General features: G+C 71.1%; 50 protein-coding genes and 1 riboswitch (2 of these 51 only partly in view). Of the genes, 34 read left to right on the plus strand and 16 right to left on the minus strand.

Annotation, left to right across the window (positions count from 1 at the left end; all coding sequences use genetic code 11):
* A protein-coding gene (gene thiO, locus ACK8N7_RS27920; protein ID WP_403208866.1) for a glycine oxidase ThiO crosses the window boundary here: on the minus strand, window positions 1-711 show its 5' portion. The gene continues 498 nt to the left of window position 1, outside the view; the window shows 711 of its 1209 coding nt (coding positions 1-711); it begins with the start codon at window positions 709-711; its stop codon lies beyond the left edge, outside the window.
* Window positions 709-821, minus strand: a riboswitch (TPP riboswitch). Its footprint overlaps the gene before it by 3 nt.
* 52 nt (window positions 822-873) lie before the next feature.
* Here thiO and ACK8N7_RS27925 point away from each other — a divergent pair.
* The 6 genes from ACK8N7_RS27925 to ACK8N7_RS27950 all read left to right on the plus strand — a co-directional run bounded on the left by ACK8N7_RS27925 (window position 874) and on the right by ACK8N7_RS27950 (window position 5689).
* On the plus strand, window positions 874-1215 hold the full coding sequence (locus tag ACK8N7_RS27925) for an avidin-fold protein (protein WP_403208868.1): 342 nt from the start codon (window positions 874-876) through the stop codon (window positions 1213-1215).
* Window positions 1216-1244: 29 nt separating this feature from the next.
* Complete coding sequence (locus tag ACK8N7_RS27930) at window positions 1245-2489, plus strand: NAD(P)/FAD-dependent oxidoreductase (protein ID WP_403208870.1); 1245 nt, start codon at window positions 1245-1247, stop codon at window positions 2487-2489.
* 79 nt (window positions 2490-2568) lie between these two features.
* Entirely contained in the window at window positions 2569-2934 is a 366-nt protein-coding gene (locus tag ACK8N7_RS27935) for an Rv2175c family DNA-binding protein (protein ID WP_403208872.1), read from the plus strand.
* 79 nt (window positions 2935-3013) lie between these two features.
* The gene (gene thiE / locus ACK8N7_RS27940) at window positions 3014-3664 is read left to right on the plus strand and encodes a thiamine phosphate synthase (protein ID WP_403208874.1); all 651 of its coding nucleotides are present in this window, start codon (window positions 3014-3016) and stop codon (window positions 3662-3664) included.
* 123 nt (window positions 3665-3787) lie between these two features.
* The gene (gene metF, locus ACK8N7_RS27945) at window positions 3788-4705 is read left to right on the plus strand and encodes a methylenetetrahydrofolate reductase [NAD(P)H] (RefSeq protein ID WP_015608017.1); all 918 of its coding nucleotides are present in this window, start codon (window positions 3788-3790) and stop codon (window positions 4703-4705) included.
* A gap of 48 nt (window positions 4706-4753) precedes the next feature.
* Window positions 4754-5689 carry an SCO2102 family sporulation regulator gene (locus ACK8N7_RS27950; RefSeq protein ID WP_500444445.1) on the plus strand — a complete coding sequence of 312 codons (936 nt, stop codon included), beginning with the start codon at window positions 4754-4756 and terminating at the stop codon, window positions 5687-5689.
* Between the two features lie 27 nt (window positions 5690-5716).
* Here ACK8N7_RS27950 and ACK8N7_RS27955 read toward each other — a convergent pair whose 3' ends face one another.
* The 5 genes from ACK8N7_RS27955 to ACK8N7_RS27975 all read right to left on the minus strand — a co-directional run bounded on the left by ACK8N7_RS27955 (window position 5717) and on the right by ACK8N7_RS27975 (window position 11727).
* A complete protein-coding gene (locus ACK8N7_RS27955) occupies window positions 5717-7219 on the minus strand; it encodes a phytoene desaturase family protein (protein WP_500444446.1) in 1503 nt (500 codons plus the stop codon).
* Between the two features lie 31 nt (window positions 7220-7250).
* Complete coding sequence (locus tag ACK8N7_RS27960) at window positions 7251-7868, minus strand: DUF4126 domain-containing protein (protein WP_500444447.1); 618 nt, start codon at window positions 7866-7868, stop codon at window positions 7251-7253.
* 367 nt (window positions 7869-8235) lie between these two features.
* Complete coding sequence (locus tag ACK8N7_RS27965; RefSeq protein WP_403208882.1) at window positions 8236-8847, minus strand: TetR/AcrR family transcriptional regulator; 612 nt, start codon at window positions 8845-8847, stop codon at window positions 8236-8238.
* A 29-nt stretch (window positions 8848-8876) separates the two neighbouring features.
* Window positions 8877-10964 carry a YhgE/Pip family protein gene (locus ACK8N7_RS27970; RefSeq protein ID WP_500444448.1) on the minus strand — a complete coding sequence of 696 codons (2088 nt, stop codon included), beginning with the start codon at window positions 10962-10964 and terminating at the stop codon, window positions 8877-8879.
* Entirely contained in the window at window positions 10936-11727 is a 792-nt protein-coding gene (locus tag ACK8N7_RS27975) for an ATP-binding cassette domain-containing protein (RefSeq protein ID WP_403208886.1), read from the minus strand. The genes ACK8N7_RS27970 and ACK8N7_RS27975 overlap by 29 nt, the downstream gene beginning before the upstream one ends.
* Window positions 11728-11923: 196 nt before the next feature.
* Here ACK8N7_RS27975 and ACK8N7_RS27980 point away from each other — a divergent pair, with 196 nt between their 5' ends.
* From ACK8N7_RS27980 to ACK8N7_RS27990, 3 genes are all read left to right on the plus strand, one after another.
* Window positions 11924-12451, plus strand: coding sequence for an SAV_6107 family HEPN domain-containing protein (locus tag ACK8N7_RS27980; RefSeq protein WP_500444449.1), 528 nt, complete (start codon window positions 11924-11926; stop codon window positions 12449-12451).
* A 124-nt stretch (window positions 12452-12575) separates the two neighbouring features.
* Window positions 12576-13334, plus strand: coding sequence for a class I SAM-dependent methyltransferase (locus ACK8N7_RS27985; protein WP_403208888.1), 759 nt, complete (start codon window positions 12576-12578; stop codon window positions 13332-13334).
* A gap of 302 nt (window positions 13335-13636) precedes the next feature.
* The gene (locus tag ACK8N7_RS27990) at window positions 13637-14041 is read left to right on the plus strand and encodes an SCO2097 family morphological protein (protein ID WP_403208890.1); all 405 of its coding nucleotides are present in this window, start codon (window positions 13637-13639) and stop codon (window positions 14039-14041) included.
* A 197-nt stretch (window positions 14042-14238) separates the two neighbouring features.
* On the opposite strand, the gene ACK8N7_RS27995 is transcribed toward ACK8N7_RS27990, so the two are convergent.
* The 4 genes from ACK8N7_RS27995 to ACK8N7_RS28010 form a co-directional block, all read right to left on the minus strand.
* A complete protein-coding gene (locus tag ACK8N7_RS27995; protein WP_500444450.1) occupies window positions 14239-16659 on the minus strand; it encodes a transglutaminase TgpA family protein in 2421 nt (806 codons plus the stop codon).
* Window positions 16656-18035, minus strand: a complete 1380-nt coding sequence (locus ACK8N7_RS28000; RefSeq protein ID WP_403208894.1) for a DUF58 domain-containing protein — start codon at window positions 18033-18035, stop codon at window positions 16656-16658. The genes ACK8N7_RS27995 and ACK8N7_RS28000 overlap by 4 nt, the downstream gene beginning before the upstream one ends.
* Window positions 18035-19099 (minus strand): AAA family ATPase, encoded by a 1065-nt coding sequence (locus ACK8N7_RS28005; protein WP_403208896.1) that lies wholly within the window; start codon window positions 19097-19099, stop codon window positions 18035-18037. Before ACK8N7_RS28005 ends, ACK8N7_RS28000 begins: the two co-directional genes overlap by 1 nt.
* A 226-nt stretch (window positions 19100-19325) precedes the next feature.
* Complete coding sequence (locus ACK8N7_RS28010) at window positions 19326-19889, minus strand: beta-class carbonic anhydrase (RefSeq protein ID WP_500444451.1); 564 nt, start codon at window positions 19887-19889, stop codon at window positions 19326-19328.
* Between the two features lie 417 nt (window positions 19890-20306).
* Here ACK8N7_RS28010 and rsmH point away from each other — a divergent pair, with 417 nt between their 5' ends.
* The 16 genes from rsmH (at window position 20307) to ACK8N7_RS28090 (ending at window position 38165) form a co-directional block, all read left to right on the plus strand.
* Window positions 20307-21272, plus strand: a complete 966-nt coding sequence (gene rsmH, locus ACK8N7_RS28015) for a 16S rRNA (cytosine(1402)-N(4))-methyltransferase RsmH (protein WP_500444452.1) — start codon at window positions 20307-20309, stop codon at window positions 21270-21272.
* A gap of 19 nt (window positions 21273-21291) precedes the next feature.
* Window positions 21292-21873 (plus strand): cell division protein FtsL, encoded by a 582-nt coding sequence (gene ftsL, locus ACK8N7_RS28020; RefSeq protein WP_403208901.1) that lies wholly within the window; start codon window positions 21292-21294, stop codon window positions 21871-21873.
* 4 nt (window positions 21874-21877) lie between these two features.
* Entirely contained in the window at window positions 21878-23860 is a 1983-nt protein-coding gene (locus tag ACK8N7_RS28025) for a peptidoglycan D,D-transpeptidase FtsI family protein (RefSeq protein WP_403208903.1), read from the plus strand.
* Window positions 23861-23899: 39 nt separating this feature from the next.
* Complete coding sequence (locus tag ACK8N7_RS28030; protein ID WP_500444453.1) at window positions 23900-25618, plus strand: UDP-N-acetylmuramoyl-L-alanyl-D-glutamate--2,6-diaminopimelate ligase; 1719 nt, start codon at window positions 23900-23902, stop codon at window positions 25616-25618.
* Window positions 25619-25622: 4 nt separating this feature from the next.
* Window positions 25623-27044, plus strand: a complete 1422-nt coding sequence (locus tag ACK8N7_RS28035; RefSeq protein WP_403208907.1) for a UDP-N-acetylmuramoyl-tripeptide--D-alanyl-D-alanine ligase — start codon at window positions 25623-25625, stop codon at window positions 27042-27044.
* Window positions 27041-28111, plus strand: coding sequence for a phospho-N-acetylmuramoyl-pentapeptide-transferase (gene mraY, locus ACK8N7_RS28040; protein WP_015607998.1), 1071 nt, complete (start codon window positions 27041-27043; stop codon window positions 28109-28111). Before ACK8N7_RS28035 ends, mraY begins: the two co-directional genes overlap by 4 nt.
* Window positions 28093-29535, plus strand: coding sequence for a UDP-N-acetylmuramoyl-L-alanine--D-glutamate ligase (gene murD, locus ACK8N7_RS28045; RefSeq protein ID WP_500444454.1), 1443 nt, complete (start codon window positions 28093-28095; stop codon window positions 29533-29535). The genes mraY and murD overlap by 19 nt, the downstream gene beginning before the upstream one ends.
* A gap of 62 nt (window positions 29536-29597) precedes the next feature.
* On the plus strand, window positions 29598-30929 hold the full coding sequence (gene ftsW, locus ACK8N7_RS28050; RefSeq protein ID WP_403208911.1) for a putative lipid II flippase FtsW: 1332 nt from the start codon (window positions 29598-29600) through the stop codon (window positions 30927-30929).
* A 6-nt stretch (window positions 30930-30935) separates the two neighbouring features.
* The gene (murG, locus tag ACK8N7_RS28055) at window positions 30936-32030 is read left to right on the plus strand and encodes an undecaprenyldiphospho-muramoylpentapeptide beta-N-acetylglucosaminyltransferase (protein WP_015607995.1); all 1095 of its coding nucleotides are present in this window, start codon (window positions 30936-30938) and stop codon (window positions 32028-32030) included.
* Window positions 32031-32079: 49 nt separating this feature from the next.
* On the plus strand, window positions 32080-32874 hold the full coding sequence (locus tag ACK8N7_RS28060; protein WP_403208913.1) for a cell division protein FtsQ/DivIB: 795 nt from the start codon (window positions 32080-32082) through the stop codon (window positions 32872-32874).
* A gap of 276 nt (window positions 32875-33150) precedes the next feature.
* The gene (gene ftsZ / locus ACK8N7_RS28065) at window positions 33151-34371 is read left to right on the plus strand and encodes a cell division protein FtsZ (protein WP_015607993.1); all 1221 of its coding nucleotides are present in this window, start codon (window positions 33151-33153) and stop codon (window positions 34369-34371) included.
* A complete protein-coding gene (gene pgeF / locus ACK8N7_RS28070) occupies window positions 34368-35108 on the plus strand; it encodes a peptidoglycan editing factor PgeF (RefSeq protein WP_403208915.1) in 741 nt (246 codons plus the stop codon). The genes ftsZ and pgeF overlap by 4 nt, the downstream gene beginning before the upstream one ends.
* 6 nt (window positions 35109-35114) lie before the next feature.
* A complete protein-coding gene (locus ACK8N7_RS28075) occupies window positions 35115-35834 on the plus strand; it encodes a YggS family pyridoxal phosphate-dependent enzyme (RefSeq protein WP_500444455.1) in 720 nt (239 codons plus the stop codon).
* A gap of 125 nt (window positions 35835-35959) precedes the next feature.
* Window positions 35960-36589, plus strand: a complete 630-nt coding sequence (locus tag ACK8N7_RS28080; protein WP_381985907.1) for a cell division protein SepF — start codon at window positions 35960-35962, stop codon at window positions 36587-36589.
* Between the two features lie 90 nt (window positions 36590-36679).
* Window positions 36680-36964, plus strand: coding sequence for a YggT family protein (locus ACK8N7_RS28085; RefSeq protein ID WP_006123846.1), 285 nt, complete (start codon window positions 36680-36682; stop codon window positions 36962-36964).
* Window positions 36965-37013: 49 nt separating this feature from the next.
* Complete coding sequence (locus ACK8N7_RS28090) at window positions 37014-38165, plus strand: DivIVA domain-containing protein (protein WP_403208919.1); 1152 nt, start codon at window positions 37014-37016, stop codon at window positions 38163-38165.
* A gap of 314 nt (window positions 38166-38479) precedes the next feature.
* Here the strand turns inward: ACK8N7_RS28090 and ileS are convergent, their stop codons facing one another.
* Window positions 38480-41623 (minus strand): isoleucine--tRNA ligase, encoded by a 3144-nt coding sequence (gene ileS, locus ACK8N7_RS28095; protein WP_403208921.1) that lies wholly within the window; start codon window positions 41621-41623, stop codon window positions 38480-38482.
* 577 nt (window positions 41624-42200) lie between these two features.
* Between ileS and ACK8N7_RS28100 the strand changes: the two genes are divergently transcribed.
* From ACK8N7_RS28100 to ACK8N7_RS28120, 5 genes are all read left to right on the plus strand, one after another.
* Complete coding sequence (locus tag ACK8N7_RS28100; RefSeq protein ID WP_500444456.1) at window positions 42201-42983, plus strand: TraR/DksA family transcriptional regulator; 783 nt, start codon at window positions 42201-42203, stop codon at window positions 42981-42983.
* A gap of 58 nt (window positions 42984-43041) precedes the next feature.
* Window positions 43042-43632: a signal peptidase II gene (lspA, locus tag ACK8N7_RS28105; RefSeq protein ID WP_403208925.1), complete on the plus strand. Its 591-nt coding sequence runs from the start codon at window positions 43042-43044 to the stop codon at window positions 43630-43632.
* 52 nt (window positions 43633-43684) lie between these two features.
* Window positions 43685-44626 carry an RluA family pseudouridine synthase gene (locus ACK8N7_RS28110; RefSeq protein ID WP_403208927.1) on the plus strand — a complete coding sequence of 314 codons (942 nt, stop codon included), beginning with the start codon at window positions 43685-43687 and terminating at the stop codon, window positions 44624-44626.
* Window positions 44623-45108, plus strand: a complete 486-nt coding sequence (locus tag ACK8N7_RS28115) for a GNAT family N-acetyltransferase (RefSeq protein WP_403208929.1) — start codon at window positions 44623-44625, stop codon at window positions 45106-45108. Before ACK8N7_RS28110 ends, ACK8N7_RS28115 begins: the two co-directional genes overlap by 4 nt.
* A gap of 204 nt (window positions 45109-45312) precedes the next feature.
* The gene (locus ACK8N7_RS28120) at window positions 45313-46899 is read left to right on the plus strand and encodes a Na+/H+ antiporter (protein WP_403208931.1); all 1587 of its coding nucleotides are present in this window, start codon (window positions 45313-45315) and stop codon (window positions 46897-46899) included.
* A gap of 48 nt (window positions 46900-46947) precedes the next feature.
* Here the strand turns inward: ACK8N7_RS28120 and ACK8N7_RS28125 are convergent, their stop codons facing one another.
* Window positions 46948-48099: a mechanosensitive ion channel family protein gene (locus ACK8N7_RS28125; protein ID WP_403209093.1), complete on the minus strand. Its 1152-nt coding sequence runs from the start codon at window positions 48097-48099 to the stop codon at window positions 46948-46950.
* 37 nt (window positions 48100-48136) lie between these two features.
* Here ACK8N7_RS28125 and ACK8N7_RS28130 point away from each other — a divergent pair, with 37 nt between their 5' ends.
* Window positions 48137-48715, plus strand: coding sequence for a dienelactone hydrolase family protein (locus ACK8N7_RS28130; protein ID WP_015607981.1), 579 nt, complete (start codon window positions 48137-48139; stop codon window positions 48713-48715).
* A gap of 69 nt (window positions 48716-48784) precedes the next feature.
* Here ACK8N7_RS28130 and ACK8N7_RS28135 read toward each other — a convergent pair whose 3' ends face one another.
* The 3 genes from ACK8N7_RS28135 to ACK8N7_RS28145 all read right to left on the minus strand — a co-directional run bounded on the left by ACK8N7_RS28135 (window position 48785) and on the right by ACK8N7_RS28145 (window position 51798).
* The gene (locus ACK8N7_RS28135; protein WP_403208933.1) at window positions 48785-49600 is read right to left on the minus strand and encodes a DsbA family protein; all 816 of its coding nucleotides are present in this window, start codon (window positions 49598-49600) and stop codon (window positions 48785-48787) included.
* Between the two features lie 63 nt (window positions 49601-49663).
* The gene (locus tag ACK8N7_RS28140; protein WP_500444457.1) at window positions 49664-50392 is read right to left on the minus strand and encodes a hypothetical protein; all 729 of its coding nucleotides are present in this window, start codon (window positions 50390-50392) and stop codon (window positions 49664-49666) included.
* Between the two features lie 80 nt (window positions 50393-50472).
* Entirely contained in the window at window positions 50473-51798 is a 1326-nt protein-coding gene (locus ACK8N7_RS28145) for a DUF2252 domain-containing protein (RefSeq protein WP_403208937.1), read from the minus strand.
* Window positions 51799-52012: 214 nt separating this feature from the next.
* Here ACK8N7_RS28145 and dnaE point away from each other — a divergent pair, with 214 nt between their 5' ends.
* Window positions 52013-55549 carry a DNA polymerase III subunit alpha gene (dnaE, locus tag ACK8N7_RS28150; RefSeq protein ID WP_403208939.1) on the plus strand — a complete coding sequence of 1179 codons (3537 nt, stop codon included), beginning with the start codon at window positions 52013-52015 and terminating at the stop codon, window positions 55547-55549.
* A 109-nt stretch (window positions 55550-55658) separates the two neighbouring features.
* On the opposite strand, the gene ACK8N7_RS28155 is transcribed toward dnaE, so the two are convergent.
* Complete coding sequence (locus ACK8N7_RS28155) at window positions 55659-55844, minus strand: hypothetical protein (RefSeq protein WP_403208941.1); 186 nt, start codon at window positions 55842-55844, stop codon at window positions 55659-55661.
* A 290-nt stretch (window positions 55845-56134) separates the two neighbouring features.
* On the opposite strand from ACK8N7_RS28155, the gene ACK8N7_RS28160 reads away from it, so the two are divergent.
* Both ACK8N7_RS28160 and ACK8N7_RS28165 read left to right on the plus strand, forming a co-directional pair.
* Window positions 56135-57400, plus strand: a complete 1266-nt coding sequence (locus tag ACK8N7_RS28160; protein WP_403208943.1) for an NYN domain-containing protein — start codon at window positions 56135-56137, stop codon at window positions 57398-57400.
* 141 nt (window positions 57401-57541) lie between these two features.
* Window positions 57542-57671, plus strand: the start of a protein-coding gene (locus ACK8N7_RS28165) for an ABC transporter ATP-binding protein (protein ID WP_403209095.1). 854 nt of this gene lie beyond the right edge of the window; the window shows 130 of its 984 coding nt (coding positions 1-130); it begins with the start codon at window positions 57542-57544; its stop codon lies off the right edge, out of view.

The raw sequence follows: 57671 nt of genomic DNA on the forward strand, positions 1-57671 counted from the left end.
CGGCGGTACGACCTCCTCCGGCACCCCCGCGAGCCGCCCGCTGAGGCTGCCCGCCGCCAGCACGACCTGGTCGGCCCCGGCCTCCGTACCGTCGCCGAGCACCGCCCCGGCCGCCCGGCCCCCGCTGACGGTGAGCCGCTCGGCGGCCGCCCTGCGGAACACCACCCCCGCCCGCTCGCAGGCGGCCAGCAGCGCTGCGGCGAGCCGGCGCGGATCCACCTGGTGATCGCCGTCGACCCGCAGCCCGCCCCGCACACCCGGCGCCAGCATCGGCTCCAGACGGCGGCACTCACGGCCGCTCAGCCAGACCGACTCCAGGCCCGATCGCTCCTGGAGGGCGTGCAGCTCCCGCAGATGGGCCCGGTCGTCGGAGTCCATGGCGACGGCCAGCGTGCCGCAGGTACGGAAGCCGGTCTCCCGGCCGCTCGCCTCCTCCAGCTCCGCGACGAACTCCGGATAGCGGGCAGCGGAGGCGAGGTTGAGGCCGAGCAGCATCTCCTCGCCGTAGTGCAGTTCGGTGACGGCGGCCAGCATGCCCGCCGCTACCTGGGCGGCGCCGCCGCCCGGATCGGGATCGGCCACGGTGACGGTCAGCCCGCGCTGGGCCGCCCGCCAGGCGGTGACCAGCCCGATGATGCCGCCCCCGATGACAAGGACATCGGATCCTGAGTCTCCCCCCGGGATTCCGGAGGTGTTCCCCGAGACGCGCATGGGTGTCCAGCCCCTCCCTTCGCCGGCATGACCCGGATCAGGTTCGTACGGTCGGAGGCGCTCCAGCCTCCCTCTCAGCCCGGTGCGTCCGGGCTCCCGCGAGTGTTCTACCTTGGCCACCCTAAACCCACCCGCCTTTCGCCCAGCAAGGAAGCAGCCACCGTGGCCCGTTCGCTCGACGGACTCGTCCTCTCGCCCGTCGCCGACCAGGCCCCGGGCCAGGTCGGCACCCGTACCCGCTTCACTTACCACGAGCAGGACGGCACGATCTGGGCCGAGTACGCGGGCGGTGACGTGGTCCGCGGCCATCTCGTCGGCACCCGCGAGGGGGACGTGCTCGACTTCCGCTATGTCCAGCTCAAACAGGACGGAACGACCTCTTCCGGCCACTGCCGCTCCACCGTCACCGACCTCGCGGACGGCCGGGTGCGGCTGGAGGAGCGCTGGGAGTGGGAGTCCCAGGAGGGCAGCGGGACGAGCGTGGTGGAGGAAGTTGCCGCCTGATGTGCAGTCAGATCAATAGACTGGTACACGTGAGCGAGCAGACGGAACACCACGCGGCGCGGCAGCGCACACGGAACGTCGTGATCGTCGGAGCGGGCATGGCGGGCGTACAGACCGCCGTCGCCCTGCGGGAAGCCGGCTTCACCGGCCCCGTCACGCTGATCGGCGCCGAACCCCACCAGCCCTACGACCGGCCGCCGCTGTCCAAGGCGGTGCTGCTCGGCAAGGCCGAGGACTCCGCCTTCGACGTCGACTTCGAGGCGCTGGACATCACGCTCCGCCTCGGGCTGGACGTCACCGCCCTGCGCGCCGCCGACCACGTCCTCGACACGGTGGACGGACCCGTCCCCTACGACGTCCTGGTCCTCGCGACCGGCGCGGAGCCCATCGCCCTGCCCGGCACCGAAGGCGTCCCCGGAGTCCACCTGCTGCGCACCCTGGACGACGCCGCCCGGCTGCGGCCCGTCCTGGAGCAGCAGCACGACGTGGTCGTCGTCGGGGCGGGGTGGATCGGCGCCGAGTTCGCCACCGCCGCCCGCGCCGCCGGCTGCGCGGTCACCGTCGTCGAGGCCGCCGCCCGCCCGCTGGCCGGCACCCTGCCCGCCGAGGTCGCCGCCCCGATGGCCGACTGGTACGCGGAGAGCGGCGCCGAACTCCTCACCGACGCCCGGGTCGAGCGCGTCGAGGAGTCCGCGGTGATCCTCGCGGACGGCCGCGCGCTGCCCGCCGGAGCCGTGGTCGTCGGCATCGGCGCCCGCCCCGCCACCGGCTGGCTCGCCGGCTCCGGGATCGGACGCGGCCCGGACGGCTCGGTCACCGCCGACAGCGCCCTGCGCACCTCCCTGCCCGATGTGTACGCGGTCGGGGACTGCGCCTCCTTCCCCTCCGCCCGCTACGGCGAGCGCCTGCTGATCCACCACTGGGACAACGCGCTCCAGGGCCCGCGCACCGCGGCCGCCGCGATCCTCGCCGACGACAGCGGTGAGCCGCTCCCGGTCCACGACCCCGTCCCGTACTTCTGGTCCGAGCAGTTCGGCCGCTTCGTGCAGTACGCCGGCCACCACGCCCACGCCGACACCCTGCTGTGGCGCGGCGACGGCGCCGAGGCCACCTGGTCGGTGTGCTGGCTGAAGGCCGGGGCACTGGTCGCCGTCCTCGCGGTGGGCCGCCCGCGCGACCTCGCCCAGGGCCGCAAACTCATCGAATCCGGGGCCGTCCTCGACCCCGACCGGGTCGCCGACCCCGCCGTACCTCTGAAGTCCACGGCCCTGTGACGGCCGTGACACCCCGGGACGACCCCCGTACGGTCGGCCCGGGTACCGACTGCCGGTCCGGGATGGCACGCTTGTCCTCGTGACCGAGATTGACGCAAAGACCGATGCTCTCGTACCTGCCTGGCTCCACCTCCCCGACATCGCGGAGAAGCTCGATATCGAGGTGACGCGTGTACGGCAGCTGGTCAGGGATGGCCAGCTCATCGCCGTACGCCGGGGTGAGAAGCGGACGCTTCAGGTGCCTGCCGCCTTCATCGACGGCGACAAGGTGGTCAAGGGCCTCTCCGGGACCCTGAGCCTCCTGAGGGACGACGGCTATTCCGACGAAGAGATGCTGGAGTGGCTCTTCACTCCCGACCCGACCCTGCCCGGCACCCCCGCGCAGGCGCTGAGCGAGAATCGCGGTACGGAGGTGAAGCGCCGGGCCCAGGCGCTCGCCGTCTGACCGATACGACAGGAAGCGGCGTACGGGCCCCGCGCGCAGCGCGGCCCGTGCCCCGCCACGACCACGGGGGAGCTCCACCATGCCCACGCCTCGCGAGCAGCTGTCCGACGCCCGGCTCTACCTGTGCACGGACGCCCGTAAGAGGCAGGGGGACCTCCCCGCCTTCCTGGACGCGGTGCTGGCCGCCGGGGTCGACATCGTCCAGCTCCGGGACAAGGGCATGGAGGCCGCCGAGGAGCTGGACCACCTCGCGGTCCTCGCCGACGCCTGCCGGCGCCACGGCAAGCTCCTCGCGGTCAACGACCGGGCCGACGTCGCCCACGCCATCGGCGCCGACGTCCTGCACCTGGGCCAGGGCGACCTGCCCGTCCCCGCCGCCCGCGCGGTCATCGGAACCGACCGGCTGATCGGCCGCTCCACGCACGCCGAGTCCGAGGTCGACGACGCCGTCGCCCAGGAGGGCGTGGACTACTTCTGCACCGGCCCCTGCTGGCCCACCCCCACCAAGCCCGGCCGCCACGCCCCCGGCCTCGGCCTCGTGCGGTACGCGGCCTCCCTGGCACAGCCCCGCCCCTGGTTCGCGATCGGCGGCATCGACGCGGGGAACCTGGACGAGGTGCTGGAGGCCGGCGCCCGCCGGATCGTCGTCGTCCGGGCGATCACCGCGGCGGACGACCCGGCGGCCGCCACCGCCGAGCTGGCGAAGCGGGTCCGCGCGCACGCGCTCTGAGCAGCGCTTTCGCGGCTGGCTTCGGGCCCCGCCGTCCCAAGGGGTGGACGGTAAACCGGCAAAACGAGACAATATCGGCCGCTCTGGTTGGGGGAGTGTCCACGCCCTGGTTAACCTCCCCATATGGCCCTAGGGACACCTTCCACCAGGACGGACCACGCACGCACCGTGCGTGACCTGCTCGCGACCGGAAAGACCTCGTACTCCTTCGAGTTCTGGGCGCCCAAGACCGAGAAGGGCGAGCGCAATCTCTGGAACGCGCTGCGCCGGATCGAGGCGGTGCGCCCGAGCTTCGTCTCGGTGACGTACGGGGCCGGTGGCTCCACCCGGGCCGGGACGGTGCGGGCGACCCAGCAGATCGCCGCCGACTCCACGCTCACCCCGGTCGCCCACCTCACCGCGGTCAGCCACTCGGTCGCCGAGCTGCGCAACATGATCGGCCAGTACGCCGACGCCGGGATCAGGAACATCCTCGCGGTCCGCGGCGACCCGCCCGGCGACCCGCTGGCGGAGTGGGTCGAGCACCCGCAGGGCGTGAAGTACGCGGCCGACCTCGTCCGCCTCATCAAGGAGTCCGGCGACTTCTGCGTCGGCGTCGCCGCGTTCCCCGAGATGCACCCGCGCTCCTCCGACTGGGAGACGGACATCGGCCACTTCGTGGACAAGTGCCGGGCCGGGGCGGACTACGCGATCACCCAGATGTTCTTCCGCCCGGAGGACTACCTCCGGATGCGTGACCGGGTCGTCGCCGCCGGTTGCGAAACGCCGGTGATTCCCGAGGTCATGCCGCTCACGAGTGTGAAACAACTGGAAAGATTTTCCCAGCTCAGCAACGCGACCGTGCCTGAGCCGCTGAAAGAGCGGATCCTCGCGGTCAAGGACGATCCGGCCGCTGTACGCTCCATCGGTATCGAGTTCGCAACGGAGTTCTGCGCGAAACTGCTGTCCGAGGGTGTGCCCGGGCTGCACTTCATCACGCTCAACAACTCGACGGCAACGCTCGAAATCTACGAGAATCTCGGACTGCACAAGCAGTCGTGACCGGCCGTACCCGCCCCCGAGCGGCTGCGGCCGCAGGAGGGGGCGGGCGTGGGCTGGACGGTCCTCTACATCGCATTCGGCTTGGTGGCACTGTGGCTGCTGGGTGAGGTACTGCTGCAGTACAAGGCGCGACTGCGCTGGCGGCTCCTCGCCTTCGGCGGCTTCCTCGGCGTGGTCATGGGGGTCCTGCTCGCCTCCGTCCCGGTCATCGTCGTCGGAACCCTCGCCTTCGCCACCGGCCAGACCTATGTGACGCTCTCCTTCCGGCGCGGCTTCTCCACCGGCTGGGCCATAGGCGGCAGCCCGGGCGAGAGCCGCCGCCGTCGTGGCGGCGGTGAGCGTGCGGCCGCCAAGGAGCCCACGCTGGAGGTCTCCGGCCTGGAGGTCTCGGACCCCGCCGCCGATGACGGTTTCGACTCCTTCGGCCACAACGCGGCTCCGGCCACCGCCTCCGACGCCCCCGCCTCCGTGTACGAGCCGCAGCCGCTGCCCGACGACACCGGCCAGTACGGCGTGTACAGCGACTCCGGTTACGCGGCGAACGGCCCCGGCCAGGACCAGCAGCAGTACGGGGCGGACCCCGCGGCCCAGCCGCAGTTCGCCGCGTACGACCCGTACTCCGGCTACGACCAGCAGCAGGGCCAGGACAGCTACACGGGGCCGTACGACTACGGGACCGGCCAGCAGAGCTACGCCGCCTACTCCGACCCGTACATCGGCACCACCAACGGGACGCCCCCCTACGCCGGTTACGACGCCTACGGCAACGCCAACGGCTACGACAGCCAGGGCGGCCAGCAGAGTTACGCCGACCCCTACGCGCAGAGCTACGGCACGGACGCGTACACCACGGACACCCCGCCCGGGGGCGTCTGGGTCCCGCAGCAGCGCGACGCCGAGCAGTACCCCCCGATGCCGCCCGAGCAGCCCGCTCCGTACGGCAACGGCTACGACACCGGGCAGAACGAGCAGTACCGCTACTGACGGCCGGTACCGCTACCGACGACGGGCCTACCGCGAGCCGCGGAAGCCGTCGCCCTCCACCACGAGCCCGGCCACCAGCGTCCCCGACATCCCGGCGTGCGCGAGCCCGCCGCCCGGGTGCGACCAGCCGCCCGCCAGATAGAGCCCCGGCAGCCGCGTGAGGTTGCCGGGGTGCAGATACGCGCCCTGCGCACCGGCCAGCGCGGGCGGCGGCACCGCACCACCCTCGGCCCCCGTCTCCGCCTCGGTCTCCGCGGGCGTGCGGACCTCCGTGTGCAGGATCCGCTCCCGCAGTCCGGGAGCGGCCGCACCAGCCCGCTCGACCAGGGCGTCGGCGAACCGCTGCCGCACCGCCGGGTCCGTCCACTCCACCGGGCCCTGCGGCGCCACCGTCGCCGTCAGCGTCACCGCCTCGTGCGCCTCGTCCGGGCGGGTCGCGGGGTCGTCGGGGCGCAGCACCGTCACCGTGGGGTGCGCGGCGACCCGGCCCCCGAACACCGCCTCCTGCTCCGCCGCCCCGTCGGCGCTGTGCACCACGGTCCGGTGCACAGCGTCCGCCTCCCGGGCCCCGCGCAGCGACAGCAGCACCACGAACCGTCCCGGCACCGAGCCCGCCCGGACCGTCACATCGTCCGCGCCCCACACCTGCCGGCCCGGCACCAGACCGGCGTGCGGCCGCACCCCCAGCACCACCCGGTCGGCCTCGGCCACCTCACCGCCGGTCAGCTCCACCCCCGCCGCCCGGCCGTCCTTCTCCACGACCCGGACCACCTCGGCCCCGAAGACGAACTCCACCCTCCGGGCCACGCACCGCTCGTACACCGCCCGGGCCAGCTCCCGCATCCCGCCCAGCACGTACCAGCTGCCGAAGGTCTGCTCCATGTACGGCAGCAGCGCGGCGCTCGCGGGGGCGGTGCGCGGATCGAGGCCGTACGACAGCGCGTACCCGTCGAGCAGGGCGGCGAGCCGGGCGTCCGCCAGCTCCCGGGCGCCGATCTCCGCCACGGTGGCCGCCTGCCGGGTGCGCAGCAACCGGCGCTGCTTCAGGGCGGGATAGGGGTCGCGGCCCAGCACCTGGTGGTCCGCCCGCAGCGGCTCCTCCAGCAGCGGCCGCCGCGACCGGTCCCAGGCGTCCCGGGCCCGCTCCAGGAACCCGGTCCAGCGCTCCCCGGCGCCGGCCCCGAGTGCCGTGTCCAGGGCGGAAGCCACCCCGGCCCGGGAGGCGTTGGGCAGGGACACCGCCGTGCCGTCCGCGAAGAGGTGGCGGCCGGCCGGGTCGACCTGGGTCAGCGTGACGCACTGCTCCAGGGACTCCTTGCCGGTCTTGACGAAGAGGTCCCGCTGGACGGCGGGCAGATGCAGCAGCCCGGGCCCGGTGTCGAAGACGAAGCCCTCGCGCTCATGGCGGCCGACCGAGCCGCCGTAGCTCGCGGACCGCTCGTACACCGTCACCTTGTTGCCCGCGACGGCGAGCCGGGCGGCCGCCGCCATGGCGCCCGTCCCGGCGCCGATCACCGCAATTCGTGCCATGCCGGTGACTTTATCGACCCCCACCGACAGCTCAGCCGGGAGGCCAGGGCCCAGCCGATTCCGCCAGGTGTCTCTCCTCGCGGCGCTGGGCCCGGCGGCGCAGGAAGCGGCGGATCCGCGAGGCCAGGAAGACCACGAGGACGATCCCGAGGACCAGCAGCACGGCGGCGATGACGGCGGCCGCCACCGGATTGAATATGGCGAACGTGACGACTCCGGCGACCCCGAGGTCCTCGGCGATGCTCATCCCGATGTTGCTGAACGGCTCCGGGGACGTGTTGACCGCCATCCTCGTGCCGGCCTTCACCAGATGGCTCATCAGCGCTGTCGACCCGCCGATCGCACCGGCCGCCAGCTCCGGCAGCGAACCGCTCTCCCCGGCGAGCAGCGCGGCGATCACCGCCCCGGCCACCGGCCGGATCACGGTGTGCACGGTGTCCCAGACGGAGTCCACGTACGGGATCTTGTCGGCCACCACCTCGCAGAGGAAGAGCACACCGGCCACGATCAGGACGTCGGTGCGCTGCAGCGTGGCGGGCACCTCGTCGGAGACGCCGGTCGCGCCGAAGACGCCGAGCAACAGGACCACCGCATAGGCGTTGATCCCGCTCGCCCAGCCACTTGTGAACACCAGAGGGATTACGGACACGCAGGAGATCGTAACGACCCGCCCCACGGCCCGTGTGGGCCCGGGCACGCAGCCCTGAGTACCCGTACCTAGGAGACGAGATGAGTAGCTGCGCGGATAGGCCTGGACCTGCGGGGACGGAAGAGTGGTGACCACGGAAGGGGCGCGGCGCCCGGACCGCCGACACGGGGCGGCGGAACGGCGCGGCCCCTGACGGAACGGGGGTGCACGACGTCAGGACCCGGGGGCCACGGGGGATATACGGGGTCACGGGGAACGGGGCCGACGGATGCACGGAAGACGCCGGTCCGGTGAAGTTCGCGGGGGGATGCGAACTCCAGCGGCCGGCGTCTTCGTGTTTTTCCGGTCTCCCGGGGCACCACGGCTCTCAGCGCCCGCTGACCCTCCCGTGCAGCAGCAGGGACAGCGCCGAGTGGACCTCGTCGATCGACCGCTCCGGCTGGAACGCCTGCCAGTCCAGCGCCGCCACCAGCACCATCCCGACCAGGGCGGCCGCCGTCAGCGGGATGTCGATCTCCTCGCTCAGCTCACCGCTGCGCACCGCCTCCCGCAGCACGTCCTCCACCACCGCGACGGCCTCCTGCCGCACCACCAGCAGCGTGGACTGCCACGCGCGGTTGGTGCGCCACAGCTCGGCCACGTACAGCTGGGTGAAGGCCGGGTAGCGGTCGATGAAGGCGAGGCCGGCCCGGATCATCGCGTCCAGCGCCTCGACCCGGGTGCCGCCACGCTCCTCGGACTCCTCGGCAGCGGCCCGCAGCGATGCGGTCAGGAGCCCGACGCCGTGCCGGAGCAGCTCCTCGAACAGCTCGGTCTTGCTCTTGAAGTTGTAATAGACCGTGCCCTTGGCGACCCCGGCCCGCTCGGCGATCTCGTCGACGGTGGTCGCCGAGAAGCCCTTCTCGGCGATGAGAGTCACCGCCGCCTCGTAGAGCCTCTGCCGGGTGGCCTGGCGGCGCGTGGTGCCACTGCTTTCCATGAGGCCGATTCTCCCAGCTTCCGGCGCGCTCACAGGCTCAGCTCCGGGTGCAGCCGGCTCAGGCTCCACACCTGCTTGCGGCGGGCGGTGAACGCGGTCAGGGCGAGGGCGCCGACGGTGAAGGCGCCCAGCACCGCGCAGCCCAGCCAGACCGGCCCCAGGGGGCCGCCGGTGATGAGCCTGCGCAGCCCCTCGACGACGTACGTCATGGGCAGGTACGGGTGGATCGCGCCGAAGAAGCCGGGGCTGGTCTGGACGGGGTACGTGCCCCCGGCCGAGGTCAGCTGGAGCATCAGCACGACCAGCACCAGGATGCGTCCCGCCGCGCCGAAGCAGGCGTTCAGCCACTGCACGATCGCGCCGAAGCAGCAGGTCACCAGGGCGAGGAAGACGATCGTCCCGGCGGAGCGCTCCATCTCCAGCCCCAGGCCCCAGTGCAGGACGGCCATCAGGGCGCCGACCTGGAGGATGCCGATGGCGGCGACCGGGAGCCAGCCCGCGAAGGCGATCCGCCAGGCTGATGCCCCCGTGGAGAGGGCCCGCCTGTTGAGCGGCTGGATGATCATGTACGCCACCATCGCGCCGACCCAGAGGGAGAGCGGGATGAAGTACGGAGCGAAACCGGTGCCGTAGTTGGGCGCCGCGTGAAGAGACTTGGAGGCCAGTTTCACCGGGTCGGCCATGACGTCGGTCCGCGCGTCGCGGTCCTTCTTGTCGTAGTCCGGAATCCTGTCGACGCCGTCGTTGAGGCCCTGGGCCAGCTCGGCCGAGCCGTCGCCGAGCCGGAACAGCCCGCCGTCCAGGTTCTCGGCGCCCGTCTTGAGCTTGCCGACGCCGGTGTCCAGGTCGGCGGAGCCGGTGCGGGCGCTGCCGAGGCCGGCGTGCAGGTCCTTCGCGCCCGCGGCGACCTTGTGGGCGCCGGTGTTGAGGGCGTTGACGTCCTTGACGGCCTTCTCCAGGTCGTCGTCCAGGGCCGGCGCGCGCTTCGCCAGCGTCTCGGCCTGCTTCTGGAAGGCGGCCAGATGGGTGCTGAGCTTCTTCAGGTCGCCGTTCTGGTTGGTGACCAGGGTGTTCACATCGGCGGCGATCTTCGCGACATCGACGGCCGTGTCCTTGGCGCGCTCCAGCGGCGGGCAGACCTTGGCGTCGGGCTCCTCGGCCTCCTCGCACTGGGTGCGGTGGATCTCGTTGAGGTCGTCGGCCGCCTTCTTGGACTCGGCCGCGGCGGTGGGCGCGCTCTTCACGAGCACGTCGAGGTTGTTCCGTACGGCCTGCGAGGTGTCGGCGACCAGCCGGGCGGTGTCCCCGATGGACTTCCCGTTGTCCTTGAAGAAGGGGCGGGCGTCACCGGCGATCTTGTTGACCTTGTCGGCCAGTGCCTGGGTGCCGTCGGCCACCCGGCCGGTGCCGGAGGCGACTTCGCCCGCACCGGTGTTCAGCTTGCCGAGCCCGTCGGAGAGCCGCTTGCTGCCCGCCTTGGAGTCCTTGAGACCGTCCGCGAGCTCCTTGGAGCCCTTCTTCGCCTTCGATATGCCGCCCTTGAGGTCGTCGGCCCCCTTGGCCGCGTCGGCGGTCTTGTCGTGCAGATCGGAGAAGTTGATGAAGATGCGGTCCAGGAAGCCCCGCGAGGCGTTCGTGGAGGCCGCGTTGCGCACCTCGCCGAAGACCGTCTTGGAGATCTGCCCGACGATGTAGTTGTTGGCGTCGTTCGTCCGCACCTGGAGCGCGCCCGTCTCGGGGGAGTCCCCGCCGCTGGACGCGATCTTCTTGCTGAAGTCGGTCGGCATCGTCAGCGAGAGGTAGTACGTCCCGTCCTCGACGCCCTTGTCCGCTTCCGCGGAGCTCACCTCATGCCACGCGAACACCTTGGAGTCGAGCAGCTTGTCGCTGATCTCGTCGCCCGCGTCGACGCGCTTGCCGTCGTTGGTGGCGCCCTTGTCGTTGTTGACCAGGGCGACGGGCAGCTTGTCGAGATTCCCGTACGGGTCCCAGAACGAGAACAGGTACAGGGCGCCGTAGAGCAGCGGCAGGAGCAGCAGGGCGACCAGCGCGGCGGCCGGCAGCTTCCCCCTGCGGAACCGCCGCAGCTCAAGCGCGGCCAGCTTCGGCGAACGCATCGGCAGTCTCCTCTTCGGTGGTGGGTGCGGTCGGGGCGTCTTCGGCGGCGGGCGTGGTGCGGACGACCTGGGCGTCCTCGGGGGCCTCGCTGCACACGGCCAGCACGGTGGTGCCGGCATCGGCGATGGACCGCAGCAGCGTCCAGGTGTCGGCGCGTTCGGCGGGGGAGAGCTTGAGGTCGGCGTCGTCCAGGGCGAGCAGCCTCGGGGTGCCGATCAGGGCCAGGGCGACGGAGAGCCGCAGCGCTTCGAGCCGCTCCAGATCGCGTACGGAGGTCCGCTCGGCCTTGGGCAGGGTCGCGGGGTCGAGCCCCGCGGCTTCGAGCGCCGCGTCGATCCGGGCCCGGGCGGTGGCCCTGCGTTCGGAGCGCGGGCGCAGCAGGGTGCGCAGGGAGGCCCCGTAGCGGCCCTGGAGCAGCGCCCGTTCGCGCAGGTGCTCGGCGACGGTGAAGGCGGGGTCCAGCTCGCTGACGCCGGGGACCGGGCCGAGGGCGGCGATCCTGCGCACGGCGGCCGCCTTGCGGGGCAGTTCGAGACCGCAGGCCCGGGCGCTGCCCTCGGTCGCACGCATACGACCGGTCAGAGCGAGCAGAAGGCAGGTACGTCCGGAGCCGGACGGCCCCTCGACGGCGACGAGCGACCCCGGCGGAGCGCTGAACCCCACGTGGCGGAAGGCCCAGCCGCGCGGCCCCTTGAGTCCGAAGTCCTCGGCGCCGAGTCCGAATTGCTCGGCGTCGGCTGCGGCGTCGTGCGGGCTCTCCACAGACCCTCCCCTGATCTTGTGCGTGGTCCTGCTGCGGCATTCTTTTGAACTGACTGGTCAGTGCAAAAAGTTAGCCGGAACTCGCGCTCGAAGCAAAACAGCAGGTCAGGGAGGGTTTCTGACCGATTGTCAGTGGGGGGCGCCACCATGGACACATACGGCCACGGAGCCGTCACACGACGACAGGAGGTTCGTCATGGCCAGCTCGTCCGCAGCCGCCGCCCCGCGGCGCCGCGCAGGCAGCCCTGCCCCCTCACTGACCGGTCCCGCCGACGATGTGCACCCCGTGCTGCGCCGCACCACGGCACCGCCCGCCGCCCTCGACCTGCTCGCCAAGGCCCGCAGCGGTCTGGACGAGGCCGCCGTGCTCCACGAACCGAACGAGCGCTACGCCACCGCCCACCTCGCGGCCCTGCGCACGGCGGCCGCCGTCCTGGCCGCCCGTGGCCGCCCCGAGACGAACAAGCGCAACCGCGAACGCATCCGGAGCGCCTGGGAGGTCCTCCCGGAGATAGCCCCCGAGCTGACCGACTGGAGCGACCTCTTCGCCTCCGGGGCCTCCCGCCGGGCCCGCGCGGAGGCGGGCATGCCCGGCGCGGCCAGCAGCCGGGACGCGGACGATCTGCTGCGCGACGCGGCCCAGTTCCTGCGTCTGGTGGAGCGGCTGCTGGTGCTCCAGCCGGTGCTCCCGCAGCCGAGGCCGGGGAGGTCCGCCGCAGGATGAGACGGGCGGTGCCGGATGACCGGGACGGCGGTGCGAGGCAATAGGGTGGTGGACGCTCACATCACCACCTGCACTGTTCACGCTCCGCCGTCCCAGGCGGCACCGTGCCGAGGAGTCATCTGCCGTGTCGGACCAGCTGCGCCCCCGCGCCTCCCTCCGTACCGCCGTGGTCTGGGAGGTCCTGAAGGACGCTCTGGACCGTCAGGTCAAGGCGGCCGGCCGGGATGCCCTGGATGTTCTGGACACCGGTGGCGGCACCGGCAACTTCGCGGTGCCCGCCGCCCGGCTCGGCCACCGGGTCACCGTCGTCGACCCCAGCCCCAACGCGCTCTTCGCGCTGGAGCGCCGCGCCGCCGAGGCCGGGGTCGCCGACCGCGTCCGGGGCGTCCAGGGCGACATCCTCGGGCTCTTCGACGTCGTGGAGCGCGGCGGCTTCGACGCGGTGCTCTGCCACGGCGTCCTGGAGTACGTCGACGAGCCCGCCGAGGGCGTACGGAACGCGGTGGCCGCCCTGCGCCCCTCCGGCGCCCTCAGCCTGCTGGCGGCGGGCCTGGGCGGGGCCGTCCTGGCCCGCGCGCTGGCCGGCCACTTCACCGAGGCCCGGCACGCGCTCGCCGACCCGGCGGGCCGCTGGGGCGAAGGCGACCCGGTGCCCCGCCGCTTCACCGCCGAGCAGCTCTCGGATCTCGTCTCCGGAGCCGGTCTGGAGGTCGGCGCCGTGCACGGCGTGCGGGTCTTCGCCGACCTCGTGCCGGGCGTCCTGGTCGACACCGAGCCCGGCGCCATGGACGCCCTCCTCAAGCTCGAAGCCGCCGTCGCCGAGCTGCCCGCCTTCCACTCCGTCGCGACCCAGCTGCACGTCCTGGGCGAGAAGCGCCCCTGAACCGGCTGCGCGGACCGGCCCCCGGGAGCCCCCGCGAGGGCCGGTACGGGGCTGATCAGCAACGAAGCTGTGCACGGAGTGGGACTCGGGACCCCCGTAGCGGGCGTGAGCCCCGTATGATCGGGTCACACCATCCGGCATGACGGATCGGTCGTCGGGGAATCTACGCCTCAGCAGCCGAGCCGACATAGCGGTCCGGACTGGCTGAACGCTAGAGGGCGGGTTTCACGGGGGCGAATCCCTGCCTATCCTGGAAGGGCCGCATACCGGTCGCCCCCGCGGCCGACGACGAGGAGGACTCCGTGCCGCTCTCGGAGCACGAGCAGCGAATGCTCGAGCAGATGGAGCGAGCGCTGTACGCCGAAGATCCCAAGTTCGCGACAGCGCTTGAGGGAAGCGGGCTGCGTACGTACACCCGACGACGGGTCTACCAGGCGGTCGCTGGCTTTCTGGTGGGTATCGCGCTCCTCATGGCCGGAATGGTCGCCCAGCAGATCTGGATCAGCGTGGTGGGGTTCCTCGTCATGCTCGGCTGTGCCGTGCTCGCGGTCACCGGATGGCGCAAAGCGCCGAAGCCCGGTGAACAACAGCAGGCCACCGCAGACAGCGGGGACAGCGGCTCGCGCCGCCGACCGAGACAACGCCGGTCGATGATGAACCGCATCGAGCAACGGTGGCAGCGCCGCCGCGACGAACAGGGCCAGTAAAGAACTCTCGGCCCGGCTCCGGCGCTCATGGCGGGGCAGGCCGTGCTCGACACGACGTAGGACACTGATGGGTGAGGGGCGGCCGCTTTTCTGCGGCCGCCCCTCAGCCGTTGCCCCCACGGAAAACCGTTGCTCCCATGAAATCTCTGTGACGGGCTGAGGGAGGGTCCCGCACGGGACCCTCCCTCAGCCCGTCCTCAGCCGTGCTGGCGCGACAGCCTGCGCAGCCGGGCCGCCCAGCGGCCGCGTCCCGGACGGTCCGTCCACCGCTCTACGAGCGCCGCCCACCGGTCCGAGACCGCCCACGCCACCCGGACGGCCGAGCGGGGTGCCAGCTTCGCCCTCAACCGTGCGCCCCGGCCGGCCGAGGCCTCCAGCCCTGCCCGCACCGTCAGCGCGTCCTCGGTCAGACCGGCCGCGGGGCGCGGCTCGGGGGCGTACAGCACCTGTTCCACCGCGCCCGCGATCCGGTGCACGGCCTCGCCCGCGGTGATGTCGAGCCCGCCCTGACGCACGATCCGGGCCGCCGCCTTCCGGGGCGTCAGCGACTCGTCCGGCGCGATGCCGTAGTCCCAGGCGCAGTCGGTGATCTCCTGCCAGGCGGCCAGGGCCCTGGCCGCCGCGTCCGCGGGCGTACGCCCCCCGGAACCGAGCCGCCGGTTTCTCGCCCGGATCCGCCAGAGCAGCGGCAGCAGAGGCAGCAGCAGGACCAGGAGAGCCCCGAGAACCACCAGCAGGACCGTGCCCGCCGGAGTGCCCTTGTCGGTCGGAGACACCGGGCCGGGCGCGGCGGAGAGGCCGCACTCACCCTGTCGGCGCATCTGCGGCGAGCAGCTTTCCGGGGCGGACGGGACCGCGGACGGCGCCGCGGAGGCCCCGGCCGACGGCTGCGCCGGATCGCTCGCACCGCCCGTGGGGGTCTCCGGCAGGGTGTACTCCGGGGTCGATCCCCGGCTCGGGGTGGGCTCGAACCGGGTCCACCCGATGCCCTCGAAGTACAGCTCGGGCCAGGCATGAGCGTCGCGCAGCCCGACCGAGTACGAGCCGTCCGCCTGGAGGGTGCCCGGGGTGAAGCCCACCGCGACCCGGGACGGGATGTCCAGGGTCCGGGCCATCGCGGCCATCGCGAACGAGAAGTGGATGCAGAACCCCTCCTTGTCACGGAGGAACCGCGCTATGGCCGAGGAGCCCGTCCCCGAGCTGACCGAGGTGTCGTACGTGAAGCCGCCCTCGGAGGCGAACCAGCTCTGGAGCTTCACGGCCTGCTCGTAGGCGTTGGCCGAGCCCTCCGTGACCTCCTCGGCCGTCTCGGCCACCACACCCGGCAGCGAGCTGGGGACCTGGGTGTACTCGCTCAGCAGCTTCTGCGGCGGCGGTCCGGCCGCCGCCAGCTGCTCCGCGGTCGGCTCGACGATCAGGCTGGAGGCCTCGTACTGCGCGCCCCCGGTGTTCTGTCCGTTGTCGCCGACGAGCGTGCGGCCCTCCGGCTCGTACCGCCAGCGGCCGTCGATCGCCACCTCGCTCGCCGGGTAGGGGAGCGGCAGATAGCTCTGCTGGTAGGAGGGCGAGGAGGAGATGTTCGTCCGGATCTCGGTCACGGCGACGTCCCGGCCGAGACCGGTGGGCTGCGGGAGGCGGTTCGGGACATCCGTCAGACGGCGGGTCGAGGAGCGCCACTCGCTGCCGTTGAACTCGTCCAGGGCCAGGATCCGCAGATAGAGGTTCCGCGGGTCCTGCGCGTTGGTGCGATACGTCATCACCTCCCGGTTCTCCGGCTGGTTGAGGTTGTCCTTCAACGACACCAGCGGGTTCACCGCGGAGATGGTGCCCCCTCCGCTGCCCTTGCCGTTCCCCCCGCCCCTGCCGCCCAGCAGACCGCTGTCCAGGGCGGGCAGGGCCAGCGGGACCACCAGGGCGATGCCCAGCGCGAGCACACCGATGCGCCGACCGGTGCGGACCGGTGCGGCCGCTCCGCCACCGCGGCCGGACAGGCCGTCCGACAGACCTCCCGGGGAGCGGTTTGCGCCGCCGAAGACGCGCCCCCACTGGGAGAGCCGGTCGCGGCCCTCGGCCAGCAGGAGCAGCAGGTAGCCGGAGGCCGCCAGCAGGAACCAGAGCCAGCCCGCTCCGCCGTCACCGAGTCCGGCGGCGACCGAGTACAGCGCGAGCAGCGGCAGTCCGGCCGGGGCCGCGCTGCGGAAGGTCACCGCGAGGGCGTCCACCGCCAGCCCGATCAGCACCACCCCGCCGACCACCATCAGCCGGATGCCGTCCGTCATCGGGGCCGGAATGGCGTACGTACCGATGTCCTCGCCGCCCGCCACCAGCAGCTCACCGAGCCGGACGACGGCCTGCGGGCCCGGGACCACGCCGAACAGGGCCTGGTCCCGGGCGAAGACCAGGGTCAGCAACAGCAGGGTCACCAGCATCTGGGAGGCGATCGCCAGCGACCGGGCCAGCGGAACCCGGCGGGCGAGCGCGCCCACCCCGCCCTGGACCCCGAGCAGCAGCGCCGCCTGCAGCAGCCAGCCCGCCCCCTCCACCAGCGGGAGCAGGGCCCCCGACGCCAGGAGTGTCGCCGCAAAGGCGCACAGCGCCAGCCGGGCCCGCCCGCTCATGACCATCCCCCCGGGAAACCTGTCGAACCGCCGTTCCCGGCGGACTGCGTGTCGGCACGCATCTGCCCCGCCAGCTGCCACAGCGCGGGCAGATCGGCCCCGGGCGCCACCGGCACCACGACCCAGCCGGCCTCGCGCAGCTGCCGCAGCCGCTTCTCGGCCGGGGCGGCCGGGACCGCCGAGGGCTCCACACCGCCGGACCAGCGGGCGCTGTCCAGGACGAAGGCGACCGCCGCGCCGGCGCGCTGCCGCATCCGGGACGCGACCGAGGTCTGCTCCTCGTCGAGATCGCCGAAGAACGCGATCAGCAGTCCTTCGTTGCTGCCGCGCAGCACGTCATGGGCGCGCGAGAGCCCGCCGCCGTCGGAGTGGCCGACGACGGCGAGGGTGTCGAGCATCAGGCCCGCGGAGTCCGCGGACTCCTGCGTCGAACCCGCGAAGCCGTCGGTCCCGTCCCCGGGCACCGCGTTCCCGTCGTCCGTGAGCAGCCGTACGGCGAAGCCCCGCTCCAGCATGTGCACCAGGGCGGAGGCCGCCCCCGAGACCGCCCACTCGAAGGCCGAGTCGGGCCCCGCACCCGCGTAGCCGACCTGCCGGGTGTCCAGCAGCACCGTGCACCTGGCCCGCTGCGGCTGTTCCTCGCGGCGGACCATCAGCTCGCCGTAGCGCGCGGTGGAGCGCCAGTGGACCCGGCGCAGGTCGTCGCCGTGCCGGTAACCGCGCGGAATGATGTCGTCCTCACCGGCGAGGGCGAGCGAGCGCTGGCGCCCGTCGCCGTACCCCGAGGCCTCGCCCGCGAGCCGCAGCGCGGGCAGCGGAACCGTACGCGGAATGACGACGAGGGTGTCGTACGCGCTGAAGGAACGGGTCAGCTCGCACATCCCGAACGGGTCGCTGAGGCGCAGCTGCAGCGGACCCAGCGGGTAGCGGCCGCGCAGGTCGGAACGGACCCGGTAGGACACCTCGCGCCGGCCGCCCGCCTCCACCCGGTCCAGCACGAACCGGGGCCGGGGCCCCAGCACGTACGGCACGCGGTCCTGGAGCATCAGCAGCCCCGTGGGAAGCCGGGACACGTTGTCCATCCGCAGGTGCACCCGGGCCTCCGAGCCCGCGGGCACCCGGGACGGCGAGAGCCGCCGGGTCCCCGTCACCCGGTAGCGGGTGCGGTAGAGCACGATCACGCACACCAGGGGCAGCACGGCCAGCAGCAGCCCGACGCGCAGCAGGTCGGCCTGGCCCAGGACGTAGGCGCAGACGGCGGCGGCCACCCCGGCGGCGAGGAAGGACCGCCCCCGGGTGGTGAGACCGCCCAGGGCCGCCCGCAGGCCGCCCTTGCTGGAGCCGTCCTGCACGGCGCCGGGCTCGCCGGCCGCCATCACAGCCGCCGGGGGCCGGGCTGCTGCTGGCCGTAGAGCGGGCGGCCCGGCTCGTGCGCGCCCTGGACCGGGGGCACGGTGCCGCCGCGCACGGCGCCGGGCTCGGTCGGGACCGGGGTGCGCTGGATGATCTCCAGCACCACCTGCTCCGCGGTGCGGCGGTTCAGCTGTGCCTGCGCGGTGGGCAGCAGCCGGTGCGAGAGCACGGCGGTGGCCAGCGACTGCACGTCGTCCGGCAGGGCGTAGTCCCGGCCGCTGAGGGCCGCCGACGCCTTCGCGGCGCGCAGCAGGTGCAGCGTCGCGCGCGGCGAGGCCCCGAGTCTGAGATCGGGATGGCTGCGGGTGGCCCCGACCAGCTCCACCGCGTACCGGCGGACGGCGTCGGCGACGTGCACCGAACGGACCGCGTCGATCAGCTTCACGATGTCGTGGGCGTGCGCAACCGGCTGGAGGTCGTCCAGCGGGGAGGCGCCCCCGTGCACATCGAGCATCTGCAGCTCGGCCTCCGGGCTGGGATAGCCGATGGAGACCCGGGCCATGAAGCGGTCGCGCTGGGCCTCGGGCAGCGGGTAGGTGCCCTCCATCTCCACCGGGTTCTGGGTGGCCACCACCATGAAGGGGTCGGGCAGCTCGTACGTCTGTCCGTCGATGGTGACCTGGCGCTCCTCCATCGACTCCAGCAGCGCCGACTGCGTCTTCGGCGAGGCGCGGTTGATCTCGTCGCCGATCACGATCTGGGCGAAGATCGCGCCGGGCTTGAACTCGAAGTCGCGCCGCTGCTGGTCGAAGATCGACACACCGGTGATGTCGGAGGGCAGCAGGTCCGGCGTGAACTGGATGCGGCGCACCGAACAGTCGATGGACCGCGCCAGCGCCTTGGCCAGCATCGTCTTACCGACCCCGGGGACATCCTCGATGAGGAGATGTCCCTCCGCGAGCAGCACGGTCAGCGAAAGCCGTACGACCTCAGGCTTGCCCTCGATCACACCCTCCACCGACCTGCGCACCCGCTCCGCTGTGGTGGTCAGATCTGTGAGGCTCGCTCGATCGTCATAGGTCGTCACCCGGCCCTCCTCGGCCCTTTTTGCGCATGGACCGGCGTACGTACCCGCCCGGCCCACCCCGAAATACGGACACTCCTCCGGAAGGCCCGGGGGAGGTCACACCCGCATTCTTGTTGCCGTTACCGCTTCGTGTCACTCGCCTGTGGATAAGTGGGTGCGATTTGTCAGTCTCTGCCGTGTTTCGCCGGGTGGGCCGGGTGGGCCGGGTGGGCCGGAAAGCGGAAGGTCAGGAGGCGGGCTGGATCTCGCGGAGCAGACCGGTGGTCACGTCGAAGACGAAACCGCGCACGTCGTCGGTGTGCAGGAGGAACGGTGAGGTCCGCACCCGCTGCATCGACTGACGTACGTCCTGGTCGGCGTCCGTGTAGGCCTCCACCGCCCAGACCGGCCGCTGGCCGACCTCGCGCTCCAGCTCCTGCCGGAACTCCTCGGTGATGGATTCGAGACCGCAGCCCGTGTGGTGGATGAGGGCGACGCTGCGGGTGCCGAGCGCCCGCTGGCTGATGGTGAGCGAGCGGATCACGTCGTCGGTGACGACACCGCCCGCGTTGCGGATGGTGTGGCAGTCGCCGAGTTCGAGACCAAGCGCGGCGTGCAGGTCGAGCCGGGCGTCCATGCAGGCGACGATGGCTACCTGGAGGACCGGCCGGGCGTCCATGCCGGGATCGCGGAAGTCCTTGGCGTACGTGGAGTTCGCCTCGACCAGCTGATCGGTGACCTGGCCCCCCTCACGGACCGCCGCGGTGGTGGACGTCACGGACTCGGCGGGGGAGTGAGCAGAAGTCGACATGGTTGCGACGTTAGCCTTCCCACCTGGCCCGGGTGTGCTGTGAGAGCGGACAAAGAACGTCAACACGGCTTGTTGTGAGCTAACCCACAAGCACCAGTGAACGCGCCCGTTCGGGTGAGCTCGCCGCTTCCGGACGGGTGGCACGACTCGCTGCCCGGTTCGTTGATCGCGAATCGATCGAATGGCAGGGTGGACTAAAGTAACGCGAAGTCACCACCCTGAACCCGTACCACCCCACTCCGCACACCCTGCATATTCCGTATTTCCCCCGTGATGTGCGGCGTACGTGCGGCCCGGCCCTCTCCCGCTCTCGGTCGGCCGACGCCCCTTCCCCGGCGCCGGCGGACCTCCCCTTCAGAGCGGGCGGGGACCAGGACGTACGTACCGGCCGCGCGGGACAGAGCCTGAGAGGGCGCATTGAGCCAGACCCGACACGTCCCGGTGATGCTCCAGAGGTGTCTGGACCTGTTGGCCCCGGCTCTCCAGGACCCGGCCCACCCCGAGCCCGTGGTCGTCGACTGCACCCTCGGCCTCGGCGGCCACAGCGAGGCCCTGCTGGAGGCCTTCCCCGCCGCCCGGCTGATCGCCCTGGACCGGGACAAGGAGGCACTGCGGCTCTCCGGCGAGCGGCTCGCCCCCTACGGCGACCGCGCCACCCTCGTCCACGCCGTCTACGACGAGCTCCCCGACGTCCTCGCCCGGCTCCGCCTCCCCAAGGTCCAGGGCATCCTCTTCGACCTCGGCGTCTCCTCCATGCAGCTCGACGAGGCCGACCGCGGCTTCGCGTACGCCCAGGACGCCCCGCTCGACATGCGCATGGACCAGTCCACCGGCATCGGCGCGGCAGAGGTGCTCAACACCTACCCGCCCGGCGAGCTCGTGCGGATCCTGCGGGCGTACGGCGAGGAGAAGCAGGCCAAGCGGATCGTCTCGGCCGTAGTGCGCGAACGCGAGAAGGAGCCGTTCAGCAACAGCGCCCGGCTCGTCGAGCTGATCCGCGACGCGCTGCCGCAGGCCGCCAAGCGCACCGGCGGCAACCCGGCCAAGCGGACCTTCCAGGCCCTGCGCATCGAGGTCAACGGCGAGCTCAGCGTCCTGGAGCAGGCCATCCCGGCGGCCGTCGGGAGCCTCGCGGTCGGCGGCCGGATCGCCGTCCTGTCCTACCACTCGCTGGAGGACCGGCTGGTCAAGCAGGTCTTCGCGGCCGGCGCCGCCAACACCGCGCCCCCCGGCCTGCCGGTCGTCCCCGAGCGCTACCAGCCCCGCCTCAAGCTGCTCACCCGGGGCGCCGAGCTGCCCACCGAGGAGGAGGTCGCCGAGAACCGGCGCGCCGCCCCCGCCAGGCTCCGCGGCGCCCAGCGCATCCGGGAGGAAGAGCGATGACCACCACGGGGGGCACGCGGTGAGCAGGCCGGGCGCACCGCTGAAGGGGCGGGCCGGACGGCTCGCCCGGCTGATGCCGTCCGCGTCACCCAGCAGCGCCGCCCGCACCCCCTTCGTGCTGCTGGTCGTGCTCCTCCTGGGCGGCGGGCTCATCACCCTGCTCCTGCTGAACTCGGCGCTCAACGAAGGATCGTTCAGGCTCAGCGAGCTCAGACGGGACACCACCGAGCTCACCGACGAGCAGCAGGCCCTCCAGCGCGACGTCGACAGCTACTCCCAGCCCGGCGCCCTGGAGCGCCGCGCCCGGGAACTCGGCATGGTCCCCGGCGGCAGCCCCGCCTTCCTCGACCCGGACGGCACGGTCCGCGGAGTCCCCACGAAGGCCACCGCCCCGCCGGCGGCGCCCAGCCCCACCCCGAGCCCCGAGCCGACGCCCGAGGGCGGCGCACAGGCCGACGAAGCAGGCGCCGCCGCCCCCTCGGCCATGCCCTCCGGCACCGTGACCCCCTCACCGGGCGCAGCCGCGGAACCCGAGTCCCAGGACGCCCCCGCCCCGGAGAACACCCCGGCGGCCCCGCCCCCGACCACCCCCGGCAGGTGACGCAGTGCCGCCCAAGGAACCGCCGCGCCGCCGCGTACCCGGCCCGGCGCGCCCCCGTAACGGGGCCAACGGCCGCTCCGGCGCGCGCTCCCCGGCCCGCCGCCCCCGCCCCGCCCAGGGGCGCACCACCGCACGCGGGCGCACGCCCCGCTCCCTGCGGCTGGGCAGCCCGCGCCCCCGGCTGCGGCTCGTCAGCCTCGGGCTGACGCTGGTCATGCTGGCCTTCGTGGCCCGGCTGCTCCAGGTCCAGGCCGTCGACGCCACCGCGTACGCGGCCAAGGCCGAGAAGAACCGCTACCTGGAGTACAAGGTCGCGGCCGAGCGCGGGGAGATCACCGACCGCAGGGGCGTCGCGCTCGCCACCAGCGTCGACGCGCACAACATCACGGCCGACCCGAAGATGTTCACACCCGAGGACAGCAAGGCCCCCGACGCGCCCCAGCAGGCCGCCGCCCTGCTCGCTCCCATCCTCGGCAAGGACGTCGACGAGCTCGTCAAGAAGCTCTCGGCGCCCAAGAGCCGCTACACCGTGCTCGCGTACCGGCAGACCCCCCAGGTCTGGAAGCAGATCAAGGACCTCAAGTCCGTCTTCGCCGAGAAGGCCGACGAGGACAAGCGGAACGGCGGAGCGGGGGCCAACGTCCTGGCCGGCGTCCTCCAGGAGCCGACCACCAGGCGGGTCTACCCCAACGGGGATCTCGCCGCCGGGATACTGGGATTCGTCAGCGCCGACGGCAAGGGCGGCGGCGGACTCGAATCGCAGCTGGACGAGGAGCTCGCGGGCGAGGACGGCAAGGTCCGCTACGCCCAGGCCGGCGGCCGCCGCGTCCCCACCGCGGGCAGCAGCGAGATCCCGGCCGTGCCCGGCTCCGACATCGAGCTGACCATCGACCGCGACATCCAGTGGGCCGCCCAGAAGGCCATCAGCGACCAGGTCACGAAGTCCAAGGCCGACCGCGGCTACGTCATCGTGCAGAACACGCGCACAGGCGAGCTGCTGGCCATGGCCAACTCTCCGGGCTACGACCCCAACGACCTCTCCCAGGCCACCTCGGCATCCCTGGGCAACGCGGCGCTCCAGGACGTGTACGAGCCCGGCTCCACCAGCAAGGTCATGTCCATGGCCGCCGTGCTGGAGGAGAAGGCCGCCACGCCCGGCACCCATGTCACCGTCCCCAACCGGCTGCACCGGGGCGACCGGCTCTTCAAGGACGACATCGACCACCCCACCTGGTACCTCACGCTCAACGGGGTCCTCGCCAAGTCCAGCAACATCGGCACCATCCTGGCGACCGGTCAGCTGGGCAAGACCCAGGCGGAGTCCAACCAGGTCCTCTACTCCTACCTGCGCAAGTTCGGCCTGGGCACCAAGACCGGGCTCGGCTACCCCGGCGAGTCGCCCGGCCTCCTGGCCCACCCCAAGGACTGGTCGACCTCGCAGCAGTACACGATCCCCTTCGGCCAGGGCCTCTCGCTCAACGCCGTTCAGGCCGCCTCGGTCTACTCCACCATCGCCAACGGCGGTGTCCGGATCGCGCCCACCCTCGTCCGCGGCACCAAGGGCGCCGACGGCCGCTTCACCTCCGCCGAGGCCCCCGAGAAGAACCGGGTGGTCAGCGGGAAGACCGCGAAGACCCTGGCGACCATGCTGGAATCCGTCGTCGACGACCAGGAGGGCACCGGAACCAAGGCCGCCATCCCCGGCTACCGGGTCGCGGGCAAGACCGGCACCGCCAACCGGGTCGACCCGGTCCGCGGTGTCTACAAGGGGTACACCGCCTCCTTCGCCGGGTTCGCCCCGGCCGACAATCCGCAGATCACCGTCTACTGCGCGATCCAGAACCCCACCAAGGGAAACTACTTCGGCGGCCAGATCTGCGGCCCGATCTACAAGCAGGTCATGGAGTTCGCTCTCAAGACGCTCCAGACCCCACCGTCCGGCAGCAAGCCGCCCCGGCTGCCGGTGTCCTTCAAACCCGGCGAGTGAACACGGGGATGCGCGAGCATCCCCCCAAGGGAACCCTCAGTGACAACCATCACCCCCGATCCCGGGAACCGGAACGAGAACTACCCGGGACCCGGTCCCTCGCTTCGCGAGACGCCGCACCGGCCCGGTACGCTCACCGCCGTGCCCCACGCTGATCAGTCCCAAACCACCCAGAAGGACGCGCCTGTGACCTACCCGGGAGCGCCCCGACCGGACCGGCTCCGGCCCACCCCTCTCGGCGAGCTGGCCCATCGGCTCGGCGTCGAAGTGGCCGGATCCGATGCCGTCACCGGCATCACCCACGACTCGCGGGCCGTGCGCCCCGGAGACCTGTACGCGGCCCTCCCCGGCGCCCGCCTCCATGGCGCCGACTTCGCCGCGCAGGCCGCGGGCCTCGGTGCCGTCGCCGTCCTCACCGACCCGACGGGCGCCGAACGCGCCGCCGCCACCGGGCTGCCGGTCCTGGTCGCCGAGGACCCCCGCGGCGTCATGGGGGAGCTGGCCGCCGACATCTACGGGCGGCCCGGCATCGGCCTCCTCCAGATCGGCATCACCGGAACCTCCGGCAAGACCACCACCGCGTACCTGGTCGAAGGCGGACTGCGCGCCGCGGGCCGGCCCACCGGGCTCATCGGCACCGTCGAGATGCGCATCGGCGACGAGCGCATCAAGTCCGAGCGCACCACTCCCGAAGCCACCGACCTCCAGGCCCTGTTCGCCGTCATGCGCGAACGCGGCGTTGAGGCCGTCGCGATGGAGGTCTCCAGCCACGCCCTCGTGCTCGGCCGGGTCGACGCCTGCGTCTTCGACGTCGCCGTCTTCAACAACCTCAGCCCGGAGCACATGGAGTTCCACTCCGGCATGGAGGACTACTTCCAGGCCAAGGCCCAGCTCTTCACCCCCGAGCGCAGCCACCGAGGCGTGGTCAACTTCGACGACGAGTACGGCCGCAGGCTCATCACGGAGTCCGGCGTCCCGGTCACCACCTTCTCCGCCGAGGGCCACCCGGACGCCGACTGGCACGCCGAGGACGTCGAGGTCGGACCGCAGGACAGCACCTTCACCGCCGTCGGCCCGAAGGGCGAGCGGATCACCGCCCGCGCCCCGCTGCCCGGCCCGTTCAACGTCGCCAACACCCTCGCCGCGATCGTCACCCTGGCCGTCGCGGGCGTCGATCCGCAGACCGCCGCCGACGGCATCGCGGCCGTCCCCGGCGTCCCGGGCCGTCTGGAGCGGGTGGACGCCGGACAGCCCTACCTCGCCGTCGTCGACTACGCGCACAAGACCGACGCCGTCGAGTCCGTACTGCGCTCGCTGCAGAAGGTCACCGAGGGCAGGGTGCACATCGTCCTCGGCTGCGGCGGCGACCGCGACACCACCAAACGCGGCCCGATGGGCGCCGCCGCGGCCCGTCTCTCCCATACCGCCGTGCTGACCTCCGACAACCCCCGCTCCGAGGACCCACTCGCGATCCTCGCCGCGATGCTCTCCGGCGCCGCCGAAGTGCCCGTCCACGAACGCGGCGACGTCCTGGTCGACGCCGACCGGGCCTCGGCCATCGCCGCCGCCGTCGCGCGCGCCGAACCGGGCGACACCGTCCTCGTCGCGGGCAAGGGCCACGAGCAGGGCCAGGACATCCACGGGGTCGTACGCCCCTTCGACGACCGCAAGGTCCTGCACGACGCCATCGAACGGTCCCTGGGGCGCACCGGCGCCGCGGACCGTGCCCCTCACCACGAGAACAACAGTCAGGGATGACCAAGTGATCACCCTTTCCCTCGCCGAGATCGCGGAAATCGTCGGCGGGCAGCCGCACGACATACCGGACCCGGCAGTCACCGTCACCGGTCCCGTCGTCATCGACTCCCGCGAGGTCGGACCCGGCAGCCTGTTCGCCGCGTTCGCCGGTGAGCACGTGGACGGCCACGACTACGCGCAGCGCGCCGTCGAGGCGGGCGCGGCAGCCGTCCTGGCCGCCCGTCCCGTAGGCGTTCCGGCGATCGTCGTGGACGACGTCGTCGGCGCGCTCGGCGCGCTCGCCCGTACCGTCGTCGAACGCCTCGGCACCACCGTCGTCGCGCTCACCGGCTCCGCGGGCAAGACGTCCACCAAGGACCTGATCGCGCAGCTCCTCCAGCGCAAGGCGCCCACGGTCTGGACGCCGGGCTCCCTCAACAACGAGATCGGGCTGCCGCTCACCGCCCTGCGCGCCACCTCCGAGACCCAGCACCTGGTCCTGGAGATGGGCGCCCGCGGCATCGGGCACATCCACTACCTCGCCGACCTCACCCCGCCCCGCATCGGCCTGGTCCTCAACGTCGGCTCCGCCCACCTCGGGGAGTTCGGCAGCCGGGAGGCGATCGCGCAGGCCAAGGGCGAACTGGTCGAGGTGCTCCCCGAGGACGGCTGCGCCGTGCTCAACGCCGACGACCCCCTCGTACGCGCCATGGCTTCGCGCACCAAGGCCCGGGTTCTGCTCTTCGGAGAAGCCCCGGATGCGGACGTACGGGGCGAGAAGGTCCGGATGACCCCCGACGGGCGGCCCGCGTTCGAGCTCCACACACCCACCGGGTGCAGCGACGTGACCATGCGCCTGTACGGTGAGCACCACGTGTCGAACGCGCTCGCCGCGGCCGCCGTCGCCCATGAGTTGGGCATGTCCGTGACCGAGATCGCCGAGGCGCTCTCGGAGGCGGGCACCCTCTCCCGCTGGCGCATGGAGGTCACCGAGCGTCCGGACGGTGTGACGGTCGTCAATGACGCCTACAACGCGAACCCCGAATCCATGAGAGCCGCACTGCGTGCGCTGGCTGCCATGGGTCAGGCCCGACGGGCCGACGGGGGGCGCACCTGGGCGGTGCTCGGTCAGATGGCCGAGCTCGGTGACGCGTCGCTCGCCGAGCACGACGCGGTCGGACGGCTCGCCGTCCGGCTCAACGTCAGCAAGCTCGTCGCTGTCGGGGGGAGAGAAGCCTCCTGGCTGCAACTGGGCGCATATAACGAGGGTTCGTGGGGTGAGGAGTCGGTGCACGTGTCCGACGCACAGGCGGCCGTCGACCTGTTGCGCAGTGAACTGCGCCCGGGAGACGTCGTGCTGGTGAAGGCGTCCCGGTCGGTCGGCCTGGAGAAGGTCGCCCAGGCACTGCTGGAGAACTCGACCGAGGGCGAGGTCGCCGGCCGATGAGGCAGATCCTCTTCGCGGGGGCCATCGGGCTCTTTCTGACCCTGGTCGGGACCCCGCTGCTGATCAAGCTGCTGGCCCGCAAGGGATACGGGCAGTTCATCCGGGACGACGGCCCGCGCACGCACGGCAGCAAGAAGGGCACGCCCACGATGGGCGGCATCGCCTTCATCCTGGCGACGATCATCGCGTACCTCCTCGCGAAGGTGATCACCGGCGAGGACATCCGGTACTCCGGCGTCCTCGTGCTGTTCCTGATGACCGGGATGGGCCTCGTCGGCTTCCTCGACGACTACATCAAGATCGTCAAGCAGCGTTCGCTGGGTCTGCGGGCCAAGGCGAAGATGGCCGGCCAGCTGATCGTCGGCATCGCCTTCGCGGTGCTCGCGCTCCAGTTCCCCAACTCCAACGGCTACACCCCGGCCTCCACCCGGCTCTCGTTCGTCGAGGACTTCGGCTGGTCGATCGGCCCGGTGCTGTTCTGCGTCTGGGCGCTGTTCATGATCCTCGCCATGTCCAACGGCGTGAACCTCACGGACGGCCTCGACGGACTGGCCACCGGCGCCTCGGTGATGGTCTTCGGCGCCTACACCTTCATCGGCCTGTGGCAGTTCCAGGAGTCCTGCGCCAACGCGCTCACCCTGACCAACCCCAGCGCCTGTTTCGAGGTACGCGACCCGCTCGACCTCGCCGTCGTCGCCTCCGCCCTGATGGGCGCCTGCTTCGGCTTCCTGTGGTGGAACACCTCGCCCGCCAAGATCTTCATGGGTGACACCGGCTCGCTCGCCCTCGGTGGCGCGCTCGCGGGCCTCGCGATCTGCTCCCGCACCGAGTTCCTGATGGCCATCCTCGGCGGCCTCTTCGTGATGATCACCATGTCCGTGGTCATCCAGGTCGGTTCGTTCAAGATGACCGGCAAGCGGGTCTTCCGGATGGCACCGCTCCAGCACCACTTCGAACTCAAGGGGTGGTCCGAAGTCCTTGTCGTGGTCCGCTTCTGGATCATCCAGGGCATGTGCGTGATCGTCGGCCTCGGCCTCTTCTACGCGGGATGGGCAGCCAAGAAGTGAGCACCGTGGACTGGCAGGGCAAGCACGTCACCGTCGCCGGACTCGGCGTCAGCGGCATCCCCGCGGCCCGCGCCCTGCACGAGCGCGGCGCGCTCGTCACCGTCGTGAACGACGGCGACGACGAGCGCGCCCGCGCGCAGGCGGCCGAACTGGAGGCCCTCGGCATCACCGTGCGCCTCGGCGACGGTGCCACCCTGCCGCCGTCCACGGAACTCGTCGTCACCGCCCCCGGCTGGCAGCCGGACAAGCCGCTCTTCCTGGCTGCCGCCGAGGCGGGCATCGACATCTGGGGCGACGTCGAACTCGCCTGGCGGCTGCGGGGGACGAACGGCCGCAAGGCCGCCCCCTGGCTCGCCGTCACGGGTACCAACGGCAAGACCACCACCGTACGGATGCTGGCCTCGATCCTGGAGGCGGCGGGCCTGCGCACCGCGGCGGTCGGCAACATCGGCGTCTCCCTGCTGGACGCGGTGCTCGGCGATACGGAGTACGACGTCCTCGCCGTCGAACTCTCCAGCTACCAGCTGCACTGGGCGCCCTCCCTGCGCGCCCACTCCGCCGCCGTCCTCAACCTGGCCCCCGACCACCTCGACTGGCACGGCTCGATGGAGGTGTACGCCGCCGCCAAGGGGCGGGTCTACGAGGGCAACACGGTCGCGTGCGTCTACAACGCGGCCGACCCGGCCACCGAGGAGCTGGTCCGCGAGGCCGACGTCGAGGAGGGCTGCCGGGCCATCGGCTTCACCCTCGGCGCCCCGGGCCCCTCGCAGCTCGGCGTGGTCGACGGCATCCTCGTCGACCGGGCCTTCGTGAAGAACCGGCAGAAGCAGGCCCAGGAGCTGGCCGAGGTCTCCGACGTCACCCCGCCGGCCCCGCACAACATCGCCAACGCCCTCGCCGCCGCCGCCCTCGCCCGCGCGTTCGGCGTGGAACCGGCCGCCGTCCGCGACGGCCTGCGCGCCTTCCGGCCGGACGCCCACCGCATCGAACACGTCGCCGACATCGACGAAGTCGCTTACGTCGATGACTCCAAGGCCACCAACACCCACGCCACCGAGGCCTCCCTCGCCGCCTACGACTCCATCGTCTGGATCGCGGGCGGACTGGCCAAGGGCGCCACCTTCGACGAGCTGGTCACCGGCGCGGCGAAGCGGCTGCGCGGCGTCGTGCTGATGGGCGCCGACCGCGCGCTGATCCACGAAGCCCTGACGCGACACGCCCCCGAAGTCCCGGTGGTCGACCTCGACCGGACCGACACTGGGGCGATGTCCGAGGCGGTCGAGCACGCCGCCCGGCTCGCGCGGCCGGGCGATACGGTACTGCTGGCCCCGGCCTGCGCCTCGATGGACATGTTCACCAACTACATCAAGCGGGGCGAGGCGTTCGCGGACGCGGTCCGCGCACGCGCCGAAGAGAGCGCCTGACCGACCGGGCCTCCGCGCCGGGGCCGAGCCTCCGGGCACGAGCAGTGGAGGGGACAGCGACAATGCCGGCCGAGAAGAGCTCCGCCGTACGCAGCCGCCGGCCGGCGCCGCCCCGTGGCGCGGGACGCGGCGCCCCGGCGCCCCGCACCCCGCGCGGCGGTGGCGTACGGCGCCTCTACGAGCAGGCACGCCGGGCCTGGGACCGCCCCCTGACCGCCTACTACGTGATCCTCGGCTCCAGCCTCCTGATCACGGTGCTGGGCCTGGTGATGGTCTACTCCGCCTCGATGATCAAGGCGCTGAGTATCGACAAGTCGTCGACGTACTTCTTCGGGAAGCAGTTCGTCGCCGCCGTCATCGGGGGCGCGCTCATGCTGATCGCCTCCCGGATGCCGGTGAAGCTCCACCGCGCTCTGGCCTACCCGATGCTCATGGTCACGGTCTTCCTGATGGTCCTGGTCCAGGTGCCGGGGATAGGGATGTCGGTCAACGGCAACCAGAACTGGCTCTACCTGGGCGGCCCGTTCCAGATCCAGCCCAGCGAGTTCGGCAAGCTCGCACTGATCCTGTGGGGCGCCGACCTCCTCGCCCGCAAGCAGGACAAGCGGTTGCTGACGCAGTGGAAGCACATGCTCGTGCCGCTGGTCCCGGTCGCCTTCACGCTGCTCGGGCTGATCATGCTGGGCGGCGACATGGGGACCGCGATCATCCTCACGGCGATCCTGTTCGGCCTGCTCTGGCTGGCCGGCGCCCCGACCCGGCTCTTCGCCGGGGTGCTCGGATTCGCCGCCGCCATCGCCTTCGTTCTGGTCTGGACCAGCCCCAACCGGATGTCCCGGCTCTCCTGCATGGGCGTGCTCGGCGAACCCGACCCGGACGACGGCTGCTGGCAGGCAGCCCACGGAATCTACGCACTGGCCTCCGGCGGATGGTTCGGTTCCGGGCTGGGTGCGAGTGTGGAAAAATGGGGTCAACTCCCGGAACCCCACACCGACTTCATCTTCGCGATCACCGGTGAGGAACTGGGGTTGGCGGGGACGCTGTCCGTGCTCGCCCTGTTCGCGGCTCTAGGCTATGCGGGTATCCGCGTGGCCGGACGCACGGAGGACCCCTTCGTCAGGTATGCCGCGGGAGGCGTGACCACCTGGATCATGGCCCAGGCCGTGATCAACATCGGTGCGGTGCTCGGCCTGTTGCCGATCGCCGGTGTCCCGCTCCCGCTGTTCTCCTACGGAGGGTCCGCCCTGCTGCCGACGATGTTCGCGGTCGGGCTGATGATCGCCTTCGCGCGGGACGATCCCGCCGCGAAGGCGGCCCTGGCCATGCGGAGGCCCGGGGTGAGATGGAAGACGATGAGACGGCGCGTCAAGAAGCGTCCGTCCGGAGAGCGGTGAATTTCGGTGCATGTCGTACTCGCCGGCGGGGGGACCGCCGGACACATCGAGCCCGCGCTTGCCCTCGCAGACGCCCTGCGCAGGCAGGACCCGACCGTGGGAATCACTGCCCTCGGCACGGAACGCGGCCTGGAGACCAGGCTCGTACCCGAGCGGGGGTACGAGCTCGCCCTCATCCCTGCCGTACCGCTGCCCCGTAAGCCCACCCCCGAGCTGATCACCGTCCCGGGCCGGCTGCGCGGCACCATCAAGGCCGCCGAGCAGATCCTGGAGCGCACCAAGGCGGACTGCGTGGTCGGCTTCGGCGGTTACGTCGCGCTGCCCGGCTACCTCGCCGCCAAGCGCGTCGGTGTCCCCATCGTCGTCCACGAGGCCAACGCCCGCCCCGGCCTCGCCAACAAGATCGGCTCGCGGTACGCCCACGGGGTCGCCGTCTCCACGCCGGACAGCAAGCTGCGCGGCGCCCGCTACATCGGCATCCCGCTGCGCCGCACCATCGCCACCCTGGACCGCGCCCGGGTCCGCCCGGAGGCCCGCGCCTCCTTCGGCCTCGACCCCAACCTGCCCACGCTGCTGGTCTCCGGCGGCTCGCAGGGCGCACGCCACCTCAACGAGGTGGTCCAGCGGGTCGCGCCGCTGCTCCAGCGCTCCGGGATCCAGATCCTCCATGTGGTCGGCCCGAAGAACGAATTGCCGCGGATCGACAACATGCCCGGGATGCCGCCCTACATCCCGGTACCGTACGTGGACCGGATGGACCTGGCGTACGCCGCGGCCGACATGATGCTCTGCCGCGCGGGCGCGATGACCGTCGCCGAACTCTCCGCCGTCGGGCTTCCCGCCGCCTACGTCCCGCTGCCCATCGGCAACGGCGAACAGCGGCTCAACGCCCAGCCGGTGGTCAACGCCGGCGGCGGCCTGCTGGTGGACGACGCGGCGCTGACCCCGGAGTGGGTGCAGGGCAACGTCCTGCCGGTGCTGTCGGACCCCCACCGGCTGTACGAAATGTCCCGTGCCGCCGCGGAGTTCGGCCGGCGCGACGCCGACGACCTGCTCGTCGGCATGGTGTACGAAGCGATTGCCTCCCGCCGCCAGGCGTGAGGCGGTGCGGACCCGGGGCGGGCGCCCCGGGTCCGGCGAAGGAGCGAGCGTGGCCGGACCGACGACCGCCCAGCGCGGCCCAGCAGGGCGTGCGGACACCCCCGCCCGCCCGCCGCACATCGGCCCCGAGGAGCGCCGGATCGGCCGCCGTACGCTCCTGGTCCTGATCGGCGTGGCGGCGGCCCTGGTCACCGCGTTCGCCGTCTGGGTGCTCTACGGCTCCTCCTGGCTCCGGGTCGAGCGCGTCTCCACCAGCGGTGTCGAGGTGCTGACCCGTGCAGAGGTGGAAGCGGTTGCCGCGGTGCCGCTCGGCGCCCCGCTTATCTCGGTGGACACCGGTGCCATGGAAGCCAGGTTGCGCCAGAAGCTGCCTCGGATCGACTCGGTGGATGTCGTACGGTCCTGGCCGCACGGCATCGGCCTTAAGGTGACCGAACGCAAGCCGGTCCTGCTGGTCGAAAAGGGTGCGAAGTTCATCGAGGTGGACGGGTCGGGTGTTCGCTTCGCCACGGTGGACCGGGCGCCCGAGGGTGTACCGCTGCTGGAGCTGAAGCCTGGCCGGTCGGCGAGTCTGCGGCGGTTCGGCAGTGACCGTCTGTTGCAGGAAGCGGTACAGGTCGCGGGTGAACTGCCCACGGGCGTCGCCGGGGACACCGAGGCCGTACGGGTCACCTCGTACGACGGGATCTCCTTGCGGCTCACCCGTGATCGGGTGGTGACCTGGGGCAGTAGTGAGGACGGGGCCGTGAAGGCGCGGGTGCTCACCGCTCTCATGAAGGCGGCCCCCAAAGCGGGACACTTCGACGTGAGTGCCCCCACCGCCCCTGCGGTATCAGCGAGTTGACGTGCATTTGTGCTGGCCAGCACCCTGGTTGGTCAGCGCTACGGGTGATCACATAGGGTGAAAAGAAAAACGGGAGGTTCGGCGTGTTCGTTGAACGTGCGCCACTTGTCGACTTAGTGTCCTGTTCGGAAGAGTCCAGGAAGCAGACACACTGGTAACCCTAAAGTTGAACGTTAGGGTTTGGGTCGGCGTTCGGACCGTCCCCATCGACATCAGTCGTCGCCGCGGGTCCTCCGCAGAGCGACGACACGTAACTCGAGGCGAGAGGCCTTCGACGTGGCAGCACCGCAGAACTACCTCGCAGTCATCAAGGTCATCGGTGTCGGCGGCGGTGGTGTCAATGCCATCAACCGAATGATCGAGGTCGGTCTCAAGGGCGTCGAGTTCATCGCGATCAACACGGACGCACAAGCCCTGTTGATGAGCGACGCCGACGTCAAGCTCGACGTCGGCCGCGAACTCACCCGGGGCCTCGGCGCCGGGGCGAACCCGGCCGTCGGTCGTAAGGCGGCAGAGGACCACCGTGAGGAGATCGAGGAGGTCCTCAAGGGGGCCGACATGGTCTTCGTCACCGCCGGAGAAGGCGGCGGCACCGGCACCGGCGGCGCACCCGTCGTCGCCAACATCGCGCGCTCGCTCGGCGCCCTGACGATCGGTGTGGTCACCCGCCCGTTCACCTTCGAGGGCCGGCGACGCGCGAACCAGGCGGAGGACGGCATCGCCGAACTCCGCGAAGAGGTCGACACCCTCATCGTCATCCCCAACGACCGCCTGCTGTCCATCTCGGACCGCCAGGTAAGCGTCCTCGACGCCTTCAAGTCGGCCGACCAGGTGCTGCTCTCGGGCGTCCAGGGCATCACCGACCTGATCACCACGCCGGGCCTGATCAACCTCGACTTCGCCGACGTCAAGTCGGTCATGTCCGAGGCCGGATCGGCGCTCATGGGCATCGGCTCCGCACGCGGCGACGACCGCGCGGTGGCGGCGGCGGAGATGGCGATCTCCTCGCCGCTCCTGGAGGCGTCCATCGACGGCGCCCGCGGTGTCCTGCTCTCCATCTCCGGCGGCAGCGACCTCGGTCTCTTCGAGATCAACGAGGCCGCCCAGCTGGTGAGCGAGGCGGCGCACCCCGAGGCCAACATCATCTTCGGCGCCGTCATCGACGACGCCCTGGGTGACGAGGTGCGGGTCACCGTGATCGCGGCCGGGTTCGACGGCGGACAGCCGCCGACCCGCCGGGAGAACGTCCTCGGCGCGAACACGAACAAGCGGGAGGAGCCGGCCGCCCCGGCCAGGTCCACCGAGTCCGCGCGCCCGTCGGGCGGACTGGGCTCCGTACCTCCGCGCGAGGAGAGCCCGGCCCCGGCCGAGCCCGCCCCCGCGTCGGCTTCGAGCGAGAGCCCGCTGTCGCAGGTCTCTCCGCCGCACGTCCCGCCGGCCCGTCCCTACCAGGACACCCAGGCCGAAGAGCTGGACGTACCGGACTTCTTGAAGTGATAGGTCAGGATCGGACGGTACCCGTCACGGGCAGCGCTCATTTCGCCTTCACCGACCGGTGGGGCGGGGTGAGCGCCGCTCCGTACGGTGAGCTCAACCTCGGCGGCGCGGTCGGTGACGACCCCGCCGCCGTCGGCGCGAACCGCGAGCGCACGGCCCGCCGGCTCGGCCTCGACCCGGTCTCCGTCGTCTGGATGAACCAGGTGCACGGCCGGGACGTGGCGGTGGTCGACGGACCCTGGGGGGCGGAGACGGAGATTCCGGCCGTGGACGCGGTGGTGACCACACGGCGCGGACTGGCGCTCGCGGTCCTCACCGCCGACTGCACCCCTGTCCTCCTCGTCGACCCGGTCGCCGGAGTCGTCGGGGCGGCGCACGCCGGGCGGCCGGGACTGGTCGCCGGAGTCGTACCGGCGGTGGTCGAGGCCATGACCGTGCTGGGCGCACGCCCGTCCCGGATCACCGCGCGCACCGGACCGGCCGTCTGCGGACGGTGCTACGAAGTGCCGGCGGAGATGCGGGCCGAGGTCGCGGAGGCGGTCCCCGGTACCTGGTCCGAGACCAGCTGGGGGACCCCGGCGGTCGACGTCACCGGCGGAGTCCACGCCCAGCTCACCGCTCTCGGCGTCAGCGACCTGCACCGTTCGCCGGTCTGCACGCGTGAATCGGGCGACCACTTCTCGTACCGCCGCGACCGCACCACCGGGCGGCTCGCCGGATATGTCTGGTTGGACTGATAGGGCATGACGGACCGTAAGGCTCAACTCGCGGCGAATCTGGCACAGGTGGAGGAAAGGATCACATCCGCCTGCACCGTGGCCGGCCGCAAGCGCGAGGAAGTGACCCTGATCGTGGTCACCAAGACCTACCCCGCGAGCGATGTGCGGATCCTGCACGAACTGGGAGTGCGTCATGTCGCGGAGAATCGTGACCAGGACGCGGCACCGAAAGCCACCGCTTGTGCGGATCTTTCCCTGACATGGCACTTTGTCGGACAATTGCAGACGAACAAGGTTCGTTCTGTGACGAGATATGCCGATGTCGTTCAGTCGGTGGACCGGACCAGGCTGGTCGCGGCCCTCTCGGCCGCCGCCGTCCGCGCGGACCGCGAGCTCGGCTGTCTGATCCAGGTCGCCCTGGACGCGGAGAGCGGGGAGCGCGGCGAGCGGGGCGGGGTCGCGCCGGACGGGATCGAGGAGTTGGCGGCCGCGGTCGACGCGGCGGAGGGTCTGCGGCTCGACGGTCTGATGACCGTGGCGCCGCTGGCCGGACCGTTTGCCGGACGGCAACGGGCCGCTTTCGACCGGCTGATGGAATTCGCCACCCGCCTGCGCGCCGGTCATCCGGCTGCGAACATGGTCTCCGCAGGCATGAGTGCGGACCTGGAGGACGCGGTGGCGGCCGGAGCGACACATGTACGCGTCGGTACGGCGGTACTCGGAGTCCGACCCGGGCTCGGGTAACGTCGCGAAGCAAGTCGGACCACAGCAGAAAATATGGTCATTCCCTAGCATAACGGGTAGACCACAGTGGATCGCGGGCACTTGGTGACGAATGCCGATCCACCACAGAGCGGAGGACTCGGAGCATGGCCGGCGCGATGCGCAAGATGGCGGTCTACCTCGGCCTCGTGGAGGACGATGGGTACGACGGTCCGGGGTTCGACCCCGATGACGAATTCGAACCTGAGCCGGAGCCTGAGCGCGACCGGCGGCGGCATCAGCCCCCGCACCAGGTGGAACGCGAGCGCGATCGCGATCGCGAAAGGGACGAACCGGTACGAGTGGTGCAGCCACCCGCCCAGCGCGAACCGGTTCAGCTCCCCGCGGAAAGCGGGCGACCCGCCCGAATCGCCCCCGTGGCATCCATCACACCTGAACGCCCGAACATGGAGAAGAACGCACCGGTGATCATGCCCAAGGTTGTGTCCGAGCGGGAGCCGTACCGCATCACCACGCTCCACCCCAGGACCTACAACGAGGCCCGTACCATCGGGGAACACTTCCGTGAGGGCACTCCGGTGATCATGAATCTCACGGAGATGGACGATACGGACGCGAAGCGACTTGTCGACTTTGCCGCAGGACTCGTCTTCGGGCTCCATGGCAGCATTGAACGCGTGACGCAGAAGGTGTTCCTGTTGTCGCCTGCTAACGTCGATGTCACGGCGGAGGACAAGGCCCGCATCGCAGAGGGCGGATTCTTCAACCAGAGCTGAGAACACGACACCGGGAACAACCCGGCCGAGAGGCCGGTGCCGGCCGCGAGGCCGGAGCTACGAGAGCCAGGGGAGAGGGAAGCGCGGGACATGGGCGTCGCACTGGATGTGGTCTATATCGCGCTGATGTGTTTCCTCATCGTGCTGATCTTCCGGCTGGTCATGGACTATGTCTTCCAGTTCGCACGTTCATGGCAACCCGGCAAGGCGATGGTGGTCGTACTTGAGGCCACCTACACTGTCACCGATCCACCGCTCAAGCTTCTGCGGCGGTTCATTCCGCCGCTGCGTCTCGGGGGCGTGGCACTCGACCTGTCCTTCTTCGTTCTGATGATCATCGTCTACATCCTGATCAGCGTTGTGGTCAGGTTGTGAGCGATACGGTCTTGCCGACTGCCGACGACTACGTAGAGGTGAAGAAGAGATGCCGTTGACCCCCGAGGACGTGCGGAACAAGCAGTTCACGACCGTCCGCCTCCGAGAAGGCTATGACGAGGACGAGGTCGATGCCTTTCTCGACGAGGTCGAATCGGAGCTGACCCGTCTGCTCCGTGAGAACGAGGACCTGCGCGCCAAGCTGGCCGCTGCGACGCGCGCCGCCGCGCAGAACCAGCAGCAGCAACAGCAGCAGCAGCAGCAGGGTATGCGCAAGCCCCCGGAGCAGCAGGACCGGCCTGGACCCGTCCCCGCCGCCATATCCGGACCGCCGCAGCAGCAGCCCCCGCAGATGGGTCCGCCCCAGCTGCCCGGTGGCGCCCCGCAGCTTCCTGCCGGTCCCAGCGGCCACGGCCCCCAGGGCGGCCACGGCGGCCCGCAGGGTCCCGGCCCGATGCAGGGCGGTCCCATGGGTGGCCCGATGGGCGGCCCCATGGGTCAGCACCCCCAGCAGCAGCAGATGCAGCAGATGCAGCAGATGCAGCAGCCGCAGATGCAGCAGCAGGGTCAGGGCCCCGGTGGCGACAGCGCCGCCCGTGTCCTCTCGCTCGCGCAGCAGACCGCCGACCAGGCGATCGCGGAGGCCCGTTCCGAGGCCAACAAGATCGTCGGCGAGGCGCGCAGCCGTGCCGAGGGCCTGGAGCGCGACGCGCGCGCCAAGGCCGACGCCCTGGAGCGGGACGCGCAGGAGAAGCACCGCGTGGCGATGGGCTCGCTGGAGTCGGCCCGCGCGACGCTGGAGCGCAAGGTCGAGGACCTGCGTGGCTTCGAGCGCGAGTACCGCACGCGGCTGAAGTCCTACCTGGAGAGCCAGCTGCGTCAGCTGGAGACCCAGGCGGACGACTCGCTCGCCCCGCCGCGGACCCCGGCTGCCGCTTCGCTGCCGCCGTCGCCCTCGCTGGCTCCGGCCGGTGCGGGTGCGATGGGTCACTCCATGGGTGGCTCCAACCACGGTGGCCATGGCGGCCAGCAGATGGGTGGCGGTCAGTCCATGGGCGGTGCGCCGTCCTACGGTGGGCAGCAGCAGATGTCGCCCGCGATGACGCAGCCGATGGCGCCGGTCCGGCCTCAGGCGCCGCAGCCGATGCAGCAGGCTCCGTCGCCGATGCGTGGGTTTCTGATCGACGAGGACGACAACTGAGCGGTTCGCGCTCGCTGAGCGCGTAGCCGTCGGCAGGCTGAGGGCCGGGCCCCGGGATTTCCCGGGGCCCGGCCCTTTGGCGTGGGCGCCGGGGGGTGATGAGCGGGTGCGGGTGGGGCGCCTGCGGCGGGCTGTTCCCCTACCCGCCCCTTCCCGAAACCGGGGCGCTGCCCCGGGCCCCGCTCCTCAAGCGCCGGAGGGGCTACAACTAGCCTCGCCGGCGATTGAGGCGCGGGGGGCCGGGGGCGGGCCCCCGAGGGGGTACGACGGAGGGCCCGGCCGAAGCGTGTCGGCCGGGCCCCGGATCGGGCGGGTTACCGCTTGCGCAGGCGGAACGTCAGGGCCAGGCCCTCGTCCTCGAACGGGGTGCCGTACGTGTCGTCCGCCACACCCTCCGCGTAGTCCGGCGCCAGCACCTCATCGGAGATCAGCGGTGCGTGCTCCGTGAGGGCCTCCACCGTCGCGGGGGACGTCGAGGTCCAGCGGACGGCGATGCGGTCCGCGACGTCCAGGCCGCTGTTCTTGCGGGCCTCCTGGATCAGGCGGATCGCGTCACGGGCCAGGCCCGCGCGGCGCAGTTCCGGGGTGATCTCCAGGTCCAGGGCGACCGTCGCGCCCGAGTCAGAGGCGACCGACCAGCCCTCGCGCGGGGTCTCCGTGATGATGACCTCGTCCGGGGTGAGGGTGACCTGCTCGCCGTCGACCTCCACCGAGGCCGTGCCCTCGCGCAGGGCGAGGGAGAGGGCCGCCGCGTCGGTGTCGGCGACAGCCTTGGCCACCGCCTGCACGCCCTTGCCGAACCGCTTGCCCAGAGCGCGGAAGTTGGCCTTCGCCGTCGTGTCGACCAGCGAGCCGCCCACCTCGGAGAGCGAGGCGAGGGATGTGACGTTCAGCTCTTCCGTGATCTGTGCGCGCAGCTCGGGGGAGAGCGACTCGAAGCCCGTCGCCGCGACCAGGGCGCGGGACAGCGGCTGACGGGTCTTCACGCCGGACTCGGCGCGCGTGGCCCGGCCCAGCTCCACGAGGCGGCGCACCAGCGCCATCTGGGAGGAGAGGGCGGGGTCGATCGCCGTCAGGTCCGCCTTCGGCCAGGAGGACAGGTGGACCGACTCCGGGGCGTCCGGCGTGACCGGCGCGACCAGGTCCTGCCAGACCCGCTCGGTGATGAACGGGGTCAGCGGGGCCATCAGCCGGGTCACCGTCTCGACGACCTCGTGCAGAGTGCGCAGCGCCGCCTTGTCGCCCTGCCAGAAACGGCGGCGCGAGCGGCGTACGTACCAGTTTGAGAGGTCGTCCACGAACGCCGAGAGCAGCTTGCCGGCGCGCTGGGTGTCGTAACCCTCCATGGCGACCGTCATCTGGTCGACCAGCGCGTTCAGTTCGCTCAGCAGCCAGCGGTCCAGGACCGTGCGGTCCGCCGGGGCCGGGTCGGCCGCCGAGGGGGCCCAGTTCGACGTGCGCGCGTACAGGGCCTGGAAGGCGACCGTGTTCCAGTAGGTGAGGAGCGTCTTGCGGACTACCTCCTGGATCGTGCCGTGGCCCACCCGGCGTGCCGCCCACGGGGAGCCGCCCGCCGCCATGAACCACCGCACCGCGTCCGCCCCGTGCTGGTCCATCAGCGGGATCGGCTGGAGGATGTTGCCCAGGTGCTTGGACATCTTGCGGCCGTCCTCGGCGAGGATGTGGCCCAGGCAGACCACGTTCTCGTAACTCGACTTGTCGAAGACCAGGGTGCCGACCGCCATCAGTGTGTAGAACCAGCCGCGGGTCTGGTCGATGGCCTCCGAGATGAACTGCGCCGGGTAGCGGCTCTCGAAGATCTCCTTGTTCTTGTACGGGTAGCCCCACTGCGCGAACGGCATCGAACCCGAGTCGTACCAGGCGTCGATGACCTCCGGGACGCGGTACGCCTCCAGCTGGCAGTTCTCGTGCGTGCAGGTGAAGGTGATCTCGTCGATGAAGGGGCGGTGGGGGTCGAGCGACGACTGGTCGGTGCCCGTCAGTTCCGTCAGTTCGGCGCGTGAGCCCACGCACGTCAGGTGGTTGTCCTCGCAGCGCCAGATCGGCAGCGGCGTGCCCCAGTAGCGGTTACGGGAGAGCGCCCAGTCGACGTTGTTGTTCAGCCAGTCGCCGAAGCGGCCGTTCTTGACCGAGTCCGGGTACCAGTTGGTCTTCTCGTTCTCCTCAAGGAGGCGGTCCTTGATCGCGGTCGTCCTGACGTACCAGGACGGCTGCGCGTAGTAGAGCAGCGCCGTGTGGCAGCGCCAGCAGTGCGGGTAGCTGTGCTCGTACGGGACGTGGCGGAAGAGCTTGCCGCGTGCGTCCAGGTCCGCGGTGAGCGCCTCGTCGGCCTTCTTGAAGAAGACGCCGCCGACCAGCGGGACATCCTCCTCGAAGGTGCCGTCGGGGCGGACCGGGTTGACCACCGGCAGGCCGTACGCACGGCAGACCACGAGGTCGTCGGCGCCGAACGCGGGGGACTGGTGCACCAGACCCGTACCGTCCTCGGTCGTCACGTACTCGGCGTTGACCACGTAGTGCGCCTCGGCCGGGAAGTCGACCAGCGCGAAGGGGCGCTCGTAGGTCCAGCGCTCCATCTCGGCGCCGGTGAACGACTGGCCGGTCACCTCCCAGCCCTCACCGAGGGCCTTCTCCAGGAGCGGTTCGGCGACGACGAGCTTCTCCTCGCCGTCCGTCGCGACGACGTAGCGGACCTCGGGGTGCGCGGCGACCGCCGTGTTGGAGACCAGCGTCCAGGGGGTGGTCGTCCACACCAGGAGGGAAGCCTCGCCGGCCAGCGGGCCGGAGGTGAGGGGGAAGCGGACGAAGACCGAGGGGTCGACGACCGTCTCGTACCCCTGCGCCAGCTCGTGGTCGGAGAGGCCGGTGCCGCAGCGCGGGCACCAGGGGGCGACACGGTGGTCCTGGACCAGCAGGTCCTTGTTGAAGATCTCCTTCAGCGACCACCACACGGAGTCGACGTACTCCGGGTCCATCGTGCGGTACGCGTCGTCCAGGTCGACCCAGTAGCCCATACGGGTCGTGAGCTCGGCGAAGGCGTCGGTGTGCCGGGTCACGGACTCGCGGCACTTGGCGTTGAACTCGGCGATGCCGAACGCCTCGATGTCCTTCTTGCCGTTGAAGCCCAGTTCCTTCTCCACCGCGAGTTCGACCGGCAGGCCGTGACAGTCCCAGCCGGCCTTGCGGCCCACGTGGTAGCCCTGCATGGTGCGGAAGCGGGGGAAGACGTCCTTGAAGACGCGGGCCTCGATGTGGTGCGCGCCGGGCATGCCGTTGGCGGTGGGCGGGCCTTCGTAGAAGACCCACTCCGGGCGGCCCTCGGACTGGTCCAGGCTCTTGGCGAAGACCTTGTTCTCGCGCCAGAAGTCGAGCACGGCGTGCTCCAGCGCGGGCAGGTCGACCTGGGCGGGTACCTGGTGGTACTGCGGCGATGTCATGTGCGGCTTCCTCCGGCGGACGTATTCCACTTCCGTCGGAGGGACGAGAGCGTCTCGGCTCCCGCGGTACCACCCTCCTTGGCCCCGGGGCGTGTGCCCGTGGCCCCCTCATTGGGGTCGCGATGCCGGGTCTACCGGCCTCGGTGCCCGTGGGCGGGGCCCAGGGTCCGAGGCTTTCTTCCGGCGGCTCCGGGGTGATCTTCACGACGCGCTCGCCCCCGGGCTCCCACCGTCCCCGGGTCGCTGCTGGCTGCGTACGGCGCTACTCGTCCCATCCATGCCTTTCGCTGGGCCCAGTGTACGGGCCCGTACGGCTGACGGCCGACCGGTTTAACCGTGGCCCGGGGCGTGACCCGAATGGCCAGTCGGGGGCGTACGGAGTTGGCTGCGGGGGTGCGGGGGCGTTCGGGGGCGGATTACCGGGCGGGGAGCTGGGAACAACGGATGCAGGCGCGCCACGACCGGGGTACGGGGAGGGGCGGAGGAGCGGCGTGCCCCGTTGCCGCGGAGCTGGGGCCGATTTATCGTCCCAGCACGATTCGCGAGCAAGATCACAATATGTGAAGGGGCCGCGGCCATGGTGGCGAAGAAGACGGCGGAAGAGACCGCGGCCGGGCAGAGGGCCGACGGGAAGCCGCCGGCCGAGACGTCCCCGGACGAGGCGGCTGCCGAGAAGGTGCCCGCGAAGAAGACAGCGGCCAAGAAGGCGACCGCGAAGAAAGCGCCTGCCAAAAAGGCAGCGGCCAAGAAGACCGTCGCCAAGAAGAGCACCACGAGCACCACAAAGAAAAGCGCGGCCAAGAAGGCTTCGAAGACGGCCGCACAGACGGCCACGGGGGCGGCTGCGGCCGCCGAGGAGACGGGAGCCCACACGGTGGTAGCCAAGAAGAGCGCGAGTCGCCCCGCAGCCGGCCGGGAAGAGGCGGCAGTGCCGCCTGCCCGGGCCGCCGCCGCGACCGCTCCCGGTGAACTGGCGGTACGGCCCGGGGAGGACCCCTGGACGCCCGAGGAGGTCACCGAAGCACGCACTCTGCTGACCAGCGAGACCATGCGGCTGCGCAGCGAGCTGGAGGCCTCCGGCGCGGCGCTCGCCGGGCTGATGCGGGACTCCGGGGACGGCGCCGGCGACGACGAGGCCGACACGGGCACCAAGAACATCACGCGGGAACATGAGCTGTCGCTCGCCGCCAACGCCCAGGAGATGCTGGAGCAGACCGAGCGGGCGCTGGCCCGGCTCGAAGCGGGGACCTACGGGCTCTGCGAAATCTGTGGCAAACCGATCGGCAAGGCACGGATGCAGGCATTTCCCCGCGCCACCCTCTGCGTCGAGGACAAACAGAAGCAGGAGCGGCGCGGCTGATCCGTACAGGTGTGTCGTACCCTCGTCCTCAGTCAGGCACCTAGGTTGAGGGACTCACGTGGCAGAGGCGGAGCGCATCATCGGTACGCCGGACAATCCCGAGGCCGAGCACGCGGACGAAGGCGGCTCCACGGCCGCCGACGCCGCTGTGAACGCGGGCACGGGCAAGCGCAAGATCCTGGTGCTCATCGGCGTCTCCGTCGTCGCCTACCTGCTGGACCTGGTCACCAAGATGGTCGTGGTCGCCAAGCTGGAGCACCAGCCGCCGATCGACATCATCGGTGACTGGCTGCAGTTCCGGGCGCTCCGCAATCCCGGTGCCGCGTTCGGGTTCGGCGAGGCGTTCACGGTGATCTTCACCATCATCGCCGCAGGCGTGATCGTGGTCGTCATCCGGCTGGCCCGCAAGCTCTACAGCCTGCCCTGGGCCATCGCCCTGGGGCTGCTCCTGGGCGGTGCGCTCGGTAATCTCACCGACCGGATCTTCCGGGCACCCGGCGTGTTCGAAGGGGCCGTGGTCGACTTCATCGCCCCCAAGCACTTCGCCGTCTTCAACCTCGCGGACTCCGCCATCGTGTGCGGCGGCATCCTCATCGTCATCCTCTCCTTCAAGGGCCTGGACCCCGACGGGACCGTGCACAAGGACTAGGGCCGCCGGGCGCCCGGCGCGGGGAGCGGCGGGCGCAAGGCATACTCGACAGGTGAGTACGCACCCCGAGATCCGCACCCTGCCCGTACCGGACGGCCTGGAAGGCGAGCGCGTCGACGCCGCCATCTCCAGGATGTTCGGTTTCTCCCGCACCAAGGCCGCCGAGCTGGCCGCTGCCGGGAAGGTCCAGGTGGACGGTTCGGTGGCCGGCAAGTCCGAGCGCGTGCACGGCGGCGCCTGGCTGGAGGTCGAGATGCCCCAGGCACCCGCCCCCGTCCAGGTGGTGGCCGAGCCCGTCGAGGGCATGGAGATCGTCCACGACGACGACGACATCGTGGTCATCATGAAGCCGGTCGGCGTCGCGGCCCACCCCAGCCCCGGCTGGACCGGCACCACCGTCATCGGCGGGCTCGCCGCCGCCGGGTACCGCATCTCGACGTCCGGCGCCGCCGAGCGCCAGGGCATCGTGCACCGCCTCGACGTCGGCACCTCCGGCCTGATGGTCGTCGCCAAGTCCGAGCGCGCCTACACCCTGCTCAAGGCCCAGTTCCGCGACCGGGTCGTCGACAAGAAGTACCACGCGCTCGTCCAGGGCCACCCGGACCCGATGAGCGGCACCATCGACGCCCCCATCGGGCGCCACCCCAACCACGACTACAAGTGGGCCGTCACCGCCGAGGGCAAGCCGTCGGTGACGCACTACGACCTGATCGAGGCGTACCGCGCCGCCAGCCTCCTGGACATCAAGCTGGAGACCGGCCGCACCCACCAGATCCGGGTCCACATGTCGGCCCACCGCCACCCCTGCGTCGGCGACCTGACGTACGGCGCCGACCCGACCCTGGCCAAGCGCCTCGGGCTGACCCGGCAGTGGCTGCACGCGGTGCGCCTGGGCTTCGAGCACCCGAGCGACGGCAGTTGGGTGGAGTTCTCCAGCACCTACCCGGCCGACCTCCAGCACGCCCTCGACACCATCTCCGCGGAGAGCCAGTGACCGCCGCTCCACCCCCGTGCACCACCCGCAGGGCGATCGAGGAGAGTGACCTGGCGGCCTGCTTCCAGGTGCGCAAGGAGGTCTTCGTCGGCGAGCAGAACGTGCCCGAGGAGATCGAGTACGACGCCTACGACCCGACCGCCGTGCACGTCCTGGCCGTTGCGGCGGACGGCACCGCGCTCGGTACGGGTCGGCTGCTGCACGGCGCCGACGCGGCAGGCAAGACCGGTGGCGACCTCACCGTCGGTTCGCTCGGCCGGCTCGCGGTGACGCGGCAGGCGCGTGGCCTCGGCGTCGGCGCGGCGCTGGTGCGCGCCATCGAGGACGAGGCGGTCCTGCTCGGCCTGGCCGCCGTGGACCTGCACGCACAGACCCACGCCCTCGGCTTCTACGAGCGGCTCGGATACGTCGTGTACGGCCCCGAGTTCCCGGACGCGGGCATTCCGCACCGGGCGATGCGACGGACGATCAAGCCTGCCTGATCGCCCGGCCCGATCACGGCCTCCGGGGGGTCCCGCCTCTCCCGTGCGCCGTGCGTGGCAGGGTGGAGGCCCGCTCGGCCGCCGTTCCGGCCGAGCTCCTGACGGCCCCTCACTCCGGCCGGACCCGTGGGCGCGGCAGGGCCGTGACCTGCGCTTCGGCCCGGTGTAAGGCCCGGAATCGCACGCTCCGGAAGGTGCCCCGCCGTGGATCAAATGGCCCTCCTGCTCCTGCTGCTGCTCGGAGCCGTGGTCACGGTGCCGCTCGGTGCCCGCCTGGGGCTGCCGGCACCGGTCCTGATGACGCTGGCCGGGGTCGCGATGGCGTTCGCGCCCTTCGTGCCGAACGTCGACATCCCGCCCGAGATCATCCTCCCGGCGCTGCTGCCGCCGCTGCTCTACGCCTCCGTGCAGCGCACCTCCTGGCGCCAGTTCGCCGCCAACAAGCGCCCGATCTTCCTGCTGGCCGTCGCCCTGGTCTTCGTCACCACGGCCGCCGTCGCCGCCGTAGCCAACTCGGTCGTGCCCGGGCTGCCGATCGCCGCCGCCGTCGCGCTGGGCGCACTCGTCGCCCCGCCCGACCCGGTCGCCGCGACCGCCGTCGCGGGCTCGGTCGGGCTGCCGCGCAGGCTCGTCTCGATCCTGGAGGGCGAGGGGCTCTTCAACGACGTCACCGCCATCGTGCTCTACCACGTGGCCATCGCCGCGGCGGTGAGCGGCAGCTTCTCGGTGCCCGAGGCCTTCGGACTGCTGATCCTCTCCGCCGTGGTCGCCATCGCCGTCGGCCTCGCGCTCGGCTGGCTCACCATCAAGCTCATGGGGATGCTGGGCGACGCCACCCTCCAGGTCGGGCTGAGCCTGCTGGTGCCCTTCGTGGCCTACGTCCTCGCCGAGGAGCTGATGGGCTCCGGTGTGCTCGCCGTCCTGACCATCGCGCTCTACCTCGCCGAGCACACCGCCGACGCCGACGACGTGCTCGGCAGGCTCACCGGACGTACCTTCTGGGAGATCGTCGACACCCTGGTCACCGGGGTGGCCTTCGGGCTGATCGGCCTGGAGCTGCACAGCGTGTTCGGCACCTCCGACGGGCGCGAGTTCGAGATGCTCGGCTGGGGGCTCGTGATCGTCGCGGTCGTCGTCGGGGTACGGCTGGCCTGGCTGCTGCCCGCCACCTGGCTCGCCAAGCGGCTGCACACCCGAAGGGACGTCAGCGAGGAGATCCCGACCAGCTGGCGGGAGACCGTCGTCATGTGGTGGGCCGGGATGCGCGGAGTGGCCTCCGTCGCGCTGGCGCTGGCGATCCCGCTGGAGACGGACGACGGGCAGCCCTTCCCCGGCCGCGACGAGATCATCTTCATCGCCTTCGCCGTGATCATGGCCACCCTCGTCTTCCAGGGGCTCACCCTGCCCTGGCTGGTCCGCAAGCTCGGCGTGCGCGCCGACGCCGACGCCGAGGAGGCCCTGGAGCGGCAGCTCGCCCTGCGCGCCGCCAAGGCCGCCAAGCACCGGCTCAAGGAGATCCAGGAGGTCGAGGAGTTCCCGGAGGAGGTCGTGGAGCGGCTCCAGAAGTCCGCGTACGACATCGGGGCCCGGATCAACCCGGAGATGGTCGACGAGGAGCGGCGCGAGGCGTATGCGAAGCGGGCCGAGCGGTTCAAGGCGGTCAGCCGCGTCCAGCGCGAGATGATGTCGGCCGCCCGCCACGAGGTGCTCTCCGCCCGCAACGAGCCCGGCTCCGACCCAGAGGTCGTGGACCGGGTGCTGCGCTACCTGGACTTCCGCTCCCTGCGCTGAGCACCCCGGAGCCCTCAGCCGTTCCCTGCGCCGAGCACCCCGGGGCCTTCAGCCGCGCCCGGTCCGGGGGGCCTTGGAACCGTCGAGTCCGGGGGAGGGGCCCGTCCCGTTCCGGCCGGGCCGGGTCTCCGCCCCCGTCAGGTCCGCCCACTGCTCGCCGGGCGGCAGCGTGGCGGGGGAGGTGGCGACCCTCGGCAGCGCGTACGGGTGGTGGTCGCGCAGCCAGCCGATCAGCTGCTCGCGCACCGCGCACCGCACCGTCCAGATGTCGTCCGCGTCCTTCGCCGTGACCACCGCCCGCACCTGGATCGTGGTCGGGGTCGTGTCGGTGACGGCGAGGGACCAGTCCCGGCCGTCCCAGGCGGCGATGTCACCGAGGATGTCCCGCAGCTTCTTGCGCATCGCGGCCACCGGCGCCGCGTGGTCGAGGTGGAAGAAGACCGTGCCGGTCATCTGGACCCCGCCGCGCGACCAGTTCTCGAACGGCTTGCTGGTGAAGTACGAGACCGGCATCGTGATCCGCCGCTCGTCCCAGGTCCGCACCGCCAGGAACGTCAGTGTGATCTCCTCGACGGTGCCCCACTCGCCGTCCACCACCACGGTGTCGCCGATCCGGACCATGTCGCCGAAGGCGATCTGGAGCCCGGCGAAGAGGTTGCCGAGAGTCGACTGGGCGGCCACACCGGCGACGATGCCGAGCACACCGGCCGAGGCCAGCATCGAGGTGCCGACCGCGCGCATCGCCGGGAACGTCAGCAGCATCGCCGCGATGGCGACCACCGTCACCACCGCTATGACGACCCGCTGGATCAGCGTCACCTGCGTACGGACCCGGCGCACCCGGGCCGGATCGCGGGTGGACGTCGCGTACCGCGCGTAACTCGACTCGACGACCGTCGCCGCGACCCTGACCACCAGCCACGCCGAGGCGCCGATCAGCACCAGCGAGAGGAGCTGGCCGATCCCGACCCGGTGCTCCCACACCCAGGCGATGCCCGACTGGCGGTAACTGCCGCGCAGCAGCGCGGTGATGATCACCACCTGCAGCGGTGGCCGGCAGCGCCGCAGCAGACCCCACAGGGGGGTCTCGTGGTGACGGCTGTCGGCCCTGCGCAGCAGCCGGTCGACCAGCCAGCCGACCAGCAGGGTGATCACCACGGAACCGCCGATGACGATCAGCGGGCGCAGCACGTTCTCCATCGCCTCGTCCTCCAAGCTTCTGGGCACAACTGGCACCATGGGCCTCATGAACATCATGCTTTTCCACTCGACCTACGGGCTCACGCCCGCAGTGCACGCCGCGGCCGCACGTCTGAGGGACGCCGGCCACGTGGTGCGCGTGCCCGATCTGTTCGAGGGGCACACCTTCGACACGGTGGAGGAGGGCATGGCCTTCAAGGAGGAGGTCGGCAAGGAGGAGCTGCTGAAGCGCGCCGTGCTGGCCGCGGCCCCCTACTCCGACCAGGGGCTCGTCTACGCCGGTTTCTCGCTCGGCGCGGCGACCGCGCAGACCCTGGCCCTGGGCGACGCGAAGGCGCGCGGGCTGCTGCTCCTCCACGGCACCTCGGACATCGCCGAGAACGCCACGGTGGACGAGCTTCCGGTCCAGCTGCACGTCGCGGACCCGGATCCCTTCGAGTCCCACGACTGGCTGAACAGCTGGTACCTCCAGATGCAGCGGACCGGCGCGGACGTGGAGATCTACCGCTACCCCGGGGCCGGCCACCTGTTCACCGACCCCGATCTGCACGACTACGACCAGGCGGCGGCCGAGCAGACCTGGAAGGTCGCGCTCGGCTTCCTCGCCACGCTGTAGCCGCGCACCCCGCACTTCGCAGCCGCGCCGGGCGGTCGGCCGTCCGCCCGGCCCGCAGCCGGGCAGGCGTTACGCCTTCAGCGCCTTGTCGACCGACGCCGTGAAGTCGGCCGCCGTCATCGGGGCGTTGTCGCTGCCCTCGCTGGTGACCTTCTTGCCGTCCATCTTCAGCGTCGGTGTGCCCTCCACACCGCTCTTGCCGAACGACTCGGACATCTTCATGGCCCAGGCGTCGTACGTACCGTCCTCGACGTCCTTCTGGAAGGCCTTGTTGTTCTTCAGCGCGTCCACCGAGTCGGCGACCTCGATGAGGAAGCTGTCCTTGGCGAACTTGTCGTCGCTCTCCTGCGGGTGGAACTTCGCGGAGTACAGCGCGGCCTTGTAGTCCATGAACGCCTCGGGGCTCACGTTCAGCGCGGCGCCGAGCGCGCTGAGGGCGTTCTTGGAGCCCTCACCGTTGTCGGTGCCGTCGATGAAGGTCGCTCCGATGTACTTGACCTTGTACTTGCCGGCCTCGACGTCCTTCGCGAGGGTCTCGCCGACGCCCTGCTCGAACGTGGCGCAGACCGGGCAGCGGGAGTCCTCGTACAGCTCCAGGGTCTTCTTGGCGTCGGACTTGCCGATCACCACAGTGGTGCCGTCGGTGCCCGAGGTGTTCTTCGGCGCGCTGACGTTCTTCGCGTCGGCGGCGGCCTCCCAGGCGTCCGGCTTGTTCAGCTGCATCACGCCGTAGCTGATACCGCCGACGACGGCGAGGGCGGCGACCACCGAGACGGCGACGACGACCTGCTTGCGGGTCCGGTCCTTCTTGGCCTGGGCCTCGCGCTCGGCGCGCAGCCGGTCACGGGCCGCTGCCTTGTTCTGCTGGGTGTTGCGCTTGCTCATGATCGTTCTCCGTGGATGCGTGGGGAGCGGAAGGGGTGCTGCTCGGCGTCGGCCGTCCTGCCCTCAGGCAGCGGCGTACGCGGTGAGCGGCGGCCCCCTCCGTCCCACGGAGTGCACGGGGAAGCGGGCCGGGAACAGCGGGTGCGCACGCCCGGCGGTCCGGGGGAGACGGAGAGCGGACCGGACGCTCCCGCCCACCACGGCGACCGCGGTGAGCAGCGGCCGGAACGCCACCAGGGCCGCCGTGCGCAGCAGCCGCGCCAGCGCCGCCTCTCCGCGCCGCAGCCAGAGGGCGGCGAGCAGCCCGACGGTCACATGGGCGGCGAGCAGCAGCCACGGCACGGCGGGTCCGGGCTGCGCCAGCAGGGCCGCCGCGCGGTCGCCCGCACCGGTCACCCCGGCGAGCGGGGTACCCACCGTGCCGACGCCCGCGAGCCGGGCACCGGTCGCACCGACCTCGCCGCCCCCGCAGAGCACATCGAAGCCCACCGAGCGCAGGGGGCCCGCGATGGGGCCGCCGGCCGCCCCGTAACAGAGGTGCTGGCCGGTGGTGAAGAGTGTGTCGGCGGCCAGCTCCAGCGGGACGAGCAGCCCCGCGATCGAGCCGAAGCCGCGCTCCCGGCCGGCCAGCGCGTACGCCACGGTGAAGACGACCGCCGCGAGCAGCGCGACCGCGGTCAGCGGCAGCGGGGCCCCGGAGAGCAGCACATGGGACGCGGTGGACAGGATGACGACGAGCGCGGTGAAAAGCGCCGCGCGCGCCACCCTGATCTGCGTACCTGAGATGTCCATCGCCGGAAAGTGTGTCATGTGCTGAGGTAGGAAGACCTTAAAAGAGGCTGAGAGTCACAGTCCCCCTTCAGGCGCGGGGCCTACAGACCCGGGATCCGGCCGTTGCGGAAGAGGTCCACGAAGATCTGGTGGTCCGCCCGTGCCCGGGCCCCGTAGCTGTGGGCGAAGTCGACCAGCAGCTCGCCGAAGCCCTCCTCGTCGGCCGCGATGGCCGCGTCGATGGCCCGCTCCGTGGAGAACGGCACCAGCGAGTGCCCGCTCTCGTCGTCCGCCGCCGCGTGCATGGTGGCGGTCGCCCGGCCCAGATCGGCGACGACCGTCGCGATCTCGTCCACCTCGTCGATCTCGGACCAGTCCAGATCGACCGCGTACGGCGAGACCTCGGCGACCAGCTGGCCCGCGCCGTCCAGCTCGGTCCAGCCCAGCCACGGGTCGGCGTGCGCCTGGAGCGCGCGCTGCGAGATCACCGTGCGGTGCCCCTCGTGCTGGAAGTAGTCCCGCACGGCGGCGTCCGTGATGTGCCGGGAGACCGCCGGGGTCTGCGCCTGCTTGAGGTAGATCACCACATCGTTCTCCAGGGCGTCGCTGTTGCCCTCCAGAAGGATGTTGTACGAGGGCAGCCCGGCGGAGCCGATGCCGATGCCCCGGCGGCCCACCACGTCCTTGACCCGGTAGGAGTCGGGGTGGGTCAGGCTCGACTCCGGCAGCGTCTCCAGATAGCCGTCGAAGGCGGCCAGCACCTTGTACCGCGTGGCGGCGTCCAGGTCGATCGCGCCGCCGCCGTCCGCGAACCGGCGCTCGAAGTCGCGGATCACCGTCATCGAGTCCAGCAGCGAGAAGCGGGTCAGCGACCGGGCGGCGCGCAGCGCGTCCAGCAGCGGGCCGTCCGCCGTGTCCAGCGTGAAGGGCGGCACCTCGTCGTTCTTCGCGCCCGTCGCCAGCGCGTGGATCCGCTCCCGGTAGGCGGCGGCGAAGATCCGGACCAGGTCGGTGATCTGCTCGTCGCTCAGCGCCTTGGCGTACCCGATCAGCGCCACGGAGGCGGCGAACCGCTTCAGGTCCCAGGTGAAGGGGCCCACGTACGCCTCGTCGAAGTCGTTGACGTTGAAGACGAGGCGGCCGTTGGCGTCCATGTAGGTGCCGAAATTCTCCGCGTGCAGATCACCGTGGATCCAGACCCGGCCGGTCCGCTCGTCCAGATACGGGCCGCCGCGCTGCTCACGCTCCAGGTCGCTGTAGAACAGGCCGGCCGTGCCCCGGTAGAAGGCGAAGGCCGAGCCCGCCATCTTGCGGAACTTGACCCGGAAAGCGGCCGGATCGGCGGCCAGCAGCTCCCCGAAGGCGGTGTCGAAAACGGCGAGAATCTGCTCCCCGCGCTGCGCTGCGCCGGTCTGCGTTTCCGACATTTCTTGCTGCCTCCTGCGGTAGCCGGCGTGCCTGGCCGGGCTTGGGTCCGCTCGACTCCGAGCGTGACTGAGTGCATGACAAAACGGGCACGTGTCCCGCCTTCTCCAACGCTCGGCGGAAGCCGGGAGTGCCCGTCGTCCGACTCCATCACGTCGTAGACTTCCACGCTGTCCCCCCGTCCGTCATCGCCCGACTTCCCGGAGGCCCGACGCCGTGACCAAGCCGCCCTTCACGCACCTGCACGTTCACACCCAGTACTCGCTGCTGGACGGTGCGGCGCGGCTCAAGGACATGTTCGAGGCGTGCAACGAGATGGGCATGTCGCACATCGCGATGACGGACCACGGCAACCTGCACGGGGCCTACGACTTCTTCCACTCGGCGACCAAGGCCGGGGTCACACCGATCATCGGCATCGAGGCGTACGTCGCCCCGGAGTCGCGCAAACACAAGCGCAAGGTGCAGTGGGGACAGCCACACCAGAAGCGCGACGATGTGTCCGGATCCGGTGGGTACACCCACAAGACGATCTGGGCCTCGAACAAGACCGGGCTGCACAACCTCTTCCGGCTCTCCTCGGACGCGTACGCCGAGGGCTGGCTCCAGAAGTGGCCCCGGATGGACAGGGAGACCATCTCCCAGTGGTCCGAGGGCCTGATCGCCTCCACCGGCTGCCCCTCGGGCGAGGTACAGACCCGGCTGCGGCTCGGCCAGTTCGACGAGGCGGTGCAGGCGGCCTCCGACTACAAGGACATCTTCGGCGAGGGCAGGTACTTCCTGGAGCTGATGGACCACGGCATCGAGATCGAGCGCCGGGTCCGCGACGGGCTGCTGGAGATCGGCAAGAAGCTGGACATCCCGCCGCTCGTCACCAACGACTCCCACTACACGTACGCCCACGAGGCCACCGCCCACGACGCCCTGCTCTGCATCCAGACCGGCAAGAACCTCTCCGACCCGGACCGCTTCCGCTTCGACGGCACCGGCTACTACCTGAAGACGACGGACGAGATGTACGCCGTCGACTCCTCCGACGCCTGGCAGCAGGGGTGCGCCAACACCCTCCTGGTCGCCCAGCAGATCGACACCACCGGCATGTTCGAGGCGAAGAACCTCATGCCGAAGTTCGAGATCCCGGACGGCTTCACGGAGATCACCTGGTTCCAGGAGGAGGTCCGGGTCGGCATGGGCCGCCGCTTCCCGAACGGCGTCCCCGAGGACCGGCAGAAGCAGGTCGAGTACGAGATGGACATCATCATCCAGATGGGGTTCCCGGGGTACTTCCTCGTCGTCGCCGACTTCATCATGTGGGCCAAGAACAACGGCATCGCGGTCGGCCCCGGCCGTGGTTCGGCGGCCGGTTCGATCGTGTCGTACGCGATGGGCATCACCGACCTCGACCCGATCGAGCACGGACTGATCTTCGAGCGGTTCCTCAACCCCGAGCGCGTCTCCATGCCCGATGTCGACATCGACTTCGACGAGCGCCGGCGCGTCGAGGTGATCCGGTACGTGACCGAGAAGTACGGCGCCGACAAGGTCGCCATGATCGGCACCTACGGCAAGATCAAGGCGAAGAACGCCATCAAGGACTCGGCCCGCGTGCTGGGCTACCCGTACGCCATGGGCGACCGCCTCACCAAGGCGATGCCCGCCGACGTCCTCGGCAAGGGCATCGACCTCAACGGCATCACCGACCCCAAGCACCCGCGCTACAGCGAGGCGGGCGAGATCCGGGGGATGTACGAGAGCGAGCCGGACGTCAAGAAGGTCATCGACACCGCGAAGGGCGTCGAGGGCCTGGTCCGGCAGATGGGCGTGCACGCCGCCGGCGTCATCATGTCCAGCGAGCCCATCGTCGACCACGCACCCGTCTGGGTCCGGCACACCGACGGTGTCACCATCACGCAGTGGGACTACCCGCAGTGCGAGTCGCTCGGCCTGCTGAAGATGGACTTCCTCGGCCTGCGCAACCTGACGATCATGGACGACGCCATCAAGATGGTGAAGTCCAACAAGGGCATCGACCTGGAGATGCTCTCCCTGCCGCTGGACGACCCCAAGACGTACGAACTGCTCTGCCGCGGTGACACGCTCGGCGTCTTCCAGTTCGACGGCGGGCCGATGCGCTCCCTGCTGCGCCAGATGCAGCCCGACAACTTCGAGGACATCTCCGCCGTCTCGGCCCTCTACCGGCCGGGCCCGATGGGCATGAACTCGCACACGAACTACGCCGAGCGCAAGAACGGCCGCCAGGAGATCACCCCGATCCACCCGGAGCTGGAGGAGCCCCTCAAGGAGGTCCTCGGCCTCACCTACGGTCTGATCGTCTACCAGGAGCAGGTCCAGAAGGCCGCCCAGATCGTCGCCGGGTACTCCCTCGGCGAGGCCGACATCCTGCGCCGCGTGATGGGCAAGAAGAAGCCCGACGAGCTGGCGAAGAACTTCGTGCTCTTCGAGGCCGGTGCCAAGAAGAACGGCTTCTCCGACGCCGCGATCAAGGCGCTGTGGGACGTGCTGGTCCCGTTCGCCGGGTACGCCTTCAACAAGGCGCACTCCTCCGCGTACGGCCTGGTCACCTACTGGACCGGCTACCTCAAGGCGAACTACCCCGCCGAGTACATGGCCGCCCTGCTGACCTCGGTCAAGGACGACAAGGACAAGTCCGCGGTCTACCTCAACGAGTGCCGCCGCATGGGCATCAAGGTGCTGCCGCCCAACGTCAACGAGTCGCTGTCCAACTTCGCGGCCCAGGGCGACGAAGTGATCCTCTTCGGCCTGACCGCCATCCGCAACGTCGGCCAGAACGTCGTGGACTCGATCATCCGGTCCCGCAAGGCCAAGGGGAAGTACAGCAGTTTCCCCGACTTCCTCGACAAGGTCGAGGCGGTCGTCTGCAACAAGCGCACCGTCGAATCACTGATCAAGGCCGGCGCCTTCGACGAGATGGGCCACACCCGCAAGGGCCTCGTCGCCCACCACGAGCCGATGATCGACAACGTGGTGCAGGTCAAGCGCAAGGAGGCCGAGGGGCAGTTCGACCTCTTCGGGGGCGGCGAGGAGGAGAGCGGCGAGCCGGGATTCGGGCTCGACGTGGAGTTCTCCGACCTGGAGTGGGAGAAGTCCTACCTGCTCGCCCAGGAGCGGGAGATGCTCGGCCTGTACGTCTCCGACCACCCGCTGTTCGGTCTGGAGCACGTGCTGTCCGACAAGGCCGACTCCTCGATCTCCCAGCTCATGAGCGGGGACTACGGGGACGGCGCCATCGTCACCGTCGGCGGCATCATCTCCGGCCTCCAGCGCAAGATGACCAAGCAGGGCAACGCCTGGGCCATCGCCACCGTGGAGGACCTGGCGGGCTCCATCGAGTGCATGTTCTTCCCCGCCACCTACCAGCTGGTCTCCACCCAGCTAGTCGAGGACACCGTCGTCTTCGTCAAGGGGCGGCTCGACAAGCGCGAGGACGTGCCCCGGCTGGTCGCGATGGAGATGCAGGTGCCCGACATCTCCAACGCCGGGACCAACGCACCCGTCATCCTCACCATCCCCACCGTGAAGATCACCCCGCCGATGGTCACCCGGCTCGGCGAGGTGCTCAGCCACCACCGGGGCGACACCGAGGTACGGATCAAGCTCCAGGGCCCCCGCAAGACGACCGTCCTGCGGCTCGACCGGCACCGGGTCAAGGCGGATTCGGCCCTCTTCGGCGATCTGAAGGTGCTGCTCGGCCCGGCCTGCCTGGCCGGCTGAGCCCGGAGGCACGACCGGCAGGGCACTGCACGACGAGAAGTACGACGAGAGGGGCGTCCCGCACAGTGCGGGACGCCCCTCTCGTGCATGACCGCGAGCGGCCGACGCGTCAGTTGTGACCGAAGCGCCGCTGGTGCTTGCGCGCCACGTCCGACGGGCTGCCCTGCGACTGCGACTGCGACTGCGGCTGGGTCTGCGACTCGAACGCCGTCGACTTCGCCTGCTCCGAACCACGCTCCGATTCGGACGCGCGATCGTGCTGGCTGCCCTGCTTGCGGTTCTTGTTCTTGGCCATGGTGAATGCCTCCTGTGGGGAATCCTGGGGGGCCAGGACCGTTGCCAGATTCACATAGCGCCGCAAACAGTGCATGTTGGATCATTACCGTGCGTAGTGGTATCCGCAGTGACCTTGCCCCGCGCACCCGCCCCAGACCTTTTCCAGCCCTTTCCCGATTCGCCACGCCGATGATCGAGTTCCGGCCGTTAACCCTTGCGTGGTCGGGCAGACTCGAAGGAAACCCTGGGTAAGCGGACCCGGCCATCGAGGGACGGGCCGCTGAACCGTTCCCGAATTCCTGGAAGAGGGTGGAACGCGTGGACCGTTGCGTCGTCCTGGTGGACGCCGGCTACTTGCTGGGCGCAGCCGCGAGCCTGCTGGCCGGAGAGCCCGCCCGGTCCCGCATCACCGTCGACCACGCGGCCCTCATCCAGGGGCTGCGCGAGAGGGCCGAAGCCGATACGCAGCAGCCGCTGCTGCGGATCTACTGGTTCGACGGCGCCCCCGACCGGGTACCCCAGCCCGAGCACCGCAGGCTCCGGGTGATTTCCCGGGTGACCGTACGGCTGGGAGCCCTGACCCGCAGCGACGGACGCTGGGCCCAGAAGGGCGTGGACGCCGCCATGCACGCCGAGCTCACCGAACTGGCCAGGAACCGGGCCTGTTCCGATGTGGTCCTGGTGACCGGGGACGGCGATCTGCTGCCCGGACTGATGTCCGCCAAGGAGCACGGGGTCGCCGTCCACCTGTGGGCCGTCCAAGCGGCCGACGGCGACTACAACCAGTCCGAGGACCTCGTCGCCGAGGCGGACGAACGGCGCGTGCTCGACCGGGCCTGGATCACCAAGGCCGTACGGGCCAAGGACACCGGCGGCAGCTGCCCCCCGCCGCCCGCCCCGCGCCCCGAGATCGCCGCCATCCTCTCCGCCCCGCTGCCGGAGGCCGCCCTCGCCGCCTCCGCCGAACGGGCCTCCGAGGCCCAGGCCGCCGCCGCCCGCAACGGCCCCCCGGCGCCCCCCGACACCGGCCCCTCCGACGACACCCCGCCCACGCCCGGCCACAAGGGCGTCCCCACCCCCAAGGACCTCGCCGCACTCCGCGCCCACAGCACCCATCCGGACCGGACGGCCGCCCAGGCCGCGCAGCCCGCCAACGCCACCCTGCGCTGGTCCTCCGACCGGGGCTGGGTGGAGCGCGGCGGCCCCCTCGGCGAGCCGGCCGAGACCGCGTCCCTGCCGACCCTCGCCCAGCTCACCAGCGCCGAACAGCGCTGGGCCGACCGGGAGGAGGACATCACCACCGTCGGCGGCGACCCCTTCGAAGTGGGCCAGGTCTTCGCCCGGCGCTGGATGGAACGGCTCCCGGAAACCGTCCACCTGCAGAAGCTCTCCACCATGTACCCGCGCATCCCGCACCGCATCGACGGCGAACTCCTGCGGTACGCGGCCCGCTTCGGACTCCTCGCCCACAAGGACGACCAGATCGACGAGCACGACCGCTACGCGATCCGGGCGGGATTCTGGCGCGAGATCGATGTGCGCGCTGCGGCCGAGCACGTACCGGTGGCGGAGTAGGGGCGCGGCGGCGCGTGGCCCGCCGATCGTGCCGGGCTCCGCGACCCATGGCGGCCCCGGACGCAAACCGGGGCGTGTGACCCCGTACCCTCGTACCTCGTGAGTACGGGCACAGCACAGGCGCAGAGCGACACCGGCACCGTGTGCGCGGTGCGTGACCTCGTCAAGACCCATCCCGCCGTCCGGGGCCGCCGAGGCACACCCGCCACACCCGAGGTGCGCGCCACCGACGGGATCAGCCTCGATGTCGAGCGCGGCGAGATCTTCGGCC

Origin of the sequence: Streptomyces griseobrunneus (assembly GCF_046713465.1) — a bacterium.
Lineage (GTDB): Bacteria > Actinomycetota > Actinomycetes > Streptomycetales > Streptomycetaceae > Streptomyces > Streptomyces microflavus.

Excerpts from the sequence above, each read along its gene's own strand:
- ACK8N7_RS28100 (WP_500444456.1), top strand. The coding sequence starts at position 42,201 with ATGGTGGCGAAGAAGACGGCGGAAGAGACCGCGGCCGGGCAGAGGGCC.
- ACK8N7_RS28155 (WP_403208941.1), bottom strand. The coding sequence starts at position 55,844 with ATGGCCAAGAACAAGAACCGCAAGCAGGGCAGCCAGCACGATCGCGCG.
- mraY (WP_015607998.1), top strand. The coding sequence starts at position 27,041 with ATGAGGCAGATCCTCTTCGCGGGGGCCATCGGGCTCTTTCTGACCCTG.
- ACK8N7_RS28080 (WP_381985907.1), top strand. The coding sequence starts at position 35,960 with ATGGCCGGCGCGATGCGCAAGATGGCGGTCTACCTCGGCCTCGTGGAG.
- ACK8N7_RS27995 (WP_500444450.1), bottom strand. The coding sequence starts at position 16,659 with ATGAGCGGGCGGGCCCGGCTGGCGCTGTGCGCCTTTGCGGCGACACTC.
- ACK8N7_RS27955 (WP_500444446.1), bottom strand. The coding sequence starts at position 7,219 with ATGGCACGAATTGCGGTGATCGGCGCCGGGACGGGCGCCATGGCGGCG.
- ACK8N7_RS28145 (WP_403208937.1), bottom strand. The coding sequence starts at position 51,798 with ATGTCGGAAACGCAGACCGGCGCAGCGCAGCGCGGGGAGCAGATTCTC.
- ACK8N7_RS28000 (WP_403208894.1), bottom strand. The coding sequence starts at position 18,035 with ATGGCGGCCGGCGAGCCCGGCGCCGTGCAGGACGGCTCCAGCAAGGGC.
- murD (WP_500444454.1), top strand. The coding sequence starts at position 28,093 with ATGGGCAGCCAAGAAGTGAGCACCGTGGACTGGCAGGGCAAGCACGTC.
- ACK8N7_RS27970 (WP_500444448.1), bottom strand. The coding sequence starts at position 10,964 with ATGCGTTCGCCGAAGCTGGCCGCGCTTGAGCTGCGGCGGTTCCGCAGG.
- ACK8N7_RS28130 (WP_015607981.1), top strand. The coding sequence starts at position 48,137 with ATGGGCCTCATGAACATCATGCTTTTCCACTCGACCTACGGGCTCACG.
- ACK8N7_RS28010 (WP_500444451.1), bottom strand. The coding sequence starts at position 19,889 with ATGTCGACTTCTGCTCACTCCCCCGCCGAGTCCGTGACGTCCACCACC.
- ileS (WP_403208921.1), bottom strand. The coding sequence starts at position 41,623 with ATGACATCGCCGCAGTACCACCAGGTACCCGCCCAGGTCGACCTGCCC.
- ACK8N7_RS27980 (WP_500444449.1), top strand. The coding sequence starts at position 11,924 with ATGGCCAGCTCGTCCGCAGCCGCCGCCCCGCGGCGCCGCGCAGGCAGC.
- ACK8N7_RS28125 (WP_403209093.1), bottom strand. The coding sequence starts at position 48,099 with ATGGAGAACGTGCTGCGCCCGCTGATCGTCATCGGCGGTTCCGTGGTG.
- ACK8N7_RS28090 (WP_403208919.1), top strand. The coding sequence starts at position 37,014 with ATGCCGTTGACCCCCGAGGACGTGCGGAACAAGCAGTTCACGACCGTC.
- thiE (WP_403208874.1), top strand. The coding sequence starts at position 3,014 with ATGCCCACGCCTCGCGAGCAGCTGTCCGACGCCCGGCTCTACCTGTGC.
- ACK8N7_RS28075 (WP_500444455.1), top strand. The coding sequence starts at position 35,115 with ATGACGGACCGTAAGGCTCAACTCGCGGCGAATCTGGCACAGGTGGAG.
- ACK8N7_RS27965 (WP_403208882.1), bottom strand. The coding sequence starts at position 8,847 with ATGGAAAGCAGTGGCACCACGCGCCGCCAGGCCACCCGGCAGAGGCTC.
- ACK8N7_RS28135 (WP_403208933.1), bottom strand. The coding sequence starts at position 49,600 with ATGAGCAAGCGCAACACCCAGCAGAACAAGGCAGCGGCCCGTGACCGG.
- ftsW (WP_403208911.1), top strand. The coding sequence starts at position 29,598 with ATGCCGGCCGAGAAGAGCTCCGCCGTACGCAGCCGCCGGCCGGCGCCG.
- ACK8N7_RS28085 (WP_006123846.1), top strand. The coding sequence starts at position 36,680 with ATGGGCGTCGCACTGGATGTGGTCTATATCGCGCTGATGTGTTTCCTC.
- metF (WP_015608017.1), top strand. The coding sequence starts at position 3,788 with ATGGCCCTAGGGACACCTTCCACCAGGACGGACCACGCACGCACCGTG.
- ACK8N7_RS28140 (WP_500444457.1), bottom strand. The coding sequence starts at position 50,392 with ATGGACATCTCAGGTACGCAGATCAGGGTGGCGCGCGCGGCGCTTTTC.